Here is a 57,671-nt window from a genome sequence, read left to right as displayed (position 1 = left end):
AACCATAAACCGGGCCTAAGTTTCCATCTGCATCTGCCCATTCATCCCAAATGCGAACGCCATTATCTTTTAGATATTTAATGTTCGTATCGCCGGTTAAAAACCAGATCAATTCGTGGATGATAGATTTTAAGTGCAATTTCTTTGTTGTTACCATCGGGAAACCTTCCTGCAAGTTAAAACGCATCTGATAGCCAAAAACACTTACGGTTCCTGTTCCGGTACGGTCATGCTTTTGAGCACCAGTAGCCAGCACGTGCTGCATTAAATCTAAATATTGTTTCATAACCACGAACCCGCGAAGCAGGCTTCCAAATTTTAAATAATCAATTGAACACAAATATCGAAAATTTATCAAATCTTGAAGTGTTTAGTTTTCGACATCCTGTTTTATTTTAACACGTATGCTTTGGGCTCTTAGAAATTAACCCCTCCACTTAACAAGCTTTATCAATAAATCCATTTGCTGACTTTTAGAAGATGAACTCCGGACTCCAGGCTGGAAACTCCAAACCCAATTTCGTATGTTTGCAATGACTCCAGACTTAATACTCAACATTCCAGACTAAAAATGCTATCCTTTCCAAACGCGAAAATAAATCTAGGTTTAAACATCACTGAGAAACGGGCTGATGGTTACCACAATCTCGAAACGGTTTTCTATCCGGTTAATATTAAAGATGCTGTAGAAATTGTTGATGCTTCAGAAACATCATGCAAGATTCATGGGATTGACATTCCTGGAGATGCGAACGATAATCTGTGTTTTAAAGCGTATCAGTTAATCAAAAACGACTATGATATTCCTGCGCAGCAGATAAATCTATTAAAAAACATTCCGGTTGGCGCTGGTTTAGGAGGTGGATCAGCAGATTGTGCTTTCGTAATTAAATTGATTAATGAAAAATTCAGTTTGGGATTATCGGTAAACCAAATGGAAGGCTATGCCCGTAAACTTGGTGCAGACTGTGCATTTTTTATCGAAAATAAGCCTGTGTATGCGTTTAACAAAGGTGATGAATTTGAAAAATGCGAAGTTGATCTGTCAGGCTGGTTCAAAGTTCTGGTAAAACCGCCTATACACGTTAGTACGGCCGATGCCTATGCGTTGGTAAAACCGCGAAAGCCTTTGCAATCTTTAAAAGAAATTATACATTTGTCTCCAACAACATGGAAAAATAAGGTTATCAACGATTTCGAGCAATCGGTATTTGTAAAGTATCCCCAAATTCATCAAATAAAAGCCAGTTTATACGATGCAGGCGCAACATTCGCTTTAATGAGTGGCAGCGGTTCGTCGGTTTTTGCAATTTTTAACGAACCTGTTAAATTGCCTGAGCTGGAAAAAAACAATTTAGTTTATTATAATATTTAAATTTCGTTTTTCACTATTCGTTTATCGTTGTGAGATAAACGAATAGCGAAAAACGATCAACGATACGAATAACATGAATATAAATCTCATCCGCAAGAGCGGGAAATTTAATTTCGAAGCAGAAAACGAGAGCGGTTTTACTGTAGAATTAGATGCAAAAGCTGCCATTGGTGGCGAAGGCAAAGGTTTCAGACCAATGGAAATGTTATTGGTAGGACTTGGAGGTTGCAGTGGAATTGACATGGTAAACGTATTAACGAAGCAAAAGGAGCCTTTGGATGATATTAAAATAGCCATTAATGCCACGAGAAAAGATGAAGAGATGCCTCCAATTTTTGATGAAATCGAAATTCACTTTGAATTGTTCGGTGATTTAAATACCGGAAAAGTTGAGCGTGCTCTAGCCCTTACTTTCGATAAGTACTGCTCAGTATCTAATATCCTGGGACGTTCTGCAAAAATTAACTTTACTTATAAAATAAATAAGGTTTAGGGGTAGCAAGTATTTAGTATCAAGTCGAACTGACGAAAATGCTGGATGCAAAATAATACTCCATACAAATCTTGATACTCGATACTCAAATCTTGATACTAACAAAAAATGAAATCCGAAAATTTTGAAACCATAGCGATTCGCACTCAAACCGAACGCAGCTTGCATAAAGAACACTCTGCACCAATTTACCTTACTTCGAGTTATAAATTCGATGATGCGGAAGAAATGCGTGCTTTGTTTGCCAATGAAAAAGAAGGCAATGTTTACAGTCGTTATTCAAATCCGAACACTTCAGAATTTATTGAAAAGATGTGTTTGCTTGAAGGTGCAGAAGATGGCTTTGCTACGGCTACTGGCATGGCGGCTATTTTCACCACCTTTGGAGCATTCTTAAAAGCCGGAGACCATATCGTATCAAGTCGGTCGGTTTTTGGCTCAACGCATCAATTACTGACCAATGTTTTTTCTAAGTGGGGCGTAACATTTGATTATGCCGATTTAGACAAACCGCAAGACTGGGAAGCTTTGATTAAGCCAAATACCAAAATGATTTTCGTGGAAACGCCCTCAAATCCGGGAATCGACATTATTGATTTAGAATTTCTTGGTCAGTTGGCAAAAAGACATAACCAGCTTTTAGTGGTTGATAATTGCTTTGCAACTCCTTATTTGCAGCAACCGATCAAATTAGGTGCACATATCTCCATTCATTCGGCTACAAAATACATCGATGGCCAGGGCCGCGTTCTAGGCGGGATAATTTTAGGATATAAAGACCTGATCGCAGAAATTATCGGCTTTGCCCGGCATAGTGGTCCGGCGTTATCTCCATTTAACGCCTGGATTTTATCTAAGAGTTTAGAAACTTTAGCTGTTCGTATGGATCGCCATTGCGAAAGCGCTTTAAAAGTTGCTGAATATTTAGAAAAACATCCTAAGATAAAGTTAGTTAAATATCCATTTTTGCCGTCACACCCTCAATATGAAATTGCTAAAAAGCAAATGAAGCAGGGTGGAGGAATTGTAACTATTGTCGTTGACGGTGGAATTGATGCTGCCCGTAAATTTATGGATAGCCTGCAATTATTTTCCATTTCAGCCAATTTAGCAGATACGCGTTCCATTGCAACGCATCCGGCAACCAGTACGCATAATAAACTGACTGAAGAAGAAAGAAACATTGTGGGTATAGAACAAGGTTCAATCCGTTTATCTATTGGTTTGGAGCATATTAATGATATTTTGGCTGATATTGAGCAGGCATTAGCATAGTGCTGACTGGAACTACAGGCGAGATGGACAAGCATGGCTTAGCTATCTCGCCTTTTTTCAATGATGTATTTTACACATTATTAGAAGAATAAAAATCTGATAAAATAGATCATTTACCGGCTCAGGCAAAATGCTAAACCAAAAACGAACAACGCTCAATATCTCTCTCTGCCTGGTCATTCAAACGATCGACTTCAAACGCTCAACAAAATCATCTCTACTTTAAACTTCTTACCTTACATCAATGCGTAGCTTTTAACCCTGCCGTACATTTGTATCATAAATAAGAAAGGAAGTTTATGTCACAGTTTATTTTGTACAAAGAAAACACCAGAGGCCATGCAAACCACGGCTGGTTAGACGCTCACCACTCATTCAGTTTTGGAAACTATTATAATCCTGAAAGAATGCATTTTGGCGTTTTAAGAGTTTTAAATGATGACTTGATTGATGGTGGAATGGGTTTTGGTGCACATCCACATGATAATATGGAAATCATCACGATTCCATTAGCTGGAACAATTGCGCACAAAGATAGCATGGGGAATACAGCCGAAATAAAGGCTGGCGAAATTCAGGTGATGAGTGCAGGAACAGGCGTAAGTCATAGTGAGTTTAATGCGCTACCTGATGTTCAGCTCAATTTATTGCAAATCTGGTTGTTTCCAAATAAAAAGAATGTTACACCGCGTTATGATCAAAAGGCTTTAGATGTTGCCGCCCGTCATAATAACTTTAAGCAAATATTATCACCAAATAGTGAAGATGATAATGTTTGGATTCATCAGGATGCCTGGTTTTCATTAGGTAAATTTGATGAAGGTTTTGAAACAGAATATAAAATTAAAAAAGAAGGCAATGGCGTTTATGCTTTTGTAATCAGCGGAGAGGTAACTATTAATGGACAAGTTTTAAGTAAAAGAGATGCTATAGGTATTTGGGATACTGAAAGCATTAATTTTATCGCAAATTCTGCAGATGCAGAGGTTTTATTAATGGATGTTCCGATGGAATTAAACTAAATATTTTGATTTTGCCCAAACCTCGTAGGTTTTAAAAACCTACGAGGTTTCTTTTTAAGCAAACTACTTATCGGACTTCTTACATTTAAACATAAAATTTTATGCAAACTACCATTCTTTATATCGGTCGGGATACAGAAATTACCATCGTGATGAACCGCCTTTTAAATGCCCGCCCGGAATGGAAAGGTATTTGCGTGTGCACAGATGAAGAAGCATTAGCAATCTGCTCCGTGGAAGAAATAGATCTGGTGTTGCTCGGCAATGGTATTACCCCTGATGAGGAAGAAAAGATAAAATCAAATCTTTTGAATATCAGACCAGGCGTAAAAATTATTCCGCATTATGGCGGTGGAAGCGGCTTGTTATACGGAGAAATTATGACGGCGTTGAGTTAATTGATGATTATTTGCGAAACTTATATACCAGAAAAGGTAATAGAATAGGCTGTTTGGTTAACGTGTGTAGGTATTTACCTGTTGCAGATCTTCCCTATGCTCTTAATGACAATAAATAAATGCTTGAGGTTGTGGAAGCAAGTTTGTTACGTCGCAGGTCTTATCCCCAGCTGTCATTCTGAAGCATGGAGAATCCCTTAGCCATCAGGTGTGATATTCATTCGGCACTATCTTTTCTTGAAATTATGTATGGATGAAACTAGCTGTTTTACTTCCATAACTATCCAGGGATCTGAAAGGAATAGGTTATTGGTTACCGTCAACTTCGCTACCTATCCGTTAGAGTTTCTTTTCACTCTGAATCACAAATTAACATTCTGCTCAACTAATATAATCCCTGTCCTCGTCGCTTAATTCTTTCTTGGTCGAAACAGGCTGATTTCTCTCAATTTCATTATCGTAGCTGCTGATGGTTTTTTTAGGGCGACCAACAATGAAACCGATAATAAAACCAATAATCACGCAAATTCCAATCACTAATAGTTTTGAAACGGCAACTGTTGCAACCAGGAAATCGAAATCAACAGGATCGGTGTTCACGGTAAGGAAGATGGTTAGCAGTACAGTAAGAATGATGATGAAAATGGTTTTAGTGCTCATGGTATTTTTTATTTGCCCTTGTTAAAAGGCTGGGTTAAAAGCTATAATTGAAAGAAAACTCTAATATCGGATTTTGATTGTATATCTTATTTACGAAAACCAACCTTGCCCCAAGATCTACAACAGGTTGATACCGCAAAATGTTTACGCTGGTATTCAATTCTATCCCATAAGTTTTTGGTTCGCCAATATTCGTATCCTTTCCGATGTTTTCGTAATGAGAAAATAAACCAGCCCTAAAATTTCTAACGTATGCCAGCGGACCTAATTCCCAATCGGGAAAAGCAAAAGGAAAACGATAATTAAGGAGTAAGCTGTTTTGTAGTTTGCTTTTCGCAAGGATATTGTTGTAGCCATAAACCGTGGCGATCTCCGTAGCGTATTGGTTCATGCCACTAGCCTTCTGATAATTGAAACTGGCTAGGAAAGAATGGTTCTTTGCCAACCCTGGAAAATAGAAAAAGCTTTCGAGCGCCAAGATTTCGCCCCGAAGATTTTTGTCAAATGGCTGATGATTATAGGTAGCCCTTAAAACCTGAGCCCACTTCGGTGCAATATCTCTTTCGGTAGTTCTCACACTGTGGTTAAAAGTAAAATTATATTCCATCGGAAATTTTAAAGCTTTAATAAAATTCGATGGCATATTCTCAGGCAGGTATCGTTGCGTAAAACTTGTAGCGGTATTTAAGGTAAAAGCATAGGTTTGATTCCGTGCATTAAAAGATAGCGGAAGAGATGCGTTTAACTTAACATAGTTCTCTCGCCAATCTCCCTGCTGAATCACATTTTTAGCACGATAGAACGTTCGCTTCGGCCTGTTCCTGTAGGTAACGCTTAAAACTGGATATAGTGCCTTATAGCGAATATCAGCACTGTATTCAAAACGCTTTAAATCCCTGTGGTATTTTGCGCCTGTGTAGAAGTCCATTGTGTTCAACAAATTGTTCGACTGAAGCTCCAGACCAAAAACGTATTCGTTTTCGATAACCGGAATCAAACTGTGTACACTAAAAAGATTTAAACCCTGTCGATAGCGTTTCGATTGGAAAGTTGTATCCGGAATATTAGTAAAAACGTTTCCAATATTTTCTTGTTTTTCTGCGGCTTTTGCAAAATCCACAAAGCCGTTTTCGCCAACGGGTTTTCGCTCTATTGAAGTTTCTGCTATTTCATATCCATTAATTTTATAATCGTTGAAAATAATTTTTCCGTTTTCAGTTTCTGAAGGATTGAAAGCGCCATATTTGGATGCAGTTAGTGCCGTAATTTTTTTAGAACTAATATCAATTTCATAAATATTATCTATCCCATTGAAGTGCGCATTAAAAGCAATTTTATCACCGATAAAAATTGGTCTGCTTAATTGCTGTCTGCTCTCAGAAATTAGCAATGTCTTTTTATCGCCCTCCAGTAAATTTAAATTTTTTCCTTTTTCAGTAACGCTGATATAAGTAATTTTATTTCCGGTATTGTCGAAACCGGGCATTTGCAGAATTTCATTTTCTAAGTTAGGAAAGGTTTTCAAAATGGCACCGTTGCTCGCGTCAATTTCCACCAGGTTGAATTGATTATTTAGCTCAATCTTAACAGCAATGATCTTCTTGCCATCATGAGATAGGGTGGGGGAGAAGAGTCTGCTTTGGTTGCTAAGTTTTTTAAATTTTTTTGTCTTTAAGTTATAAGAACAAATCACGCTGTAGCTTCTCTGTTTATAACGCGGATCGTAGCGGATTTCATCCCAAACCAGAACGTTATTTTGTAAGCTAAACCAAGGCTGTTCCTGGTAGCCAATTCCGAATAATTTTTGTTCAGATTGATCATCGTTTATCAGTACAAAATGCCGTGGTTCCTGCTTGCTTTCTTTAAGCGCTAAAACTTGTTTATTGTTCCATCTAATTGGTAAAAAATAATTGGTTGCCAGTTCAGTTTTTTTGTTGATAGAAATGTAGTCTTTAGTAAATGTTTCCATCTGCTGATTTTTCCATTTTTCTGCGACGTTATCCTGCGTAGACAAGAAGTATTTCCTGGTGTTTTTTCCTGTGTATTTTTTCAGGCTTTTTGAGAAAGGATAAATTCTGATTGGCCGTTTTCTAATGTCTCCCAGTAAGCTGTCTGATATGAACTGGCCAAATTTTTCTCTCATGTCTGCAACCATCAGATACCCGGTTTGATAGTAGCCCGGAGTAATGTCTTTATTCGATCCGAAATAAGCTTTACTATAGGATAATTTTTTGCCTTTCAAAATTGAGGTCCGGTAAGGCATGATCCAGTTTGGTTGCCGGCCCCGACCCGACGCTGTCAATGCCGTTTCATTTACTACAGCGTCGCCTTCGAAAAACCAGATCGGAATGCCCGCTCCAAAGTAAGCGAAGTAAACCAGTTCAGGGAACGGACGAGCTTTACTCCCTGTCAGTTTGTCAAACTGAGCGATGTGCCGAAGTTCATGAACCGCCAGGTTATTTAGCCAATCCTGGCTATCAAAATACTGCGGAGGTGTAGTGTAGAATTCAGACTTCTTCGGTCCAAGTTGAACAAAGCCATTAGCAACCGTTCCCTGGTTTTGGAGCAGGAGCGGGATGGACGTTTTTTGCTGTCTTAATCCTAGTCCAACTTTCGGGTAAATAAAAGGTAATGTCCTGGCCATTCTTTGTGCATCATTTTCGAGCTGCCTGGGATAGATAATTTTGAAACCTCCTGATTCAATATAGTTCCAATCTACACTAAGTGGGTTCTGCGCAGTACTGAAGATTTGGCCAAAAACCGAATATGATATAATACTTAATGATATTGACGTTAAGTATCTGATAATTAATTTACTGTTGCGTTTATTTAACTTCATTTATCGGTGATGCTAAAATTATTAGTTTTTGTGATTTTAATATGCTTCATTAAACTTTGTATTAACTTTAGTAAGATTGTTTTTTTTAACTGATAATCAGTTTATTATGTATATTATGTAAATTCTATATTCCATGTGTTTATGGGTATTTATAGTTGGAATTTAGCAATTTAAATGCCTATAGTTACATTTTTATAGTGCATTGAATTCAGTGCTTTAAATTACACTTATTAATCGATTTTATGAGAAAATTTTCCTCAGTTTCCCCAAGTGATGATGCCACTAGGATCGAAATCATTTTTGCGCTAAGCGAAATATTGAACTCAATTTTGATTCTCCGCAATGAAAAATCCACTGATGCTAAACTTTGAGTTTGAAAATCGATCAGTGATCTTCAGTCAATCTGGGTTATTTGTTTCGATTTTTACCAGCTTAACGATTATTGAAATTGTGAAATTCCTAATAATCTGCGAATCGGTTTTCGTATTTCACTATTGTTTTGGTAACTAAACTGGAAATATTATTACTGTCTTTATGTCACTTATTTAATATTTTTAATTTTTATTTAGTTGAATGATCTGGTATATTAATTTCCAATAAGTGACAATGATTTATTTTTCAGTAGGGTTTATGCTTGGAGGATATCGGAATAATCTGGATTATCTTAACCCTCAGCTTACTTTTTGATCATCAATTTTCTACCGAAATTTATACTTCAACTGCAAAATTTGTATGATTTTAAAAGTTTAAAATTCCCAAAACACCTCAATTTTAGCACTCATAATTGCAATTCTATCGAGTATTTAACAACTACGGTACGTTTTTAGGTTTTTATCAGCGAATCTGGATAAACTAATATTTGCAGGTGTAATGTGTTTTAAATCAATGTTTTAATCAGCTTTCAGTAGGCTTTATTAAGCCCTTAAGAATTAAGTACTAAAGTTCTTTTATGGAGAATCATAAAAGTGAATTTAAAGATTTTAGCTCAAAATATGGCTGCAGTCCCCTTATTTTTAGGTCCATTTTTGAGTTCATTTATAGCTGTTTTTGTAACCTATGCTATGGGTGTTGAATTATTTTGTGAATCTTGATTGGTAATACTTTAGGCAAGAAAGGAGTATAGACCGCTATGAATTTTAGGTTGTAGGAATGATTAAATTATGATAAAACACCCTTGGTTCAGCCTATACTTTAAGGGGTAAGATGCAACGGTATTGATTGAAAAAATTGATCATTTGATTAGCGGAAGACCCAATATTATCCGTGTAAAATGATAGTCATTTAGTACTTGAGGAAAGGCCTTAAAACAGGTTGTTTTTGGTGCAGATTAATGTATTACTTTGTTGCATAAATGAGATTGAAAAAACTCCAAATTTTATACTTTACTTTTCCTTTTTTTATAGATAGGATAAAAGAAAATTGTGCTTAAAATAATAATAGCTCCGATATAAAAACCGCCAGTCATTTGCTCCCTGTCTTTGAAGAAAATAAAGGCTAAAAGAATTCCATAAACGGGCTCCAGATTGGTGATCAATGCCACCCGAAATGCAGATAAGGTTCTCATAACAGATACCCCCGCAACGTAGGCTACCGAGGTGCAAAGCGTGCCCAAAATACCGATATAAAACCAATCATTTAAGCTCAGGTTGAATGAAGAGTTGATTAATGACCCATCATATAAACGGTATAAGGTGATCCAGAAAAGGCCGCCAACCAGTTCGTAAAAACCAATAATTGAGGGTTCGCTTTTTTGTACCAGTGTAGAATTAATAGTGGAGAATAAGCTCGATGCTACGGCTGCAAGTAATCCAAAAATAATCCCCAAAGTATATTGACTTTCAAATTTGAAGATCATGTAAATACCTAGAATAATGATTAAGCCGACTAAAATATCACCGATCTGGATTGGCTGTTTTTTAATCAGTGGTTCCAGAATTGCAGTAAATAAAGTGAAAGAAGAAAGGCAAACCAAGGTAACCGAAACGGTCGAAACTTTGATGGCATGAAAGAAAAATATCCAATGGATAGCAACGATTGCACCCGTTAAGAAGAATTGGATAAATTGTTTTTTTGTAATTTTTATATTCTTTTTAGTAATCAGAAACCAGGCCAAAAGTGTGGTTGTGGCAATCAAAACCCGGTACCAAACCAGCGGTACGGCATCTATTGAAATTACCTTACCAAGCACCCCGGTAAAGCCCCAGATTAATACAGTGAAATGAAGAATTAATAAGTTTTTTTTGGTGCTTTCCATGATTACTTTGGCGCTCTCTTCAGTAAATAAATGCCGAGTAAACCAAAGGCAATGGTGGGGGAAATTACGGCAATTACCGGTGGTAATCCACCTTTAGTAGAAAACATCTGGGTAAATTGATTGAAAACGATATAAGCGAAACTGATAAAGATCCCGATCCCTAATGAAACGCCTACGCCACCGCGTACTTTACGTGATGATAGCGCCACGCCAATCAGGGTTAAGATGTAGGCCGAAAGCGGGTGTAAAAATCTTTTATATTGTTCAAATTCCAGATCGTTCATGATCCCCGTTCCCCTGACTTTTTCCTTCCGGATTTTGTCTGCCAGCTCTTCAGTAGACAAGTTTTGAACCACATTTGCATAGGCTGAAAAATCATTCGGACGCATATCCAGAATGGTATCTTTTAGTTTACCATTGCCGTAAATCATCGATTCTTTTAAGCCATTTATTCTGCGAATGGAGTAATTGCTCAGCTGCCATTTTCGCTTCGTAGAATCCCATTTAATATTGTCTGCTACGATCTTTTGCACCAGTACATCTCCGTTAAAATTATCGAGCGAAAACCGGTATCCATAATTCGTTTTGTTATCAAAACTTTCCAGATAGATGTAAGTTTTGTCATCCAGTTTCATGTGGATATTTGTCTTCGTTGAAGGATCGTTACGCTTAACGTAGGTATTTTCAAAACTGTTTTTTAGCGTATTGGTGTAAGGTAAAATGTAAAGATTGGAGGCTAAATTGGCAGAGAAAATTACGGTAGCTGAAATGAAATAAGGTAAGAGAAATCTGTTGAAGCTAACGCCTCCACTTAAGATTGGAACAATCTCTGTCTGATCAGCCATTTTAGCGGTGAAGAAAATCACTGCAATAAAGTTAATCAGCGGGGAGAGCATGTTCACATAAAAAGGAATTGAACCAGCATAGTATTTGGACAGAATGCCCCAGAAGCTGAGTCCGCTCTTCATAAAATCATCCATTTTTTCGGATAGATCAAATACCACAATAATGATTACGAAAATAGCCAGTGTATAAAAAAATGTACCCAGGTATTTACCGATAATATACTGATCAACGATTTTTATCTTCCCTTTTAACAGACTCATTCTTATAATTTTTGGCCTAAAACCTTCACCATTTTATTCTTCCAGTCGTAGAATTCGCCTGAAATTATTTTCTCTCTTGCTTGCTTAACCAGCCAGAGGTAGAAGTGTAGGTTGTGTAAAGTAGCAATTTGCGCTCCAAGCATTTCTTTGCTGTGCACTAAGTGTCTTAAATATGCTTTGCTGGTTACCTGGTCTGCATGTAAATCGCTTTCAGCATCCAACGGAGAAAAATCATTTTCCCACTTTTTGTTTCTGATATTGATAATCCCATTCCTGGTAAAAAGCATCCCATTTCTGGCGTTTCTGGTTGGCATAACACAATCAAACATGTCAACACCAAGCGCTATGTTCTCCAAAATGTTAATTGGCGTACCCACCCCCATTAAGTAACGGGGTTTTTCGTAGGGTAATATATCACAAACTACTTCCGTCATGGCATACATTTCTTCGGCAGGTTCACCAACAGATAATCCACCAATTGCATTGCCTTCGCGGTTCATGCTGGCGATAAATTCTGCTGATTTTATTCTCAGATCTTTATAGACAGAGCCTTGAACAATAGGAAACAGGGTTTGATCGAAACCATATTTTGGCTCCGTATTGTCAAAACGGGTGCAGCAACGCTTTAACCAACGGTGCGTCATTTTTATCGACTGGGCCGCATAAGTATAATCGCATGGATATGGGGTACACTCATCAAAGGCCATGATAATATCTGCACCAATGGTCCGCTGAATATCCATTGCATATTCGGGTGTAAAAAGGTGTTTTGATCCGTCAATATGTGAATGGAAAGTAACACCTTCTTCTTTAATTTTACGTACTTTACTCAGCGAATATACCTGGTATCCACCGCTATCAGTTAAAATCGGACGATCCCAACCTATAAATTTATGTAAACCTCCGGCGGTTTCCAGGATATCTAAACCTGGCCTCAAATACAAATGATAAGTGTTACCTAATATAATTTTAGCATCAATATCATCTTTCAACTCCCGCTGATGCACGGCCTTAACCGTTCCGGCTGTGCCAACTGGCATAAAGATAGGGGTTTGGATCTCGCCATGGGCAGTTGTAACGGTCCCGGCTCTGGCTTTTGAAAGTGGATCGTTTGCCTGTAAAGTAAATTTCATATAGGTTACAAAAGTAACAAATTTAACACACCTATATATATTGTTTAGTAGTTAAATGGCCTAAACCAAACAATTGCGATACCGCTGATGGCTTAGCAAAGTGACAGAATTAATTTATTTTAGATTTTGAATCTGTAGGCTAAATTAAATTGGCAGGTTTTTTTAAACATCAGGTATATTGCAGATTTAAAATGCGAAATTTGCGCCTGTTTATTTAACCACTGTGATATTAACCTTACCAGAAATTATCCTGCTGGCCATATTGGCTTTCTGCCTTTTAGTTCAGCTTTATTACGTATTATTTGTTCATTTAAAGTTAGCGAATGCAACCGTAGAGGAAGTTCCGTTTATTGGCAGAAAACCAGTCAGCGTAATTGTATGTGCCCGAAACGAAATTAAAAACCTAAATGAATACCTGCCTTCGTTAATGACCCAAAATTATCCGGATTATGAGGTTGTTGTGGTTAATGACCGTTCCTGGGATGGTACAGAGGAATTTCTGGAACAAATGGAGGAGAGATACAGCAATTTAAAGGTTGTAAAAATATTAGATAATGATAAGTTTTTGGCCGGTAAAAAGTTCGCCGTAACCATGGGCATCAAGGCAGCTAAACATGATTGGTTGGTTTTTACAGATGCAGACTGTACTCCGGCATCAGCGCAATGGTTGATGGATATGCAGCAACCTGCCGATGAAAATGTAGAAATCGTTTTAGGTTATTCGCCTTATATTAAAAGGCCTGGATTATTAAATGCATTGATTCGCTTTGAAACGTTTTTCACCGCAGTAAACTACCTTTCGTTTGCATTGAAAGGAATGCCGTACATGGGGGTTGGTAGAAATATGGCGTATAAAAAAGCGCTGTTCTTTAAAAATAAAGGTTTTGCGGCACACATGCATATTCCATCTGGTGATGATGATTTATTTGTAAATGCCCATGCAAACCGATCCAATACGGAGATCCGAATAAATATGGAAAGCCATGTGTGGAGCGAGCCTAACCGCACCTGGGGCGGATATCTTAAACAGAAAAAACGTCATTTTGGAGCTGGAAAGATGTATAAAGCGAAGCACAAATTCATTTTAAGCTTACAGATCATTTTTCAGTTTCTGTTCTATGGCTTTTTTGTAGCCAGTATGTTTTTAGGCAGGGAAGCACAATACATTGCCGGAGGAATTTTTTTGCTTAGCCTGATTATCAAAAGCTTTATTTATCCAAAGTTGCTCAAACGTTTAAACTACGGCGATTTACGTTGGTGGTTCCCAATATTAGATATACTTTTGTTTCTGTTTTTAATGTTGAACGGATTTCTGGCCATGTTTGGCAAGAAAAAAGTAAATTGGAAATAATTACAATCATTAAGAGTTACCCTATGGCTGATGTAAAACCAGATATCATTTTAAAATACTTTCCAGACCTAACCGAGAAGCAGATTGCTCAGTTCTCGCAGTTGTTCGATCTATATAGTTACTGGAATGCTCAAATTAACGTGATATCCAGAAAAGATATTGAAGAATTGTATGAACGCCATGTTTTACATTCCCTGGGAATAGCCAAAGTTTGTACTTTTAAAGCTGGGGAATCGGTTTTGGATGTTGGTACTGGTGGTGGTTTTCCGGGCATTCCATTGGCAATTTTATTCCCTGAAACTGAGTTTCATCTTGTAGATTCGATCGGCAAAAAGATTAAAGTAGTTAAGGAGGTGGCTTCAGCCTTAGGATTGGATAATCTGCAAGCTGATCACCTGAGAGCAGAGCAGATTAAAAGTAAGTTCAACTTTGTGATATCAAGGGCTGTTACCCGTTTGGGAGAATTCTACCCCTGGATTCAAGGCAAATTTAAAAAAGATGCCATAAACGCCATTCCTAATGGAATTCTTTACCTAAAGGGCGGCGATTTAGCAGAAGAAATTAAAGAATCAAAACTGAAAGCAGAATTGTATCCGCTTTCAGACTATTTTGAAGAAGATTTTTTCGATACTAAATTTGTGGTGTATGTGCCACAATAGTAAATCCAATTGCTTTATTAAAAAGTCATTTCAGTTTTTTCCGGAATTTTAGTTTTATAGCCTATTTGGGTTTTTAATCCATAAAAAAATATTTGGTTAATTGTTAAGTATCTGTTTTTGAATTTATTATGTTAATTTTTTGTCCTAATCAGGAATATGATTCCTGATTAGGCTTATTTTTTTTATATTTGCTTTATGATTCAGCGAATTGGAAAAAATAAATTAAAACAGTTGGCCTCTAAATTTAGAGTAGTTGCTGTTGTCGGGCCAAGGCAAAGTGGCAAAACGACAATTTGCAAAATCACTTTTCCACGTAAACCATATGTATCATTAGAAAACCCGGATGTAGCTGATTTTGCCATCAGTGATCCAAATGGGTTTTTAAGACAGTTTAAAAATGGAGCTATTTTAGATGAGGTGCAAAAGCTACCACATTTATTTTCATATATTCAGCAAATTGTTGATGAAAACAATAAGGCTGGTTTTTTTATACTTAGTGGCAGCAATAATTTTTTAATGCAAGAAAGTATATCGCAAACTTTGGCTGGCAGGGTAGCATATCTTCATCTGTTACCATGCAGTTTGAAAGAATTAAAAACAGCTAAGTTGTTATCCGGTTACGAAAACCACATCTTTAACGGAGGTTACCCAGAACCTTTATATAAAAAAATTACTGCTACAGATTGGTACCCCAATTATATCAATACCTATATAGAAAGAGATGTTCGACAACTCAAGAATATAACGAATTTAGCTTTGTTTATGAAGTTTTTACGTTTGTGTGCAGGCCGGACGGGACAAATTTTAAATATGCAATCATTAGGAAATGATTGTGGCATTGATGCTAAAACGGTACAGGCATGGCTATACATTTTAGAATCGAGTTATATAATTTACCTGTTGAAACCATTTTATAATAACTATAATAAACGGATTATTAAAGCCCCAAAACTTTATTTTTATGATACAGGGGTAGCTTGTAGTTTACTGGGTTTGCAAAATAAAGAGCAGCTGGCTTTTCATCCAAGTATTGGGGCATTATTTGAAAACATGGTGATCATAGATTTACTTAAGCAACGTTTAAATAAAGGTTTGCAAGATAATCTATATTATTGGCGGGATAAGACAGGTAATGAACTTGACGTTCTGCTTGATACTGCAACTGCTGTTACTGCTATTGAAATTAAGGCGGGTGCTACTATGAATACTGATTATCAAAAGGGCTTATTGTATTTTAAAAGTGTTGCAGGTGATAAAAAAGATATAAAAACTTTAATCTATTATACTGGTTCAGCTACTCAAAACCGAAGTAATGGTATTGTCGTAAATCCCTGGGAAAAAGTTATATTATATAAATAAACTGAAAGCAGAATTATATCCGCTTTCAGACTATTTTGAAGAAGATTTTTTCGATACTAAATTTGTGGTGTATGTGCCACAGTAATGTTTAGCTTTTTGGAAGTACTTCTACATAAACTACCTCTTTTTTAGCAGGTGATTTTATCTGTAAAGGCTCAATAATTTTAATAGTTAATTCTTCTGGCTTACCTACAGTTTTCGCATCCTTAGCTGGCTTGATAATGCTTCGCGATTCTTTTGCTTTTCCCTTAGGCTCAACCGGAGGGGGTGGTGGAAGTGAAGGAGTATTAGGCGATTTCGGAAGTTTGAAATTTGGTTTTAAAGGCGGCCGTGGAGGTGGTGGCGGTACTTGTTTCGATCCTTTCGTTTTAGTTTCCGGCGCAGTTGGAACTGGTGCTATCTTAATTTGTTTAACATTTTTCTTTCTTGTAGTATCCTGAAGAGTTATTGTAAGTCCGGCACTTTTTTTCGGATAAAGATCCACCACTCCGTAATTCTTGGTGAATGCCATCGTTGATGCGCAAAGTAATGCTCCTGTAACAGGTAATACCAACAGCAATCTGAGCCTTGCCCATTTCGCAGATTTTTTCTGATTTAACATGTTTATTCTTCTTTTTAAAATGGATGAATTAAATATCTGATTCGTTAATTGGATAGATTGGTTGCCATACGAATTTTGGATCAGGAACATTGCATATTCATATTTTTCGATTCCTTTACCTGTGGTTTCTTCGTCGGCAAGGTATTCATGTAATAGTTTAATGTCGTTTTTAAGCCAATAAATAATTGGATTAAACCAGTTTAGGCTTCCAATAATTTCTAAAAACAATACATCTAGACTGTGTTTTTGCCTGATATGAGTCATTTCATGATGCATTATTGTATTTATATGCGGTAATTCAGGATCAATAAACAATAAATTGAAAAATGAAAATGCAGATTTTGTATTCTTTAATTCTATAATGGTGACGTCATTTTCAATTCTGACATTTGATCGTTTAAGTAGCCTAAAAAGGTTTTTAAATCTCCAGGCTAGCCTTGATAGAAAAAATATTGCCAGGAGCGAATAAATAATAAAGATAATTTGATCGATAGTTAAGATACTTGTGCTGGCCTCGGTTTTTTGATTGATCATTATTTGACTTTCTACACCGTTTGTTTGCAAAAATCCCAACTGGAAAAAAGGAATCGTGAAAGCCATTAAAGTACTTAAAATCAGAAAATATCTGTTTAAAGTATAAAAGGTTTCCTTGTGCAGAAATAATTTATAGAACCCATAAAATATAATGAGGTACAAGTTGGCTTCAAGTAGATAACATATTAAATTCATGATTGATCTTTTTTAAGTTTTTCTGCAAGCCGAATTAATTCAGTTAATTCATCATTGCTCATAATCTTATCTTTTACCAGGAATGAAACGAGACTTTCGTACGAATTTTCAAAATAATTGTTCATCACCTTATCAAGGGCAAATTTTTTATAATCTGCTTCTTTGATAACAGGGAAGTAGATATAAGTGTTACCTATCGCTTTATGGTCTACAAATCCTTTGCCTTCTAAAACCCGAATCACCGTAGAAACTGTATTATATGCAGGTTTAGGTTCGTTCATTTTTTCAATCACATCTTTAACCAGCGCTTCTTCCATTTCCCAAAGAATCAGCATAATCTGTTCTTCAGCTTTAGTCAGTTCTTTTATCATTTTAACTATTTATATAGTTTGCTTAATTGAAGGTACGACTATAAAAATAGTTTACAAACTATTTTTATAGTTTAATTTTAAATAACTGTAAATCAAATAGATAATTTTATGTGTGAAATTTTATTGCATAAAAAAACCTGCCTTATGGGCAGGTTTAGATTTTTTAATGAAAACTATCTATGTTAGTTTTTCATAATCATTTTATCTTTAAGCGATTGTTGCAGGCCTGTTTGCTGATCGATGTTTTTAACGACATCTAACACAGTAGCCGCGGCATTGCTGAAGAATTGTTTAGTGATGGTAGAATATTCATCTGTTGCTTTGTGGTAATCTTTATGGTCTTCTACACCAAAATAGAGGAATGGAACATCCTTTGCATTAAATGCACCCTGGTCACTTTGGTTTGTCCAGTCATCATGACCAAGTTTTGGATCATCATGCCCTAAAGAAACTTTAATGTCTTTTCTGGTGGTATCAATGTACTTTTTCAGATTTGGGTATTTAAAGGTGCCACAAACATATAGCTCAGCTTTTTCACTGTGGCCAATCATATCCATATTTAAGTTTACGGCAACTGTACCGATCGGCACCGGTGGATTGGCAACAAAGGCTTTAGCGCCTTGCAAACCCATTTTTTCGGCATCGAAAGAAGCAAAAATGATGGTATTATTAGGTTTGTTTTTCGCGAAGTAAGCCGCAATTTTTAATAATCCGGCAGTACCTGATGCATTATCGTCTGCGCCGTTAAAAACTTCATCTTTAACAATACCTAAATGGTCATAATGTGCAGAAACTACAATTATATTATTTCCTTTACCCGGAATGTATCCGATTACATTAGTACCGTTTACTTTCGCCCCGTTTCTTGAATTAAAAGTAAATTCTTGAGCATAATTAACATTTTGAGGATAAGATTTTAAGCCTAATTTTTGAAATCTTGCTGTAATATAAGCTCTGGCCATTTCTGCACCTTTAGTGCCTGTTTTTCTACCTTGATAAGCATCAGACGAAAGAACTTCAACATCTTTTAAAAGTTGTGTATCTAGTTTTTCCGTAACTGTAGAAGTTTGATTTTTAACTGATGAACAGCAGCTTAGCATCATAGCTAAGGGGATAATATATAGGATTTTCATAGGTTAAGTGTTGGCTACCAATATAGTTTTAAAAGGTTGGGATATAATTTAAATTTTTCATCCGCAGATAATAATGTCGCATCATTTTCTATGGCTGTCGAAATTAATAGTCTGTCGAACGGATCCTGCAGTAGCCTGATTGTGTATATCTTCTATTGTAATACTGATATACGTTAGTTTACCAAGAGATTGTTTTATGGAAATTTCGAACAAACTTTTTTGGCTAAAATAGATCGTGTTCTCCAGGTTTTGAATGACGTCCATTACTGATGATGGTATTTTTGGATTGTTCTCCTGAAACCAAATTTGGCAATGGGTATCTAAAATGTAATGATTGGATGGCATTACATATATTCTTTTAAATCATCTAATGGTTCATCAAAATCATCAGCTATAGCTATTTTGCCTTTAAATGCACCAGGAATTCTCTGTGCAATTTCCGGTTGTTCATTTGTGAGAAAAGTTACGATCACATCGGTTTTTGAACTAACTGGTGCCTTTTCTTCTAAAATAATTTTTCCTTCCTCGTAGTATCCTTTTACCGTAGCTAACATAATTCTGGCTTCTTAAACAAATATACGTTTTTAGTAATCTTTTTCAAACGTCGTATTGCTATTGATTAAATACCCTGTAGGGTTATAAAAGTTGGTTTGATAGGTAATGAACATATCAATAAATTCAGGTTTGCCCATAACCCATAACCCATAAGCTTTCTAAGCCGCTACTTCCCTCAAATCTACTGCTACAACTCTTGATACACCTTGTTCTACCATAGTTACACCGTAGATAATATCAGTGCTGGCGATGGTACGTTTGTTATGCGATACAATGATAAACTGCGACTGATCAGAAAACTTACGAATAATATTATTGAACTTGTCAATATTCGTATCATCAAGTGGGGCGTCAACCTCATCGAAAATACAGAATGGAGCTGGCTTTAACAGGTAAAGTGAAAACAGAAGGGCAGTGGCCGTAAGTGTTTTTTCGCCCCCTGATAACTGGTTAATTGAAAGCGGTCTTTTGCCTTTCGGGCGAGCAATAATGTCTATATCGGCTTCCAGTGGGTTGTTAATGTCTGATAAGATTAAGTCGCAGCTATCTTCTTCGTTAAACAGCGAGCGGAACACGACGATGAAATGTTCGCGGGCCTGAGTAAAAGCATGCATAAACTTTTCTTTTGCGGTATCATCAATCTCTTTAATGGTTTGCAACAGGTCTGTTTTGGCCGCATTTAAGTCTTTTTTCTGGTTTTGAATAAATACATAACGCTCCTCCATTTCTTTGAAAGCTTCCATCGCCATAGAGTTGATGGCACCAAATTCATCCAGCTGGCGTTTCATTTTTTCTACTTTCTGGCGAATTTCAAATTCACTTTCCAGCGCTGCTATGTCCGTTTCTGTTTCCAAAAGATCGTTGATGTCGATGTTAAATTCAACCGCCAAGCGTTCTTTCAGCGAGTTTAAATCTATTTTAAGTGTGTTCTTCTTATCCTTAATTTCAGTTAAAAGAAAGTCTGTTTCCTCGCGGTTTTTACGGATATTCGTGAGGCTGTTTTCCAACTCGTTAATATTCCCCTTGCGATCAAAATACTCTTTTTCTGCTTCAGCAAGCCCTTTTTCCATCTCTTCCCGCTGTTGATACATTTCTAAAAGTGTATCATCGCTTAGATCTGTGTGTTGAAGAGTCGCCGTAATTTGTAACAATGTTTCCTGCAACTCTTTATCATTTTGGGCAATTCTTTTATCTAAAGCTTCTTCCTGAACGAACCGATAATCAAGATCTTTTTCCAGGCTTGACAATTTATTTTGCTGTTGATGAAAACGAATATTATCCTGATTGTATTTTTGAGCACTGTCATTTACCTGATCTGCAATGTCCTGATAATTTAACTGTTGCTCCTGCAGGTTTACATGATCTTGTTGCTGTTTCTTTTGCAATTCGATCAGTGCTGGTAACTTTTCGGAAAGGGACTTTTCAATGGAAACAATCTTTTGGGCGATATCTGTTTTACGGTTCTCGCTCGTCGTAATAAACTCCTGATACTGGTCGCGACGCGTTTGAACAAAGATTTGTTCGTTACTCAGGCGGTTAAGCTCCTGTTGTATGGTGTTGATTTGGTTGACTTTAGATGCATCTTTTAATTGCAAAATTTGTTCCGTGGCAGCAGAAATAGCTTGATTATATTGATTGATGAGCGATTCAGACTGTTTAATTTCTTTCGCTAAATTTTCTAAATTTTTCGCACGACCGATTCTTTTTCCTTCGAACAAACCAACGGAGCCACCTGATAAGGTAAATTTGGTCTGGGCATATTTTCCATTTTTAGCCAGGATGGTTAAACTTTCAGCTGGTGATTTTTTAAAAAGACTTTCCTGCTCATCAGTTGCGAGGTACACATTTTGCAGGAGTAGATTGCAAAGGTGCTGGTATTTCTTATCAACTTCGATCACAGCAAGTGCGGAAATTAAACCTTCATGATGGCTTACGGGCAAGTTTCTCTCCTGAATATGCTCCAAAATGAAAAAATTTGCTCGCCCGCGGGTAGCATCCGTTAAAAGATTAACAGCCTGAAGGGCATCTGCATAGTAATCAACCACGTAATGGTTCATCACTGGTTCCAGGTAATTTTCTATCGCAATGCGATAATCTTCGCTGCAAAATAAAACATCTGAGAGGAGCAAAGCATTTTTTGCAAAAGCATTGTTCTTCTTAAGGAAGCGTATCGACTCTGGAAAGCCTTCCAGACTATCTACCAGCGATTTAGTAAGGTTGTACTCATTTTGTTTAGCATCTTTTTTACGGTTTTCTGAAGTTAGTTTTTCCTTGTTTGAAGTCAGGTTAAGATCGCTTTCCGCCAGTTGTTCCTTTAAAATTTCTTCTGTTTCTTTTAGTTGCTTAATGCTTTGCTGCTTTTCAGTGATCTGAATATCGAGTTCCGCAAGTGCATGGTCGAATGCTTTAAGCTCCAGCGTTTTGGTTTCCGTATCATCAACATTTCGATTGGTTTCCTGTACCAAAGCATCTTTCTGAATGTTGAAAATATCAATCTCTTTTTGGGCCTGATAAACCTGGTTTTGTAATTCACTTAAGGATTTAACCAGGTTGTCGGTCCTGTTTTTTTCGATTTGTTGCTGCTCTCTTAAAGTATCAAGTGCAGATTTTAGTGTTTTTAAATCGCTTTCCAGACGGTTAAAAACTTCCGTTTCTGTTAAAACCTCTTCATTTAATCGCTTAATGTTGTATTTAATGTGATTGAGTTGATTTTTATCTTTTTCCAGTTCGCCAGCCAAACGGGTTTCTTTTTCCTGAAGGAAGCGCACCTGCTCGTTTTTTACTTTCTTTTCGCTCTCGTAACTGCGGATTTTCGAAACTAACTCATTGGTAGCCTTTTGTTGTACTGAAAGGTTTTTTTCCTGATGTATGCTCCCCAATTTTAGCTTTTGCAAGTCGGCCTCGGTTTGATCAATCCTGGTGCTCAGTTCCGTTCTGGCTACCTGTTGATTTTGTTCCTGGGTCTCCAGGACATTTAAATCAGTACGAAAGAAAGCAATTCTATGCGTAGCCAATTGAATACTGAGTTCGCGGTATTGCTCTTTTAACTTATAATAACGTTCGGCTTTTCGGGCTTGATTTTCGAGTGTTTTTAAATTCTTCTCAATCTCGAAAAGTAGATCTTCTACGCGTTCTAAATCGGCTTCCGTATCTTTTAACTTGTTGAATGTTTGTTTTTTGCGGAGCTTATATTTCGAAATTCCCGATGCTTCTTCAAATAATGAACGGCGGCTGTGTTCTTTATTGGTGATGATCTCGTCGACCATTTTCAACTCAATAATAGAATAACTATCTGAACCAATGCCAGTATCAAGAAAAAGGTCTGTGATGTCTTTCAAACGGCATTGAACATCATTTAAACGATATTCGCTGTCGCCATTACGGTACAATTTCCGGGTTACCGTAACCTGTGAATAAGCAGTTGGAAGGATGTTTTTCGTATTGTCGAAACTGAGAGACACTTCAGCCAACTGTGCTTGTTTGCGGTTTTTAGTGCCATTAAAAATGATATTTTCCATCTTCTCAGACCGTAAAGCTTTGGTGCTTTGCTCGCCTAAAACCCAGCGCATGGCATCAATTACATTCGATTTGCCACAACCATTCGGCCCAACAATAGCCGTAACTCCTTCATTAAAATTGATGGTCACCTTGTCGCCAAAGCTCTTAAAACCCTTAATTTCTAATTTGGTAAGTTGCATGGTTTTATAAAAGGAACAGAACTCAATAATAAGGATAAATTTTGAAAATTTAGGGTGGAAGTCAAAAGTTTACCAGGTGTTTTGATTATTTCAAAGGTGAATGTACATCTCAATACCCTCAATAAATGTAAAAAGTTCTACAGTTAAAACATTCCAATCCAATCCTAGGTACTATTGATAGTTAAATTACAGTTTTGTATAAAATTTAAAAATATACTGATATGGAATATAGAAGATTAGGTAAATCTGGCCTACAGGTAAGCGCATTAGGTTTAGGAAGTTGGCTAACTTTTGGTGCTCAAATTAGTGATAAGGTGGCTGATGAACTTATGGGGATTGCTTATGATGCTGGTGTAAACTTTTTCGATAATGCTGAAGGTTATGCAGAAGGAAAATCTGAGATCGTGATGGGCAAAATTCTTAAAAGCCAGGGTTGGGAAAGAGATTCTTTTGTGGTGTCGAGTAAGGTTTTCTTTGGGGCTGAAAATAAGGGGCCAAATCAAACGGGCTTATCTCGTAAGCATGTAACGGAGGCTTGTCATGGTGCACTAAAGCGTTTGCAAGTTGATTATTTAGATTTATATTTTTGCCATAGACCGGATAAAAATACACCAATTGAAGAAACAGTTTTAACCATGAACACCTTAATAGAACAAGGTAAGATTTTGTATTGGGGAACCTCTGAGTGGAGCGCTGCCGAGATTACGGAAGCTATTGCTGTTTCAAAAGACTATAGAATAATTGGCCCGACAATGGAACAGCCACAATATAATTTGTTCGAAAGGAAGAAAATGGAAGATGACTTTTTGCTTCTTTTTCGCGATCATGGGTTAGGAACAACGATTTGGTCTCCGCTAGCATCCGGTTTACTTTCCGGTAAATATACCAATGGAGATGTAAAAGATACTCGATTGGCTGATGTAAAATTAGGTTGGCTTAAAGAGAATGTGATGCAAGCCGATAGACTTCATAAAGTGGAAAAATTGCAAGAAGTTGCCGATAATCTTAATGTATCGTTAGCTAAATTCGCTCTGGCCTGGTGCTTAAAAAATCCAAATGTTAGTTCTGTAATTTTGGGTGCATCAAAAAGCGCACAGCTTAAAGAAAATTTAACCGCACTAGAAGTGGTTCCATTGTTAACCGATAAGGTAATGGAAAAAGTAGAAGAAATTATGGGCACGAAGCCAGTGTTGAGTCAGTTTTAAAAAAAATGGGAGTAGTGATTTTTTACTAAAACTACTACTCCTACTTTGGCGATTGTTGGTAAATTGTTTAACCCATGTTGCCAAGTATGCCTTATTAGATTATTATTTGTCCTTTTCCATCATAGTTAAAAGACCAAGTTGTTGTACTTTCTGAAGCCAAAATTTCATTGTAATAATGAATTTCAGTATATTTTCTATAATTATTTTTTGAAAGCGAACGGTAAAAAAACTCATCCAATAACTGTAATCTCTTACAAGGATTAATAGAATTGTCATAGTCTTCAAAAGTTCTAATAATTCTTTCTCCTTTATTTATTCCATTTTGTTGCCTGAAATATTCTGAGCTAATTAAATTTCCATTTATATCGTAATCAAATTTTTCTAAGTATGTTAATATATAGCTGTTCGGATCAGTTGGGACGTAAGGTAGATTAGGAAAAAAAGTTTTTATTTCAGTAATATGTTTATCCGAATAATTAAATGTCTGTTTTTTGAGCAAATAATTATTTTCATTAGCGATCTCTTTCTTTTCAATTTGATTCAGATCATTTAGAGTAAAATATTTTGTATTTAATACTGTACTAAAATCGGCTGATGAAGAAAAGTCTTCTACAGTAACATTTTGGCCTGAATAAACTAATGTAGTGTATATTTTATCCGTAAACACTTTACCGTTACCTGATGAAATAGGGATTGTTAAATCACCTCCAATTTTTTTAATAAGTCTTGAATACGTATCATATTCAAAGTTAAATGTTAAGTCTGGATTATTATTGTATAATGGCGAACCCGGATAAAATACATTCGTCCTCATTTTCTTTATCAATGGCTCATTAAAGGGATTGTTTTCGATAGAATTCTCAGTTTTAGAGCAAGAAACTAGAAAAATTCCAATAAATAAAAATTTAATTATGTGTTTCATGTTTTTAGCGTTTGGGTTTAAGAAGTATCTGGAAAAAGGGCTAAATTTTAAACTATACTTCTTTATATTTAAGAACTTTATTATTAATTTCTCAAAATCATCAGCTTTGCAAACTTTAACAAAAGCTGTTTATTCCCTAACCCTTGGAAAAACACCGTTGCCTTAATATCAGGTAAGTTTCCTTCTAAACTGATAATTTTACCGAAGCCAAATTTTTCATGCTCCACTTCCATACCGCCCTGAAATTCATGGGGTTGTGATGGTGTGAAACCCGGTGTAGGTATGTGCGCTTTCGCTAGTAAAGAGGTCGTTTTCGGACGTGGTGGCGGTGCAGACGTAGTCGTGGCTGGTTTCGGTTTGCTAAAGAAATCACGGGGTTGTGAAGTCCAGGTTTTACGTTCATCGTCGAAATTGCCTTCAATCATATTGCTTTTTGAAGGTTTGACATCTAACTCCAAAAATTTTGGGTTAATTTCATTAATGAAACGACTTGGTTCACAGTTTGTTAGTGTTCCCCAGCGGTAACGCGATGTGGCATAAGTAATGGTTAATTTTATCTCTGCACGCGTGATCGCTACATAAAATAAACGTCGTTCCTCTTCTAAATCGGAGCGAGAGTTTACCGACATTTGCGATGGGAAAAGGTTCTCTTCCAACCCAACAATGAACACATTTTTAAACTCCAAACCTTTGGCGGAGTGAATCGTCATTAACGAAACCGTGTCTTTGTTTTTGTCGCCGTCTTTATCATCATTGGTTAAAAGCGCTACATCCTGCATAAAGATATCCAGACCTTTTTCTTCGATATCTTCACGCTCCGCGAACTCTTTTATACCGTTTAATAACTCCTGAATATTCTCATATCTGGAGCGGCCTTCCACACTATCATCGGTATAAAGTTCTTTTAAAATTCCGGCATGTTGTGCAATAAATAAAGCAGAATCATATGCATCTAACTTTTTAGCTTCAGCCTGAAAGCTTTGAACCATCATCGAAAAATCATTCAGTTGATTCGCTAAGCGACCATCGACATATTGATGGGCATTGGAAATTACATCCCACATCGTTACGTTATTCTGATCAGCAGCTACAATAATTTTATCAATGGAAGTATCACCAATACCACGTTTTGGGTAATTAATTACCCTTTTTATGGCCTCTTCATCCTTCGGATTGAAGGTTAAACGGAAGTAAGCAATTAAATCTTTAATCTCTTTACGTTGGTAAAATGACTGTCCGCCGTAGATTCTATAAGGAATATTTAGCTTTCGTAAACCTTCCTCCATCGCCCTGCTTTGTGCATTTGTTCGATATAGAATGGCAAAGTCGCTATGTTTGTAGCCCTTTACTCCACGTTCCTGAATGATGGATTCTGCAACCAGTTTCCCTTCTTCGTTATCCGTAAAAGCACGGGCAACTTTGATTCTGTCGCCTTCGGCATTTTCAGAGAAAACGTTTTTCTCTAACTGGTTTTTATTATTGGCAATGATGCTGCTTGCGGCATCAACAATGTTCTGTGTAGAGCGATAGTTCTGCTCTAGTTTATATACTTTTAAATCAGGATAATCGCGTTCGAAATTTAAAATATTTTGAATGTTCGCACCACGGAAAGCATAGATACTCTGTGCATCATCACCCACCACACAAATATTTTGGTAAGCTGCAGCCAGTTTTTTTACAATGGTATACTGCGAAAAGTTAGTATCCTGGTACTCATCTACCATTAAATAGCGGAACTTCTGCTGGTATTTATTTAAAACGTCCGGATGTTCTTTTAATAAGATATTGGTTTTGAACAGTAAATCATCAAAATCCATCGCGCCAGCCCTAAAGCAGCGTTTAGCATATTGCTCATAAATTTGTCCGATAAGCGGACGTTTATTCTGAATATCCTCTGCCTGAATCTGGTCATTTGCCTGGTATTCGCCCCAGGAAATCAGATTATTTTTTGCTGAAGAGATTCTACCAAAAACGAAGTTGGCTGCATATAATTTGTCATCGAGTTGCATTTCTTTCAAAATGGCACGGATTACACTTTTGCTATCATCGGTATCGTAAATGGTGAAGTTATTTGGATAACCAATCTTCTCTGCCTCAACTCGTAAGATTTTTGCAAAAACGGAGTGGAAGGTTCCCATCCAGATGTTTTTTGCCTCAGCACCAACCACTTTTCCGATACGCTCACGCATATCTTTACTGGCTTTGTTGGTAAAGGTCAAAACAAGAATATTAAAGGGATCAGTACCGGTTTGAATTAAGTGCGCCACACGATAAGTAATTACACGTGTTTTGCCCGAACCAGCACCCGCAACAATCATTACCGGTCCTTTTGTATTTTCTACTGCTGCTCTCTGTTGTGGGTTTAATCCTTCTAAATAGTCCAAATTGGCTCCTGTTTTTTTGAGGCTCAAAAATAACAATTCTCAGGTCTTTTCTCGAAAGGTGTTGGTAATTAGTTTCTCATTTGTGTAGGGATAGGGTTTCTGATTATCTGGCAGGGCTTTTAGATAGGTGCATGAAATTTTTCCGCTTGACCTCACCCAGGAGGTTAATGATTGATATAGCTAAATGAATAGAGAAGGATTAATTTTTTTCGTCCCTGAGGCATTTGAGAAATATAAGTTATAAGTGGAGGGGGTTGGGCAGCAAGCCTGTTTTACATTATTGTAGGTAAATATTCGGCTATGTTAAAAAATGACTTAGATGGTAAATGTTTATTTAAGCATTTATCCTTTCACCAGTTATTTTTCTACCATATAATGCATCTGAGAAAATATAAGCTGTAGCAGCTATGGCTGTAAAAGCTGCTCAAATTTTAATCAAACTAAAATTTGATAGTGCTGTTATTGAGCATATAAATAATGAGTAACATGTCAAATAATACGATTATATGCATTTCATCAACCGTAAATGCAATCTGCCTCAATTTAAGAGAACTTTGAACTACATCCAATCTTCCCGACCACTTTCTACCTGGTAAAGCCAGTAATTCACCAGCTGTTTAATCTCCGAGAAGTTGCCATATTTGAAACTGATTTGCCCTGCTGCAGTATGTAAACATAGGTGACCAACATCTATGCTTCTGTGCCATGGGTATTGTGAAGTTGTAATGGCCTGAATCTTCGATGGTATCAAAATTTCATTGGAAATATCCCATATTCCACTTGTTTTAATCACAAATTCCTGGTTAACTGAAAGTCGGTGTTTCCGGTAGCTGATGAAAATCATTAAAAAACCGATCACAAAATAAAGAAGCGCGAAACCGATAAATGGCTTCAGTTCCGGGATTTTGAATGCTATAACCAGAAAAATAGCAATGGGCAATACCAATTTGAAAAAGACGGGCAAATTCAAAAAACGCCAGTCGGGAATAAAAGTTTTGCCTTTTAATGGCACTTTCCCTAGAATCATTTTTAAGAGTTCATCCCGTTCAGGGGGATTGCAGCCTACAATTTCTAAAGTGTTTCCCTGCATTTCATCACCTTTTTTATTCCCGCCAAAATGTGCCTGCTTCAAACTCATGTTCAGCATATTCAACCTTTTCTGAAAATAATTCTGGCTATATCTGGTTAGCTGCACTTTGTTCGGACTGATCAGCGTATTCTTTTTTGCAATTAATCCGGATGATAAAAGGAGGGAATGCTTATGCCGGATAATTTCCAATTCAAAATGTTTGTAAAACGTGCGCCCTATATTAAAGATCAGAAATGCAAGGAGGAGAACGGCAACAATAATGGCGAGTGAAAATATAGTTGTAAAGCTCAGGAAAGTACTTTTTACTATATTTTTATCAATATCAAATACCTCCATGATATGTCTGGCCTCCTGTATCACGTATAAAAAGAAGGCTGTTATGAGGGCTAAACTTTTTCCATAGTTTGAGGTTAATCCTACTTTAAACAAGGTCCAGGAACTGATCTTTAATATTCCTTCAGGTTTATCAGGTGCAACATCTTCCGGATAGTGTTCTGTTGTTGCTAACCGGCTACTCAGTAAATGATCTTTTAAATTATAGGCTGAAACCTCATCTATTGCTTTAATACTCACTTCTTCGCCTTTAGCCCCTGCGGTATCTATTTTCAATCCGTAAACGCCGATAATCTTTTGCAGAATACTTTGATTAATATTTACCTGTTGAATCTTATCCAGCTGAATAATAATTTGATCCCGGTTGAAAATGCCCTTATTCACCACAAATTCCTGCTTGTCTTTATCCAGAAAAAAGGTGAACTTAAGGTAAGAGAAGTAAGCGTAAATCAGGCAAAGAAGCACCACAATTCCTATTCCCAGGAGGGCGTACCGACTGTATGCCCCGCCCATTTTGATGAAAGCATAAACCAAAAAGAAAAATAGTGCTTTTGTAACCTGTATAAGGGTATGAACTGCCATCACAATAATGCCTAAAGCCGATTCACGCTGGGGTTGACTAAAATCTCTATCCATGTAGCGCCTCTGGATCAGTGGAAGGTTGGTGAATTAAATCAAGTTTTTGCAAGAGCAAGTCTCTGATGCTTTTTGCTTCGGCTATTGGAATACCAGAAATATGGAGATGGCCACTATGGCCGCCTGCAGTAAATATTTGTAAAGAACCTAAATGATACATTCTGGAAAATATAGACTCGTTAAGTTCTATATGTTGAATTCGGTTTAACGGAACAATCGTGGTAGAATCTGAAATAATGCCGCTTTTATAAATTAAATCTTTAGTCCTTAACGCATAACCTCGTTTTTTAAAGCTGATGTAAAAAAGTAGGGTAGAGATAACTATAATAGCGGCATAGGCGCTGATCATCAGGGCGATGTAAGGTCTGAAATCATCAACAAAAAAAAGGAGTAAAGCGATTCCGATAGCCAATGGAAGGAAAAATAAAACCAGGTTAATACACATGATTTTCCAATAATCCGGATGTAGTTTTTTTAACACTACCTGCTCAAATTTAGGAAGCGTACTGATATCTATGGCTTCATTAGTGAAATTTTCTGTGAGCATGGCTTTAAAGGTATAAACAATTTAATCTCTTTTAAGACTCATTGCAGTTGTTTAAGTTACCTGGCTACGATAAATTTTTTGGCAGTATTATATTTACCAGAGTCTGAAGTAATCTTGAAAAAGTAAATTCCGGGCACCAGGTAGGTGGTATTGATTTCGAGCGTATGTTTTCCGGTATTTAAATATTCATTTACAACAGTTTTAACCAGGCGGCCCATTAAATCAAAAATCTGAACGTTAATTTTATCTGTTTCTGGTAAAACGATGTCTAGAGAAGTTTGAAAAGCTGCAGGGTTTGGGTAGTTTTGAGATACAATAAACATGAGGAACTTATCAAAGATCGCCTTATTGATGGCATCAAATATTACATAGCTGATGAGTCTGTAACCACGGGCATTCGGGTGGAATGCATCCTGATAAAGCGAAAAATCTCGTCTCATGGCCGCATTGATGTCTGCCAGATAAATTTTATATTCGGTTACCAAACGTTTGTAAATGGTGTTTAGCGCCCTGATATTGGCATTTGCAGATACCAATGATGCATTATTTCTATCATCTACATTTTGTAGAGTACACAAAATTGGAATTAGGTTTTGCTTTAAGCTGATGGTAATTAACTGACGCATATTGGCCTCAGATTCTGCTAAGCTCCCTCTGCCATTGCTAATGGCAAGTGCATCGTTAATTCCCATTGAAATGACGATGAAACCTGTTCGGTCTCTTACAGAATTATCAATCCTTAGTAAACCCTGAAGCGTAGTCTGGCCACCGATTCCCTGATTGGTAATATCCACCACCTTATTAACATAGCAGTTTTCAAAGTTACTTTTCAGCATATCTTGAAAACCGACACCGCCTACTCCTTCAACCGTACTGGCACCGAAGGTTACAATATTGATACTGTCTTTTGCGTAAAATTTGGCTGCTTCAGGACAGCTGACCCGAGGTGGATTCTGAGCAAATGCAACAACAGAAATACCTAAAGAAACCAGCAACAGCAGAAAAGAAATTAATCTCGTGCTAAATTTCATTACAAATGATCATTCTGGTTGATTTTTAGTATATCTGTTAAAGTCGCAATTTACAAAAAAATGAATTAAAACGATTTATGTAAAATACTTTTTCTTACTCCAAAAAGGCAATCTGGTTCAGGTTTAAACTTAACGGTCAGCTCTTTAAAAATGAACTCAAAATTTATCGTGTTGAATGTGATTATTTTGATTGGTTTAAATCTCAATTCATTAATTCGCCGATGCCTTTTGGGTGAAAACCCTATATTTGTCCAAATTCATTTTGTTATGCAAGAGATTAAAAATTATGTAGAAACGCACAAACAACGCTTTTTAGATGAGTTGTTCGAATTATTGCGTTTCCCATCGGTTAGTGCCGATCCAAAATATAAAGATGATGTACTAAAAACGGCAGATTATGTTGCCCAAAAATTGAAAGATGCCGGCGCAGATCATGTAAAAATTTGTCCTACGGCTGGTTATCCGATAGTATATGGTGAAAAAATAATTGATTCTTCATTGCCAACGGTTTTAATTTATGGTCATTACGATGTGCAGCCGGCAGATCCCTTAGAACTTTGGCATACACCACCTTTTGAACCAACAGTACGCGATGGTAAAATCTACGCCCGTGGTGCCTGTGATGATAAAGGACAGTTTTACATGCATGTAAAGGCTTTTGAATTGATGATGGAAACGAATACCCTTGCCTGCAACGTGAAATTTATGATTGAAGGGGAGGAGGAAGTTGGTTCTGCAAATCTTGGTATTTTTGTTAAAGAAAATGCTGATCGCTTAAAAGCCGATGTCGTTTTAATATCCGATACTTCGATGATCAGCATGGAGCATCCTTCAATTGAAACCGGCTTACGTGGTCTGGCTTATATGGAAGTTGAGGTTGTTGGCCCGAACCGCGATTTACATTCTGGTGTTTATGGCGGAGCAGTAGCAAATCCTGCAACCATCCTTTGTAAAATGATTGCATCTCTGCATGATGAAAATAACCACATCACTATTCCTGAGTTTTATGATAAAGTTGTGGAATTGACAGATGACGAGAAAAAAGCATTAAATGCTGCTCCTTATGATGAGGCAGAATATACAAAAGACTTAAACATTGAAGAAGTTTGGGGCGAAAAAGGCTATTCGACGTTAGAACGGACCGGTACAAGGCCAACTTTGGAAGTGAATGGTATTTGGAGTGGTTACATTGGCGAAGGGGCGAAAACCGTTTTACCAAGTAAGGCAAATGCTAAAATTTCTATGCGTTTAGTGCCAAATCAAAGTTCGGAAGAGATTGCTGAGATTTTTACCAAACATTTTGAGCGTATTGCACCTAAAAATGTAAAGGTAAAAGTTACGCCGCATCATGGTGGTGAACCGGTAGTTACACCGACAGACAGCGTTGCTTATCAGGCTGCCGAAAAAGCAATCGAAGATAGCTTCGGTAAAAAAGCAATTCCAACGCGTGGTGGTGGAAGTATCCCGATTGTAGCATTGTTTGAAGACGTATTGGGAATTAAATCAGTGCTTTTTGGTTTCGGTTTAGATAGTGATGCATTACATTCGCCAAACGAGAAATACGATATTTTCAACTATTATAAAGGCATCGAAACCTTGCCTTTGTTCCACAAGTATTTTGCAGAGTTAAGTAAATAAGCTTTGCTGAGGATGCAATCTGTAGCATCTTATTGAAATTTTAAGAATCTCTCTATTCATCTAGAGAGATTTTTTTGTTTTAACCAGCCGACCAATTCGCCTTTAGTCGTAGTTTAGCAACAAGCAATTTACATCTGGCTGTAACAGCTTCCAGTTATCTCGCAGATTGCAACCTGGAAATTCAGTTGTGCGGAAAAGATTGTCATGCATGATCCGTTTCACAGAATATTTTTCTAAATTGTACCCATGAAATACTCAATCTCATCTCTTTTACTCTTAGCAGGATTTGCATCATTCGCTCAATCTACTAAAACGATTCAGCAATCTGGTAATCCTATTTTTAAAGGCTGGTATGCAGACCCTGATGCAGCCATTTTCGACAATAAGTATTGGGTTTATCCTACTTATTCTGCAAAATATAAAGAGCAGGTTTTTTTAGATGCTTTTTCTTCTGATGACCTCGTTTCCTGGAAAAAACACGAACATATTTTAGATACTTCGGCAGTTAAATGGGCCAACAAAGCCATGTGGGCTCCAGCCATTGTTAAGAAAGATAAGAAATACTATTTGTTTTTTGGTGCCAACGATATTCAGAACGATGAGGAAATAGGGGGAATTGGTGTTGCGGTTGCGGATCGGCCAGAAGGACCATATAAAGATCATTTGGGAAAACCTTTGGTAGACAAGTTTCATAATGGTGCCCAGCCAATAGATCAGTTTGTTTTTAAGGATAAAGACGGGCAGTATTACCTTATCTATGGTGGCTGGAAACACTGTAATATTGCGAAGCTTAATAAAGATTTTAGTGGCTTTCTGCCCTTTGAAGATGGAACCATTTTCAAAGAAATTACGCCGGATAAGTATGTGGAAGGCCCGTACATGTTCATTAAAAATGGTAAATATTACTTTATGTGGAGCGAGGGTGGTTGGACTGGACCGGATTATTCAGTGGCCTATGCCGTTGGTGATTCTCCTTTCGGACCATTTAAAAGAGTAGGTGCTATTTTGAAACAAGATCCGGCAATTGCAACGGGAGCAGGGCATCACTCTGTGATTATTAATGAGAAAAAAGGCACTTATCATATCGTATATCACCGCCGTCCATTAACAGAAACGGACGGGAACCATCGCGTAACCTGTATCGATGAAATGAAATTTGATGCTAATGGACTGATCTTGCCCGTTAAGATTACAAATGAAGGTGTTAAAGCTCAAAAAGTAAAATAAAGCTATTTTCGTTCCCGATCAGAGCGTCGGGAACGAAAAATTAACTGGCTTCTAAAATGGTTTTCTCCTGCTTTTTATCGAGTAAACTAAATCCATAGGCGCATAGCATAAGTATACAGGCTAATCCAAACCAAAGCCAGTTATAGCTTAAGTGCCTGGCAATATAAAAGCCTGCAAATGGTCCTACAACTTGTGCGCAAGACCAGCTCAAGGTATAGCCGGCAGCATATAATCCACGGTTATGCTCATTACTTCTGCTAATGACTACAGTATTTATAAAGGGTAAAACAAACATTTCTCCAATGGTGAAAGTGATAATGGTTAACACTGCCATTGCGATATGGAAAATAAACGGTGCGCTCAATAACAGATAAGATATGGCGAAGAAGATTGAGCCGATAATGATAAAAAACATTGGCGATTTTTTCTTTTCTATCTTATTGATCATGATCATCTCAAACAAAGCGATAATGGCACCATTTATACCAATGATCATACCGATTGCAAATTCATCGATATGCCATTCTTCCTTAAAAAACACAGGTACTACCCTAAACATCAGGAAGGCACAGGTAATAAAAACGGTAGTCAGCAAGATAAATTTAACGTAAAAAGCATCCTGCCAGGGCTTCGTAATCACCATACTGCCACGATTTTCTTTCGCTTTTTTCATAAAATCCTGCACTTTTGGCAAAAGGAACATAATGCCTGCGCCCACCAGTATGCTAACTGATCCCTCCACAATAAACAAAAGTTTATAATTAAAGGAGGCGATTACGCCAGCCATGCTAATGCCAACCGACCAGCCAATATTTACGGCCAATCTATTTAAGGAATAAGAACGGGTAATGGTATCTTTTTTAGCATAATGCGCCACTGCGGTGAAATTTGCAGGCCTGAAAGCTTCAGAAAAGAAGCTAATGACCACAGCTAAAATGCAAAGACTTGAAAAATGGGTAATGGTCGAGAATATGATGAATAATATTCCACCAATAATAGAGGACAGGATTTGAACAGGCCTGAATCCAATCAGATCAGTGAGTTTTCCGCCGGTTGCAGAACCTAGAATAGATCCCACACCAAACAGGGTGATGATTAAGCCGGCATCCATTTCCGTTCTGTGCAAACTTTGGGTAACATAAAGCCCCATAAAAGGAACAGCCATGCTGCCGCAACGGTTAAACATCATAACAATACTCAGCAGCCAGGTTTCACGGCTTAAACCACTAAAAGAAGATTTATAGGTATTGAGAATGAGTTTAAACATTATATTGTTTGTTCTAGCGTACAAAAGTACTAAAGCGCTGGAAATTTGAGGCTAAATATTATGATATATATGCGTTTACTTTTCGCGATATAATTGAAGGAACTGGTGGGGAATTTTACTATTCTTTATATCTTCCGGTATTCTTTTAACGCGCTAGTCTATTCAACTCCATGTACCAAACCCAAAACCTTAAGGAACAACTGCAAAGCATTAGTAATGATTTAATTTTGCCGGGCGATTTCCATGATAAACTCGTGCCTGCTATAACTGCTTACACTAAACTCTTATTTGATATTGGTAAAATAGAACCAGAGAAAAACGGAGAACGGAATGATGTTAAATTGCCGTTTGGTCATGCGATTGGGACTTTTTGGGCTGCTAATTGTGTGAAGGAAGTGCTGAGGACGCAGCGTTTTGTTAGGGGATTGTATGAAGCGGTTCAGGATAAACTGGCTCAAAAAAGTGGTCCGGTGCATGTTCTATATGCTGGTACCGGTCCTTTTGCAACTTTAGCCCTTCCGGTAATGGCTCAGTTTAGTGCAGATGAAGTTCAGTTTACTTTACTTGAAATTAACGAAACGAGCCATAAAAAGTTGTTGGATGTGATTAAAGCTTTCGATTTAAATAAATACATCAGGCGAATCGAAATCACTGATGCTACCACTTGTATTTTGCCAGATACTGATGTGGATATTGTGTTAAGTGAAACCTTAAACCGGGCGCTTATCACCGAGCCACAGGTTTTTATCATGCTTAATCTGGCCAGTCAATTGGGTGAAAACGTGATCTTTCTTCCGGAAGAAATTACAGTTAATTTAAGTGAAAAGAAGAAAAAAGAATCTGAACCCAGGAAAATAAAAACACTGATTAATTTTAACCACAATAAGATGAAAGATATTATTAGGCAATCTGAAAAATATCATTGGGTTTTCGATGAAGTGGGTGTAAACATAGGTGATGTTGAGCCAGGTAACCTTTATTATACCACAGAAATTAAAGTTTACCGTAATAATTTTCTTGGTTATGAAGATTCTTCATTGAACTTATTAGAACGGGTAAAACTGGATCAGGAAGATGCGAAAGCGGTTACCTTTAAATATTATGCCGCTGGTAAGGTGGGTTTTAGTGTTTATTCAAATAATGTGCTAAGCACCTAGCAATCTGTCAATGTACCGAAAGTTGCTAAACAGGTAAATGATTTTTTTATTTAAAGGGATTTTACTCAATTTAGCGGCAGAATAGATATGCCGCCAGAGAAAAGAATTCCTTCAGATAAGAAAACAGTAGCCAGAAAACCTGTTGAAAGAAAACCAACTTCCCGAAAGCCTGTAGGAAAGAGAAAGAAGCAAAGTTTCCTTTCTGCAAAAATGAAGGTGGCTATTGCTGCTTTACTACTAATTTTGCTGTCTCCTTTATATTATGGCTATGTTTTAAATGGTTTCGTTGCCACTTGGAGGTGGATGAAAGATTTAGGGCAGGATCCAAATTACCGTACTTACAAGAGTTTCAATATCAAGATACCTAAGAAATATTCTATTCACGGGATTGATGTTTCATACTATCAAGGTAAAATAAACTGGCCTAAAGTAAAGGCCATGAAGGAAGATGAGGTAAAGATTAGTTTTGCCTTCATCAAAGCCACGGAAGGAATTTTACAAGTTGATCCTTATTTCCAGCGCAACTGGCGTGAAGCACCGAAGGCAGGAATTGTTTGTGGTGCCTATCACTTTTTCCGGCCTAAAAAAAGTGGCAGCGCACAAGCGAAGTTTTTTTTGCAAGTGGCCAATGTAGAGAAAGGCGATTTACCCCCTGTGGTTGATGTTGAAACTTTAGATGGTGTTACGCCGTTAAGAATGAGGTTAGAACTTTCAGATTTCCTCACTTATGTGGAAATGAAAACAGGAGTAAGGCCTATTATTTATACGGGTTTAAAGTTTTATGAAGATAATTTGAAAGGTAAATTAGACGAATATCCGTTATGGATTGCACATTATTACCAGCCAAGGCTGCGTCTGGATAAAAGCCGCTGGAAATTTTGGCAACATTCAGACAAAGCCAAAATTAACGGGATTGGCCACGTGGTAGATTTCAATGCCTTTAATGGAGACAGTACCACGCTCGCAGAAATGCTCGTAAAATAGTTTAATGAATCGCCTGTTATTAATTAGTTAAACTAAACCGTCCAGCTTTCACATTCTTCGAGGAAAAATTCATCGGCTTCTGCACCAATTCCTGGAAGCTCAGGAACATCAAGGAAATAACCATTGTAGGTTAAGCCATCAACCACCGGATCTACCAGGTGCCCAAGCAAGGCGGTATCAAGGTCAAAAAACTCTATATTCGGGCTTGCTAAAGCAAAATGTAAGTTAGCACTTAAAGCAATCCGGCTTTCGAGCATGCTTCCAATCATACATTTAACACCTTTTTGTAAAGCCTCTTCATGAATTTTCTGTGCTTCTAAAATTCCGCCAGATTTAGAAAATTTAATATTCAGATAAGTTGTAGACTGGCTATTAATCAGTTTACGCGCGTCGTGGTGGTGGTAACAACTCTCATCAGCCATTAATTTGATTGGCGAATTTATATTCAATTCTGGTAATTTATCGTCAAACCAGGTCCGCATGGGCTGTTCGCAGAATTCGATGTTGTATTTTTCCAGTTCTCCCAGGGCGAACAAAGCATCATCAAAACTCCATCCCTGGTTAGCGTCCAGGCGCAAAATCATTTCTTCACCAACTGCAGCTCTTATCTGTTTTACACGCTCAATATCATCCTGAACCTTCTTTCCCAGTTTGATTTTTAAAATCCTGCAACCATGACTTTGGTATTTTAACGCTGTGTTTGCCATCCCTTCTGGTGTATCAATACCAATGGTCATATCCGTTTCGATGGTCCTCTTTGTTCCACCGAGAAATTGATAAAGCGGCAAGCCAGCGTGTTTTGCAGCAAGATCAAACAAAGCCATATCGAATGCACTTTTAATGGTGCTGTTATGATCGGCATAAGCCAAAAGGTCATTCATCCGTTCTGGAATCTCCAACGGATCTTTTCCTTTTATAATGGCTGCAAAATCTTTTGCCATGGCAATGCAGGTTTCCTGTGTTTCGCCAACAATCATCGGGAAGGCAGAGCATTCGCCAATTCCGTGAATACCTGCATCGGTATAAATTCTTATTAAAACATTTTGCGCAAAATGCATGGTGCCTGTTGCAATAACAAAAGGTTCCATCGGGATACTAAAGCGATATATTTCGGTATGTGTAATTTTCATCTTCTATCTTTCTCTAATTCAAAACGTAATCTGTCTGATTCTATAATGTTCTTTAAATCTTCTTCTTTTGGAAGGTATAATAGATATTTGCTGGCGAAAAGCTGATTATGGTCATTTAAAACGGAGTACTTAACAATGGTTTCATCTTTCTCCGAACAAAGCAATAATCCAATCGTTGGGTTATCACCTTCGTTTCTTTTAAGGTCGTCATACATTCTTACATACATATCAATTTGACCAATGTCCTGATGATTCAAAGTGCCCGTTTTAAGGTCTATAATTACAAAACATTTTAAGATATAATTATAAAATACAAGGTCGATGTAAAAGTCTGATGTATCCGTAACGATGTGTTGTTGCCGGGCTACAAAAGCGAATCCTTTCCCAAATTCGAGCAGGAATTTCTGTAAGTGATCAATGATAGCACTTTCCAGTTCTCTCTCAGAATTTTTTTCATTTGGATTTAAACCCAGAAATTCGAAAATGTAGGGGTCTTTTAAAAAATTTTCAATTTCTTGTTTGGTATCTGCTAATACATTGTGAGATATCACTCTTTCAAAGGCGAGGGCATTGATCTGTCGCTGTAATTCTCTGCTGTTCCAGTTAGAGGTGATGGATTCTGATAGATAATAATTTCGTTTTTCTTCAGTTTCTATTCTGGATAAAAGTCTATAATGTGTCCAACTCAATTCGTGACGCAATGCGTCACGAATTGGAAATGCTTTGAAGAAACTTCTGATATTTCTTAAATTACTTTCATCAAATCCCTTCCCAAACTCAAGCGTAAGCTGCTGTGAAAGGTTTTTTAAGGTGCTTTTTCCATAATCTGCCCGTGCTTTACCATTCTGTTCATCCTCCACAATCAGCTTGCCAATTTGCCAGTAAGACTCCAGCAATGCAGAGTTTGCTGCCCGGAAAACTTTCAGGCGGGATTGAATAATAATTTCCTTAACAATACTAAATAAATCGCTCTTTGATAATTCCATGAACACGAATTGATTTTCATCTAAAATAGAAAAACAAAAACTAAAACAAACCACGTTTGTAGATAATTAATAGCTTTATAGTTCCAATTTTATCTTTAAAACCTATGTCAAATCTACATTCAGAGCCTAATAACTTAATTAATGCTTCTTCTCCATATTTACTTCAACATGCTTATAATCCAGTTCATTGGTACGAATGGGGCCCTGAAGCGTTAGAAAAAGCAAAGACTGAAAATAAGTTGATTTTAGTGAGCATCGGTTATTCAGCCTGCCACTGGTGCCATGTAATGGAACGGGAGTGTTTTGAAAACCATGAAGTTGCAGAAGTGATGAATCAGCACTTTGTATGCATCAAGGTAGATCGCGAAGAACGGCCAGATATCGATCAGATTTATATGTATGCCATTCAATTGATGACAGGTAGCGGCGGCTGGCCATTAAATTGCATCTGCTTACCAGATCAGCGCCCAATTTATGGAGGTACATATTTCCGAAAAACGGACTGGATTAATGTATTGGAAAATGTGGCTGCACTTTGGGCAAATGAACCTGATAAAGCCATTGGATATGCAGAAAGATTAACCGCTGGTATAAATGACAGTGAGAAAGTGATTGCTGTCGAAAATAAAGAAGCCTATACCGAAAATCATTTAACAGAAATTATCGAACCCTGGAAACGCCATTTCGATATTGGTTATGGTGGCTACAACCGTGCGCCAAAGTTTCCGCTGCCTAATAATTGGGTTTTCTTATTGCGCTACGGCTTTCTGAATGATGATGAGTCTGTTTTCACAGCTGTTTGCCATACCCTGGAAGAAATGAGCAGGGGTGGTATTTACGATCAGATTGCCGGAGGTTTCGCCCGTTATTCAGTGGATGATAAATGGCATGTGCCGCATTTTGAAAAGATGCTTTATGATAATGCACAGCTGATTAGTTTATACATTGAGGCTTATCAATGCACAAAATTTGATTCTTTTAAACAAACTGCTGTTGAAACAATAACCTGGACTTTTAATGAAATGACTTCGCCTGAAGGACTGTTTTATTCTGCTTTAGATGCTGATAGTGAAGGTGTGGAAGGTAAATTTTACGTCTGGGATAAAGACGAGTTTGACCAGGTTTTAGGAGATGATGCCAAATTACTGGCAGAATATTACAACGTGACGGAGGAAGGCAATTGGGAAGAAGAACAAACGAATATTTTAAGAAAAACATTTGAAGATAAAATCCTTCTGGATAAATATAACCTTTCTACGGAAGACTTATTTGATAAAGTAAATCGGGCGAAAGCCAAACTCCTGGAAGTAAGGAGCAAACGTATTTGGCCAGGGCTTGATGATAAATGTTTGACCGCCTGGAATGGAATGATGATTAAAGCACTGGCAGATGCAGCCCAGGTGCTAGGTTATGATGCATATTATGAAAAAGCAGCAACAGCGGCCAATTTCATCATAAAGAATATGAAATCAGCTGTTGGTGGTTTGTACCGCAATTATAAAAACGGGAAAGCATCTATCACCGCATTTTTAGATGATTATGCTTTTCTAATAGAGGCTTTAATTGCCTTGTACGAATATGATTTCGATGAACAATGGCTTGAGGAAGCTAAATCATTGGCAGACTATGTATTGAATAACTTCAGCGATGCGAATTCACCCATGTTGTTTTATACATCTGCAGAAGGGGAAAGTTTAATTGCACGCAAACACGAAGTAATGGATAATGTAATTCCCGCAGCAAATTCTACCATGGCATTGAATTTAAAGAAGCTAGGCTTACTATTTGATGTAGAGCGATACACTGAAAAGGCGGCAGAAATGCTGGCTGCCGTTCATCCCAAAATAAAAACCTATGGTTCCGCTTATTCAAACTGGGCAATTTTACTGCTGAATGAAATTTATGGTATAAATGAAATTGCGATAACAGGTTTGGAGGCAGATGTAGTTAAATTGGAATTAAGCAATCATTATATTCCTAACAAAATTACATTAGGTGGAACAAAAAGTAACTTACCACTGTTAAAAGGAAAGCAAAGCAATGAAACAAAAGTTTATATTTGCCGAAATAAAGTATGCCAGTTGCCGGTTAAAACTGTTGAGGAAGCATTAACGTATTTACAATAAAAAAAATCTGAATGAATATTTCACCAAACTCAGTAGTTGCATTAACTTATGAATTGCACACTACCAACGAAGAAGGACAACAAGTTTTTGTCGAAAAAGCAGACGAAGAAAATCCTTTAGTATTTCTATATGGCGTAGGCATGATGTTGCCAAAGTTTGAAGAACATTTAGCTGGTTCAAAAACTGGTGATGAATATAGTTTCGAATTATCTGCAGCTGATGGCTACGGAGAGATCGATCCAGGTGCTTTTGCTGATCTTCCAAAATCAATGTTTGTTGATGCTGGTGGTGAAGTTCCGGCAGTTGGTGAAGTGATCCCTTTGCAGGATAACGAAGGAAACAGTTTCAGGGCAGGTGTAACAGCCGTACATGAAGAAACTGTTGCCGTAAACTTAAACCATCCAATGGCTGGTAAAAACTTATTGTTTAGCGGAACTATCTTAAACGTTCGCGAAGCTACTCAGGATGAATTGGCTCATGGTCATGCACATGGTGCAGACGGACATGAAGATCACTAGGTCTTTTTAATATAAGCGATCTATATAAAAAAAATCCCGGTTTCGACCGGGATTTTTTTTATAATAATTTTGAAGAAATGAGCTCAACAGGTGGGTTGTTCATCGCATTTCCCTTGTTCAGCTTCAATGTCCCTTTTACGGTAATTGGCTGGTAAGTAAATTTAATAGGCTCCGCCATTTCCACCAGCACCATTATTGGAACGCCATTTTTACCACAATAAAAGCACTGATTAATAGGCAATGTAGAAAGCATAAATTTCGTTTGCTTCATGCCGTCTTTTATAGGCACAATATAGCCTGAAAGCTCAAATGCCTTACTTTCATATTTTTGGATAGCTGGATTGTAAATGGCATAAGTTTCAGTCGGTTTTACGGTCTTAATTTTTACACCACCAATAACATCCCAGTTGGCCGAATCCATCTGATCGCTCGGATCATGCTGTGCTTTAGCAGAAAATCCGATAAATATTAATAAAAAAAAGGCTAATGATCTCATTTCAATTCGTAGTCTAACTGCAAATATACAAAAGAGATGGGGGTTAGGTAGTAAATGATCGCTACGCTTTTTAAAAATCAACCTTTAAACGTAGGCCACCATTGGTTAGGTTTAAATTTTCCCTGGAGAAAGTTTTCATCGGAAGCCTTAAAAATGGCTCAATAGCGATATTATTCTTTTTAGATATTTTCTGTTTGTAGCCCAATGAGAAATTATAAAAGCCGATATATTTATCAGGATCAAGTTTGGATTCTGGCTGCGGTTCAGTTTGTTTTTCGGCCACGATAAAGCTTCTGATATCTGTTGTTCCGTTTGCCGATGGAGAAGCCATACTTTGAACCTGATTTACAATATAAGTGTTTTGCTGTGAGTTATTAATCACGGCCAATGCAGATATGCCAACGCCGGTATATAGTTTTTCTGAAATCTTATACCGCAGTTCCAAAGGCACATTAATACCGCTTACTTTCGCATTAACAGATTCTAAATTTTTTCCGGATAAGCTTTGAGGTGCACTTGCATTTTGCGATTCAGTAGAACTAACAGATGCATAAGAAACACCAGAGCTAAGCGATAATTTATTTGCGATGGCATACGATAAAGAGAAACCGTAGTTCATGTTTACCTTACTGTCATTCCCCATAGAAGGGGCTACATAAACATCCTGTTGCCATTTATGAGTTTGATTTTTTTGATTTTGAACATGCTTTCCCAGGTTCGCTTTGCTGTCTAACGCCAGTAAATCTTCAAAAGTCATTTTGTTATTTGTCTTTACCTTTTCTTGCGCTACCTTCACTTCAGTATTACGACTATTGGCTGACGTTACATCTGGATTGTTTTCGAAAACATTAATTTTAGGTGCAGCAATCTTATCGGCAGCTTGATTAGTGACATAAAGTGGATTTTGGTTTTCTACTTTATTAGAAGGTGATTTAAAGATGTTTACAGGTTGTGCATCGTAAGGCGCTTTATTTTTTTTGGATGCAATTTTTGGCTCCTCAATGGTTATCTTATTATGGGTTGAATGATCTGTTTTCGGTTCCGTTCCTTGTGTGCTATTAATTTCAGTTTTAGACTTGACAATTGTATTCTTATTTATGATCTTTCCGTTATTCAAGAAAAACAGACCGGATACAACCAGAATTATTGCTGCGGCAGTCCACAGCGGCCAGAAAACAAAGCCACCGCGCTTTTTCTCTTCCTTTTCAGAAAAGCGTTCCCAGGCACCAGGAGCGTAATTCTCCTCATGGTTTTGTAACTGGGTGGTGATATGTTCTATTAATTCCTTATCCATTTTTTTTATATGAACCAACTAATGTATTGGTGTAAAGTACACGCAACTTATTTTTTGACCGGGTTAAATAAACACGACTGGAGCTTTCCGGGATGTTTAACATTTTGGAAATTTCATCATGTGCAAATCCCTCGATCTCATATAAGTTAAATACCAGTCGATGCGTATCTGGTAAATGATTTAATAAATTCATGATGTCGTTTACATGAAGATCTGAAGCCACCGAAACTTGTGTAGCCGGATGTTGATCTTCATTTAAATCATCAACATAAAAATGAGCTTTTGAACTCCTGATTTTATCTATTGCCGTTCGGGATGCAATTTGTGCAATCCACCCTTTAAAAGACCGCTGCAATTCCTCAGGATTTTTAGGTGGTTTAAATCCGGAAACATTTTTAAATATTTTGATAAAAGTATCATTTACAAGCTCTTCACTATCTGGGGTGTTTTTTGTGTACCTTAAAATAATGCCCATTAAATAGCCGTAAAATGATTTATACATCATTTCCTTACAGCTATTGTTGTCATTTACACAGCCTTTTAAAATCTCCTCAAATCTGAGTATTTTTTTGATCACTCCTGTAAAGGCCTATTTAAAGTTCGATTAGTTTTCTAGCATGCTTTTCGCTACTGCAAAAATATAAAATAACACCATCCGATTTATCGGATGGCGCTAAATTCAACGGGTAGATGTTATTTGTTTGTCATCACAGCCAATGCAAATTTTGTACTGTCTGTTGCACTGCTTAATCCTTTCGCCCAAATGGTGTAGATTTTGCCTTTCTCTATTTTTATTGCAGGCAGAGTGGCTTTAACGGTTTCACCTTGCTTAACCTGAAAAGTGTAACTATCTGATGGATTGATAGCAGTAAAAGGTGTATACTCCTTAAAAGCTTTTGCCGTAAATAATGCTGTTGCATTACCTTCCACTGCTAAATCTAAAGGTGAAGAGCCCGGACTTAAATTAATAAAACGAATTTTTGCTTTATCCGTTTCAGGCGCTTTTAAATCATCTTCAATTAATAGCAGTTTAGTAGATTTTAAGGTATCAACCACGAAAACCGAATAAAATCCTCCGCCTTTTAAATTTGCAGTTCCATTAGTAAGGTACTTCAAAGAATCTTTCTTGGATACGCCAACCAGTCTCGTGCCAGGGTAGGCGGCATAGTATCCCCGATCATTGGTGTAGGTAAAACTGCCAATTTTTTGGTTGTCTAAGATGAAATCCAATGGACCGGTGCCTGGCGATGCATGAACAAAGCCTATTCCGGCGGCTTCGATCGGATCATCATTCCAGTCTTTTTTACAGGCAGAAAATATTAATGTTATAGCGAATAGCGCGCATATTAATTTAGTAGTTAAGCCAAAGTAGTTTTTAGTTTTCATGTTGTAGTTAAATCAATTTTATAAACAAAATTGGTTAATGGCCATTAACGCTTTTTTAGGTTAAACGATTAAGGAGACGGAAACGCTACAGTGGAGAGATTTTTTTCATAAAAAAAGCCACATGAATTTCATGTGGCTGATGGAGTTAAATATGGTATCTGACTACGAATACATTTCCTCGCGAAGTTTTGCAACATCTGCGCTGTTGATATATTCATCGTAAGTCATTAACTTATCAATTGTTCCTTTCGGCGTAATTTCAATAATTCTGTTTGCAACAGTTTCTGTTAACTGGTGATCTCGTGAAGTGAATAATACTGCTCCTTTAAAATCCTTCATTCCGTTGTTCAACGCTTCGATAGATTCCAAATCCAGGTGATTGGTTGGCTCATCAAACATCAATAAGTTGGCTTGCTGTAACATCATCCGCGAGAACATGCAACGCATTTTTTCTCCACCTGAAAGTACTTTTACATTCTTTAAAACTTCTTCGCCAGAGAATAACATACGGCCTAAAAAGCTCCTTACAAATTGCTCATCAGCTTCTGTACCAGAATATTCTCTTAACCAGTCTACCAGGTTTTCATCTTTGCCAGCAAAGTACGCAGAGCTATCATTCGGGATATCTGCTGTGCTAATGGTAACACCCCATTTAAATTCACCTTTATGATTTGTATCGCGACCGGTTAGTACATCGTAAAATGCCGCGGTAGCCAAACTGTTTTGAGATAGGATAGCAATTTTATCACCTTTATTAACCATAAAGGTAACTTTATCAAACAGAATACCATCATTTCCAGACTTACCTAAGTTATCAACCTGTAAAATCTGGTCACCAGCCTCACGACCAGTATTGTTGAAGATAATTGCCGGGTATTTACGGCTTGATGCCTTAATTTCTGTGATGTCAATCTTATCCAGTGCTTTTTTACGTGAAGTTGCCTGCTTTGATTTTGATGCATTCGCACTAAACCTGCGAATAAACTCCTGCAGCTCCTTTACCTTATCTTCCGTTTTCTTGTTCTGGTCGCTACGTTGTTTCAATGCCAACTGACTAGACTCATACCAGAAAGTATAGTTCCCGGTATACGTGCTCATTTTGGCAAAGTCAATATCAACAATATGTGTACAAACGGCATCTAAAAAGTGCCTGTCGTGAGATACCACCAATACAATATTCTGGTAATCAGCCAGGAAGTTTTCTAACCAGGCAATGGTTTCGATATCCAGATCGTTGGTTGGCTCATCCAGTAATAAAATATCAGGATTTCCAAATAACGCCTGCGCAAGTAATACACGTACTTTTTGTGTATTATCTAATTCTTTTAACAGTTTATGGTGATGATCTTCAGTAATGCCAAGGTTGCTTAACATGGTTGCAGCATTGCTTTCCATGTTCCAGCCATCCTTTTCTGCGAAGATGTTTTCCAGTTCGCCAGCACGTTCACCGTCTTTCTCTGTAAAATCTTCTTTCATGTAAATGGCATCTTTTTCCTTCATGATGGCATAAAGTTCTTTATGGCCAATCATTACGGTCTCCAGCACCGAAACTTCATCAAATTCATAGTGGTTTTGTTTTAAAACCGCCATTCTTTCGCCCGGAGTAAAAGCAACACTACCAGACGTTTGGTTAACTTCTCCTGATAAAATTTTTAGGAAGGTAGATTTACCTGCGCCGTTAGCCCCGATTACACCATAGCAATTGCCCTGGGTAAATTTTAGGTTAACATCTTCAAATAATGTGCGTTTGCCGTATCGTAAGGATAAATTAGAAACTGAAATCATAAACAAATAAAATAAGCTGCAAAGATAGGGAAAAAGGTTGAGGGTAAAAAGGTAGAAGGTTTAAGATTAGTAATTTGAAAATGAAAGTTTAGCGTTTATGGCCATTTTAATCCTGCTTTCACTGCAATCTTTTTGGAGTGATCCTCAAACTGTAAATACCTGCAACAAAAAGTATTTCCGTTCAATCAGGTTTAGGTCACCTAATGCTTGTGCGTTTGGCATCTAAAAACCCAGCATGCTAATTAAAGCACATTTTTTTTGCAGTCTCAGATCGTTACTACATTTCCATTGCCCTCTGGCTTTTAGTCGCTTTGAGGTTAAAAATTATATTCATTTCGCATTGATATTTTTTCTATTTTGTATCACACACACAAATGGAATATTTTTATGAAAAAATTAGCACTAGGCATCCTCATGTCTACCGTTTCGGCTATTGGGTATAGCCAAACCACTCAGTACAAGTACAAAGTAAATTTCTACGGCGATACCATTCTTGCTAAAAGAGTTAGTAACCTTAGAATTACGGAAGAGCGCTGATCACCTGATTGATCAAAAAATCACTAAATTTAATGTGCAAACAGCAGCTACCAATGCAACACCTGATTAACGAATTAAAAATCCCAATAGGCAAAAATAAAGTAGAACAACTTGCCGGCATTGTAATAAATGAGAATTTTTGTGTTAATGAGCTGGTTAAGCTAAGTTTTCATAAAGATCTGCAAATTGGATTCAGGGCAGCATGGGTATTAGAGCAGGTTTATTTTAATCATGAAGCGGCTTTCTTGTCCGCTGCCGAAACTTTTCTTAATGGCCTGCCTGCTCAAAATAATCATTCCGCTTTGCGGAATTACGTTAAAATTATGGCTCACATGACAGGGAAAAATGCCTCCCCAGAGATTAAACAAATCATCCACAGCTATAATACCGATGAAATTGTAGGTGTTGTTTTCGCCTGGCTGATAGCTGATCAAATACCTGTTGCGGTTAAGTCTCACTGCCTCAATATTCTGGCAAACCTGATTCTGAAACACGAATGGATTGAAGATGAGCTCATTCAAACCATGGATTTTCTGGCTGACAAAGAAGGCATTGGTTTTTTTGCTAAGGTAAAGCAGATTAGGAAGCAGTTGTCTGCTCACAGTTAACTGTTTTCAGTTGCCGGTTTTCGTTAATAAAGCGTCAATTCTTTCTGTACCATAGTTCTCCGCCCTATGCCTTCCACCTTTTACCTTATCTTTACCACATGAGTAATTACGATATCGTATCACAAGTTATTAAAGAACGCCGTAGTATTTTTCCAGCCAGTTATATCAAAAAAGAGATACCTGTCGAAGTAATCAACCAGATTCTGGAAACCGCAAACTATGCGCCGACACATAAATTAACCCAGCCCTGGCGCTTTACAGTGATTAGAAAAGCTGGCCTTGCAAAGCTAGGAGCGGAGCTCGGAAAATTATATAAAGAGTTGGTACCCGCACACCAGTTCCTTCAAAAGAAGTACGATAGCTTTGCTGAAAAAACAAATCAATCCGATTGCATTATTGCCATCAATATGGCGGTTAGTGGTAAAATTCCTGAGTGGGAAGAACTCGCAGCAGTTTCTTGTGCCGTTCAAAATATGGCTTTAACTGCCGAGAGTTTAAAGGTTGGTGCTTACTGGAGCTCTCCTCCCTTAATTGATGATTTAGGCGATTTTCTAGGTTTAAAAGAAAATGAAAAGTGCATCGGTCTGTTCTATATGGGGTATCACAATGAAAAACCCTGGACACCCAACCGAACCTCAATAGAAGAGAAAGTAACCTGGATTGAAGGGTAGTTTTGAGTTGGGAGCCCAAAGTCTGGAGTCTACAGTCTTTAGTCTATATTACTAATCTTTTCAAAATTTATGCTGAATCCACTGTGTCATTATTTCGAGGTAAAAGATGAACCTGTTAAAAGCTGCCTGCACTATTTGAGGTCGCTTTTAACGGGTTATAATGATATTACCGAGCATTGGAAACATGGAATGCCCTTTTATTACCATAAAGGCAAAATGTTCGCCTATCTTTGGATTCACAAAAAACTTCATCAGCCTTACATTGGTTTCGTTGATGGAAACAGAATTGAACACATGGATTTGTTGCAGGAGAAAAGAGCGCGTATGAAAATTTTACTAATTAACCCTTTTGAAGATCTGCCTGAAGAAAAGATAAAAGGGATTCTGGATCAAGCTTTATCACTGCGTAAATAATCCAATTCTTTCACTATTTCCCATTATCTATTCAACAACACCTTATGTCTACCTTAAAATCTCAATTATATCAGCTGTGCTTAACTTTTATTCAAAATAGAATAGAGAATATTGAATATTCTATGCTGCAAGCCCGCCAGGCATCTAACGATGATACGAAAAGCAGCGCAGGCGACAAATATGAAACCACGCGTGAAATGATGCAACAGGAAATGGATCGCAATAGTAAATTGCTTTACGAAGCTGGTCAGCAGAAAATCGCGTTACAGCAAATTGAAAATGTAGAGGCATCCAAAGAAGTGAAGAATGGCAGTTTAGTATTAAGCACCAACGGAAATTTTTACATCAGCATTAGCGCAGGCGAATTAAATGTTGATGGTCAAAAATTCATCGCTGTATCGCAAGCTGCACCAATTGGAAGGGCATTCATCGGTGCAAAAAAAGGAGAAGAACTGAGTTTTAATGGTAATAAATATTTGATCAACGATATTCTTTAGCTCACCCGAGCCCAAATAAGTTATGCATTAAATCCCCTTTGGATAGCGCAATCAGTAAGTATGATATAGACTAACGAAAATGTTTGCTTAATTTCTAACCTGAATTTTGAAAAGCTACAGAAAATAATCTTATTTCATTCTGATACGTTCAGCAAAGGCTGGAACCAGATAAGATTTCAATTCATTGAAAGGAATGAAGACTACGATCTGTCCCTGGGCGTAACTCGCCACCTCGTAAGGATTGTACATAAACGCTAAACCTTTATCATTGAAATAGAAATTATTATTCGGCTTCAGAAAATCATCAAATAAAACCTTATTAAGGCTTTCACCAGACTTAATATTGTATTGTTTTCGAAGATTCCGCTCTAATAGTTTCTGCAGATTATTGGAGTCGATTGTCACAATATCGCTGAGCACCATTTGCTTCTTGCGTTTAGCGTCAAGGCAATACATTTGGCTATTATAATTTCCGTGAGCACCACCTGTGTAGGAGTCGGCCAGAAAATCAATTACAATAAAGTCGTTATCGTTATATAAAATAGATTGCTGGCTGTTATTGGTATAGTTTAGCCAGGCATCTTCATCATTTTTATCGCCTTCCGGCTGACTAGCAACTTCAGCGCTATAGTCCTTTAAATATGCTGCAGCAGTGGCTTTTAAGCTGGTTTCAAGATCAATATCAGGCTTTAATCCAGATATTTTTTTCAACTGGCTGTTAAGCCAATTCCCGGCATCATCGCTGTTTTTTGCTTTCAAATACTTAAAAGTTATGCTTGCGGAAGGTGAATTTGCCTTGTTTGCATAGGCCTTCACCGAATCCTGATAAATACCAGTGGTGAACTGGTAGCTGCCTTTGGGATACTTTTCTTCTAAAATAGCAGGGAAACTTTTGCTTCCATCGCCACTTTTCCAGGTTCCTTTGAAGCCGTTGCCCGTCCATTTTAAAGCAATACCTGGCTCTTTTGGGTTTTGCTCAAAGTAAGAATTGTAAAAACTATATTCGGCAAGCACCAAACTATCCTGCCCAATCAAAGTGTCGGTTGATAAATTTAACCAGGAAGCATCATAATAATAGTTTCCGCCAAAATCGCCATTTACTCCCTGTAAATGCATTACAACTGGTTTTCCGGCAATTGTACCTTCCAGACGTTTGTAAAAATCAGCTGTGAACGCCTGGGTTTTGGGTGCGCTTGCCTCCGAAGTTGTTGAATCATTTTTGTTGTTATTACAAGCGGTAATTACAGCTGATACCAGGAATAGAAAAAATAAATGCTTTTTCATAAGTTCGATTATTCGCGACTAATAGTTTACAGCTAAACTTATGATTTTGTTTTATTAAAACTCTTATTAATACTGTAATAAAGGTTTTTAGCCGTATACCTTCCCGGGTCTATAATCCGGCGGATGGTATAAAGCGGGTAAGTTTCATCTCTGGCCGTAGAAAGAATAAAAGCCGCTTTAAAACCGTGTTCCTTTAATTTATGCAAAGTTGAGGCTTTGTATACGCCATATGGATAAGCGAAATATTCGATTTTTTTACCTGTAATTTGTTCCAGTTTTTTAGTTGGATCATCAATCTGTGTTTTCCAGTCTTCATTGGTAAATTGAGCGAAATTTTTATGATCATAAGTATGGCTTGCGATGCTATTCCCTTCATCAGCCAATTGTTTTATCTGCTCCTTAGTCATATAATTAATTCTCCCTTTTCTGCCGATAGAAACCGTCATGATAAAATAAACACCTTTAAAGCCATATTTTTTTAAAGTTGTAGCACCCACTGTAAACTGGTCTTCATCTGTATCATCAAAAGAAATGATAATTGGTTTTTCCGGAAGCTTACCATCAAATACCAGATAATTATACAACTGATCGGGCAATATAGTATGGTAGCCACTATCAGCCAGCATTTTTATATGTTCCCGAAATTTATCAGGAGATATAATGTCATCATGAGCCCTTTTACTATCACTTGCTAAATTATTTCTAATCTGGTGATAGCATAAAACCGGTACTTCACGTTTAGCCAAAATAGCCTTGGCATCTGCAGGCTTTTGCTTCGCTGTGTCTATTACTTCAGTTTTTGAAACTACTGAAGCATCAGCTATTTTGCTTTTAGAATCTGATTGACAAGCGGCCAGTATTGCTGTGATAAGCACGCTAATGGCTAAAAATCGTTTCATAATGTGATTAAAGTACGTGTTGGGCTAATATTTTTTGAACTTCGTAAACATCAACCGATTTATTAAATTGCTTTTGAATACTTGGAATCGTTTCGTTAGAAATCCAAATGTTCAATACGGCATCTAAATCAAAAGTTCCGGCAGTTTCTACACTAAATCTTGTTATGGCTTTATAAACTATGCTTTTGTATTCGGTTTTATTTCCGGTAATACCTTGTTTATCAATAAGAATCAGCCTTTTGTTGGTGAAAATAAAGGTATCCCGAATCAATTTAAAGCCCAGTTCTATCTGTTCGCCATTAATTAATAAGGCACTATATTGCTTAATTAAATCATCAGGATTAACTGCTCCTGCGTTTCCCATTAATGCTGAAAATAATCCCATTTTAAAAACTGTTTTTAATGCTGTTGCTCAATGTTTTCGGACTCCAGTAACCGCTCGCAATAATTCTTCTGATGGTAAATAAAGGATCTTTCTCATCACGTTTAGTCGATAATTGAAAAGCCATTCTAAATCCTCGTTTCTTTAATTCCGGAATTCCTTCCGCATTCCATAAACCGAACGGATAAGCAAATTCTGTCATTTTTTTTCCGGTAATTTCTTCCAGTTTCTTCGTTGGTTTATCCAATTGTTCTTCCCAGTCTTTCCCAGCATATTTTTTAAAATTTTTATGATCATAAGTGTGAGAACCAATTATGTTCCCTTCATCAGATAGTTGTTTAATCTGTTCTTTGGTCATATAATCTACAAACTTTCCTTTTCTTCCGATGGAAACGGTCATGATAAAATATACCGCTTTATAACCAAGTTTATCCAGTGTTGGGCGAACAATCGTGAACTGATCCATGTCAGTATCATCAAAAGTTAACATAATAGGTTTGCTGGGTAAAGCTGCGCCCGTATTTAAATAGGCATAAAGCTGATCCGGCAGAATGGTATGGTAGCCACTGTCTGCAAGCATTTTCATCTGGTCTTTAAAATTCTGAATCTCAACAATGTAATCTTTTCCAACTTTCCCATCGGTAGGTTTCCAGTTTCTTACCTGGTGATAACAAAGTATAGGCACCTGTTTGCGCGCTAAAATGGTTTTGGCATCTGCTACCTTTATTTTTGAAACATCAACAGGTGCAGTGGTTGCTGTTTGTGTAGTTGTTTTGGTTGTAGAATCTGCAACGGCCGAGGTTCCTGTTGATGACTCTGACTGGCAACTTGCCAACAAAATCACACTCGCCGCTATAACGGTAAATATGCTGTATTTCATAGTAAATATATATGGATGCAAAACTATAAATTCTGCCAACTATTTGCTTAACAAAAAACCGGTGTTGATAAATATTTGCTAACATAAAGAATGCTGAATAACGTTTTTATTACATGGTTTAGCAGTTTTAATTGGCTTTAATTAAATAATTTAGCCGCTCCAAACCATTCTTAATGAACAAAATTTACAAATTATTCTTTTGTGCGCAATTCCTATCGCTTACAGTGGCCGCACAAACCAAAAGTTTCACCATTACAGAAAATATTCAGGCTCAACCTAAGGCTAATTATCAGCTGGCATCGCGTTTTTCTCCAAATAAATTGAAAAAGATGGTGTATGCTACATCAGTTGATCCGCATTGGCTAAAATTAAGTAACCGTTTCTGGTACACTTTTGAAAATCCGAAGGGGAAATTCTGGTATCTGGTAGATCCTTCTGCTAAAACCAAAAAGCAAATGTTTGATAATGCTAAACTGGCTGCCGAAATCACTTTAATTGTTCGCGATCCATTTGATGCCGAACATTTACCTCTGGAAAATTTAAAATTTGCTGCCGATGAAAAAAGTGTTTCTTTCGAAGTAAAAAGTTCGGTTGACGAGTTAAAACCTGATAGAAAAGATAAAAAGGCAGCAGATTCTATGCAAAAGAAAATCTATTCTTTTAAATACGAATTGGCATCGGCAAAATTATCTGAGGTACCAAACTTCAGTAAGCCAAAACCAAAACCAAGCTGGGGTTCTGTTGCTCCTGATTCTTCTGCAATTGTGTTCTCGCGTAATTACAATCTTTATTGGATGGATAAAGAAAATTATAAAAAGGCCGTTAAAAACGAAGAGGACAGCACTATTGTTGAGCATCAGTTGACTAAAGATGGGGTTAAGTTTTACTCTTATGGTAGCGATGGCGATGGCGAAAACAATGTAGAGAATGAGAAAAATAATAAAAAACGGAGAGGTGCTTATGTGCTTTGGTCGCCGAATTCTAAATATTTCGTTTTAGATAGAACAGATTCCCGCAAGGTGAAAGATCTCTGGGTAATTAATAGCGTAACACCTGGCCGCCCAACTTTAGAAACTTATAAATATCAAATGCCTGGTGAGGCCGAAGCACCACAAGATGAAGTTTTACTTTTCGATTTTGCTGCCAAATCTTATAAAAAATTAAGTGTTTCGGCATTTAAAGATCAAAGTATTTCTGTGTGGAGCAAGCCGGTTTTAGCTAAAGATCGTGATAACGAATTCCGTCCGTCAGTGTGGCTGGGTAACGATAGCCGCTTTTATCTCTCACGTACCAGTCGTGATTTAAAACGCATTGATATTGCCACTGTTGATATTACCACGGGTAAGGTTACGCCTGTTATCGATGAACGCTTTAATACTTATGTGGAAGTGAATCGTCCGGGTTTGGTGAACGATGGAAAGGAGTTAATTCACTGGAGCGAACGTGATGGCTGGGCGCATTTCTATCTCTTCGACGGCAATGGCAAGCTTAAAAATCAAATAACAAAAGGTGCATTCCACTGTGAAAGTATTGTTAATATTGATGAAAAAAATCGCTTGCTTTATTTTACGGCAAATGGGAGAGAGGCAAAAGAAGATCCATATTATCTGCATTTATACAGCATTAATTTCGATGGTTCGAACATGAAGTTACTGAATGCAGGTGATTTTGATCATGCTGCTTTTATGAATGATAACAATACCTTTTTCGTTGATAACTATTCGAGGGTAAACACCGCACCAAAATCTACGCTTTATGAAAGAAATGGAAAGAAGGTGATGGAATTGGAAACTACCGATCTTTCCTTGTTAATGGCTGCGGGTTACAAATATCCTGAGCCTTTTAAAGTGAAGGCCGATGATGGTATTACCGATTTGTACGGCGTAATGTATAAGCCTTTTGATTTCGATCCGGACAAAAAATATCCAATTATAGAATATGTTTATCCAGGGCCGCAAACGGAAGCTGTTAATAAAGCTTTTAGCAAGAGCATGGATCGTACGGAGCGTTTAGCACAATTTGGGTACATTGTAATTACGGTTGGTAACCGCGGTGGAAATCCATCGCGTTCAAAATGGTACCACACTTACGGTTATGGCAACTTACGCGATTATGGCCTGGCAGATAAGAAAACAGCAATCGAACAATTGGCAGCAAAATATTCCTTTATTGATGAATCGAAAGTAGGGATCACAGGTCACTCCGGTGGTGGTTTCATGTCTACCGCGGCCATGTTGGTTTATCCTGATTTCTTTAAAGCTGCAGTTTCGAATGCTGGTAACCATGATAATAGCATCTATAACCGTTGGTGGAGTGAAAAACACCATGGGGTAAAAGAAACTATTTCTCTGAAAGGCGATACCTCTTTTAAATATAGCATCGATAAAAATCCGGATCTGGCTAAAAACTTAAAAGGCCATTTGTTATTGATGCATGGTGATGTAGATAATAATGTCCATCCGGCAAATTCAATCCGTGTGGCCAATGCGTTGATGAAAGCAGGTAAAAGATTCGATTTTCTTATTATTCCAGGTCAGCGACATGGCTTTGGAGATATGACAGAGTATGCTTTCTGGAAATTAGCAGATCATTTTAATAAATACCTGATTGGCGATTTCTCTGAACCGGCCGACGTTGATTTAGTAGAAATGGATAGAGATATCGAGCAAACTGGGAAATAAAATTATTAAAACTATATACTAATGGCTTGTGAAAATCACAGGCCATTTTTTTTGCACTTTTATTAGCATTTAAGAAAAATATGATAAACTTTTCCTGTAAAAATTTATATTGACAATTCGTAATTGCCTCAGCTGCTGTACAGACGCTGCAAACAATTGCTATGGGTTAACGTTATTTTAATATGAATTGTAAAGGTATCACATTGGCAGCTTTCCTTCTGGTTGGAGGAATTGTCAACAGCCATGCGCAGGATATAGACAGTAAAAACGTTCCGGCTGCGGTTAAAATGGCGTTTTCAAAAGCATATCCAAAAGCTAAAGATATAGATTGGGAAAAGAAAGGTATAACTTACAAGGTTGATTTTGATTTAGGTAAAACCGATCACAGCGCAATATATGCTGCTACAGGAAAAAATATTTCTTCTGAAAAAGATATTCCAAATAATCAACTTCCGGCAGCTATTGCCAAAAGTATTAAGGCTAAATATCCAAAGGGAAGAATAGATGATGTGGATTGGATCAGCACAGGAGGTAAAATAACTTATAAGGTAGATATTGAAGGCACTCCTGATGTTAACGTTTGGTACAGTGCTGATGGTAAATTTATTAAAGAACTGGCTGATTAAGACTCCTAAGTGAGTAATTGAATTTCAGTGTAAACTTTAAATTGACATCAAAACAAAAGAGCTCCGAAATTATTCGGAGCTCTTAATAAGATAATTCACAATTGGTTTTTGATTAGTAAATGTAGTTTAGCGCAACAACATCATTTGCATTAAATGTGCGGTTACCACCGTTAGAACAAGCTAACATAAAAGATGCTGCATCTGGAGTAGATGGAGTTCCTGGTATTAAAACCGCTCCTACGTTTGATGCACCTTCATTTCCTGCACCACTTGCACCGCAACTGAAAGCGCGGTTCATGTAATCCGTGTGGCGAAGACCAACGCAATGACCTACTTCGTGCTGGATCACAGAAGCAAGATACAATAAGTTCGGATTAGCACCATAGGCAGCCGTATTAGTGTTCATTCTGATCTGGTTAAAAGGGTTGCCTGATGATGTTGGGAAACCTGCTGAACCTAAGGTAATGAATCCACCACTTGGAGCTTCGTTAAAACCTACTACATTGATGTTGCCGGTTGTACCTGCAGCCGCTCTTTGAAAAGTGATCCGTAAACCCAAAGAATTATATCTTGAGATCATGGTATTTACAGCATCACTATATACCTGAGGTAAATTAGTAACTGATACTGTGATTACACGAGGTAATGATCTCACTGTATTTGTGGTTCGGTACTGCTCAGTTTCAGCAATACTTAAGTTAGTACTGGTAGATTTTTCAGTTAAATTTTCCTCCGTTAAAAGGATATCTCCCTCTACCAAATAACCTCCGTCAATTTTACGAATGTTTTCTGTGCTGAAGCCTAAAGATTTTACTTTTTCGAGGGTAGCTGTAGAGATGTCAGCTTTTTTTTCTATGGCAGTTTCTGTCTCATTATTCTTACAAGAATATAATGTTGTGAACAATAAGCATGCAGCCGCAAGCGATAAAAATTTGGTTTTTTTCATTTTAGTTTAGATTAAATTGGGAATGGTTTAATAAGTTAGTTAATATAATTTGTGAATTACCTTATAAATGCTAATTTAGAGAACAATTCTGAT

At 37.3% G+C, this 57,671-nt stretch carries 51 protein-coding genes (1 of these 51 only partly in view); 22 read left to right on the top strand and 29 right to left on the bottom strand.

Features of this window, described 5'->3' with window-relative positions; genetic code table 11:
• Positions 1 to 286, bottom strand: partial view of a thymidylate synthase gene (locus GJU39_RS03765; protein ID WP_154279359.1) — the 5' portion only. The gene continues 509 nt to the left of window position 1, outside the view; 286 of the gene's 795 nt are visible here — the first part of the coding sequence; the start codon lies at positions 284 to 286; its stop codon lies off the left edge, out of view.
• A gap of 285 nt (positions 287 to 571) precedes the next feature.
• On the opposite strand from GJU39_RS03765, the gene ispE reads away from it, so the two are divergent.
• The 5 genes from ispE (at position 572) to GJU39_RS03740 (ending at position 4,563) form a co-directional block, all read left to right on the top strand.
• Positions 572 to 1,375 (top strand): 4-(cytidine 5'-diphospho)-2-C-methyl-D-erythritol kinase, encoded by an 804-nt coding sequence (gene ispE, locus GJU39_RS03760; protein ID WP_154279358.1) that lies wholly within the window; start codon positions 572 to 574, stop codon positions 1,373 to 1,375.
• A 73-nt stretch (positions 1,376 to 1,448) separates the two neighbouring features.
• Entirely contained in the window at positions 1,449 to 1,868 is a 420-nt protein-coding gene (locus tag GJU39_RS03755) for an OsmC family protein (RefSeq protein ID WP_154279357.1), read from the top strand.
• Positions 1,869 to 1,976: 108 nt separating this feature from the next.
• A complete protein-coding gene (locus GJU39_RS03750) occupies positions 1,977 to 3,143 on the top strand; it encodes a trans-sulfuration enzyme family protein (protein ID WP_154279356.1) in 1,167 nt (388 codons plus the stop codon).
• A 299-nt stretch (positions 3,144 to 3,442) separates the two neighbouring features.
• Complete coding sequence (locus GJU39_RS03745) at positions 3,443 to 4,165, top strand: pirin family protein (RefSeq protein ID WP_154279355.1); 723 nt, start codon at positions 3,443 to 3,445, stop codon at positions 4,163 to 4,165.
• A 101-nt stretch (positions 4,166 to 4,266) separates the two neighbouring features.
• Entirely contained in the window at positions 4,267 to 4,563 is a 297-nt protein-coding gene (locus GJU39_RS03740; RefSeq protein WP_154279354.1) for a hypothetical protein, read from the top strand.
• A gap of 381 nt (positions 4,564 to 4,944) precedes the next feature.
• Here GJU39_RS03740 and GJU39_RS03735 read toward each other — a convergent pair whose 3' ends face one another.
• From GJU39_RS03735 to tgt, 5 genes are all read right to left on the bottom strand, one after another.
• The gene (locus GJU39_RS03735) at positions 4,945 to 5,223 is read right to left on the bottom strand and encodes a lipopolysaccharide assembly protein LapA domain-containing protein (RefSeq protein ID WP_154279353.1); all 279 of its coding nucleotides are present in this window, start codon (positions 5,221 to 5,223) and stop codon (positions 4,945 to 4,947) included.
• 34 nt (positions 5,224 to 5,257) lie between these two features.
• On the bottom strand, positions 5,258 to 8,062 hold the full coding sequence (locus GJU39_RS03730) for a TolB-like translocation protein (protein ID WP_154279352.1): 2,805 nt from the start codon (positions 8,060 to 8,062) through the stop codon (positions 5,258 to 5,260).
• Between the two features lie 1,375 nt (positions 8,063 to 9,437).
• Positions 9,438 to 10,316 (bottom strand): DMT family transporter, encoded by an 879-nt coding sequence (locus GJU39_RS03725; protein WP_154279351.1) that lies wholly within the window; start codon positions 10,314 to 10,316, stop codon positions 9,438 to 9,440.
• Between the two features lie 2 nt (positions 10,317 to 10,318).
• On the bottom strand, positions 10,319 to 11,422 hold the full coding sequence (locus GJU39_RS03720; protein WP_154279350.1) for an LptF/LptG family permease: 1,104 nt from the start codon (positions 11,420 to 11,422) through the stop codon (positions 10,319 to 10,321).
• 2 nt (positions 11,423 to 11,424) lie between these two features.
• Entirely contained in the window at positions 11,425 to 12,555 is a 1,131-nt protein-coding gene (gene tgt, locus GJU39_RS03715; protein WP_154279349.1) for a tRNA guanosine(34) transglycosylase Tgt, read from the bottom strand.
• A 223-nt stretch (positions 12,556 to 12,778) separates the two neighbouring features.
• Here tgt and GJU39_RS03710 point away from each other — a divergent pair, with 223 nt between their 5' ends.
• The 3 genes from GJU39_RS03710 to GJU39_RS03700 all read left to right on the top strand — a co-directional run bounded on the left by GJU39_RS03710 (position 12,779) and on the right by GJU39_RS03700 (position 15,924).
• Positions 12,779 to 13,906, top strand: a complete 1,128-nt coding sequence (locus tag GJU39_RS03710; protein WP_342448173.1) for a glycosyltransferase — start codon at positions 12,779 to 12,781, stop codon at positions 13,904 to 13,906.
• A gap of 23 nt (positions 13,907 to 13,929) precedes the next feature.
• Complete coding sequence (gene rsmG, locus GJU39_RS03705) at positions 13,930 to 14,565, top strand: 16S rRNA (guanine(527)-N(7))-methyltransferase RsmG (protein ID WP_154279348.1); 636 nt, start codon at positions 13,930 to 13,932, stop codon at positions 14,563 to 14,565.
• Between the two features lie 195 nt (positions 14,566 to 14,760).
• Entirely contained in the window at positions 14,761 to 15,924 is a 1,164-nt protein-coding gene (locus tag GJU39_RS03700; protein ID WP_154279347.1) for an ATP-binding protein, read from the top strand.
• An 88-nt stretch (positions 15,925 to 16,012) separates the two neighbouring features.
• Here GJU39_RS03700 and GJU39_RS03690 read toward each other — a convergent pair whose 3' ends face one another.
• From GJU39_RS03690 to smc, 5 genes are all read right to left on the bottom strand, one after another.
• Positions 16,013 to 17,254 (bottom strand): M56 family metallopeptidase, encoded by a 1,242-nt coding sequence (locus GJU39_RS03690; protein ID WP_154279346.1) that lies wholly within the window; start codon positions 17,252 to 17,254, stop codon positions 16,013 to 16,015.
• On the bottom strand, positions 17,251 to 17,625 hold the full coding sequence (locus GJU39_RS03685; protein WP_154279345.1) for a BlaI/MecI/CopY family transcriptional regulator: 375 nt from the start codon (positions 17,623 to 17,625) through the stop codon (positions 17,251 to 17,253). Before GJU39_RS03685 ends, GJU39_RS03690 begins: the two co-directional genes overlap by 4 nt.
• A 182-nt stretch (positions 17,626 to 17,807) precedes the next feature.
• Positions 17,808 to 18,758, bottom strand: a complete 951-nt coding sequence (locus GJU39_RS03680; RefSeq protein ID WP_154279344.1) for a M28 family peptidase — start codon at positions 18,756 to 18,758, stop codon at positions 17,808 to 17,810.
• Between the two features lie 344 nt (positions 18,759 to 19,102).
• Positions 19,103 to 19,312, bottom strand: a complete 210-nt coding sequence (locus GJU39_RS03675) for a DUF2281 domain-containing protein (RefSeq protein WP_154279343.1) — start codon at positions 19,310 to 19,312, stop codon at positions 19,103 to 19,105.
• A gap of 159 nt (positions 19,313 to 19,471) precedes the next feature.
• A complete protein-coding gene (smc, locus tag GJU39_RS03670; RefSeq protein WP_154279342.1) occupies positions 19,472 to 23,011 on the bottom strand; it encodes a chromosome segregation protein SMC in 3,540 nt (1,179 codons plus the stop codon).
• A gap of 221 nt (positions 23,012 to 23,232) precedes the next feature.
• On the opposite strand from smc, the gene GJU39_RS03665 reads away from it, so the two are divergent.
• On the top strand, positions 23,233 to 24,216 hold the full coding sequence (locus GJU39_RS03665) for a potassium channel beta subunit family protein (protein WP_154279341.1): 984 nt from the start codon (positions 23,233 to 23,235) through the stop codon (positions 24,214 to 24,216).
• 94 nt (positions 24,217 to 24,310) lie between these two features.
• On the opposite strand, the gene GJU39_RS03660 is transcribed toward GJU39_RS03665, so the two are convergent.
• The 5 genes from GJU39_RS03660 to GJU39_RS03640 all read right to left on the bottom strand — a co-directional run bounded on the left by GJU39_RS03660 (position 24,311) and on the right by GJU39_RS03640 (position 31,159).
• Positions 24,311 to 25,138 (bottom strand): hypothetical protein, encoded by an 828-nt coding sequence (locus GJU39_RS03660; RefSeq protein WP_154279340.1) that lies wholly within the window; start codon positions 25,136 to 25,138, stop codon positions 24,311 to 24,313.
• An 83-nt stretch (positions 25,139 to 25,221) separates the two neighbouring features.
• Positions 25,222 to 27,522, bottom strand: coding sequence for an ATP-dependent helicase (locus GJU39_RS03655; protein ID WP_154279339.1), 2,301 nt, complete (start codon positions 27,520 to 27,522; stop codon positions 25,222 to 25,224).
• A 559-nt stretch (positions 27,523 to 28,081) separates the two neighbouring features.
• Positions 28,082 to 29,581 (bottom strand): PH domain-containing protein, encoded by a 1,500-nt coding sequence (locus GJU39_RS03650; RefSeq protein ID WP_154279338.1) that lies wholly within the window; start codon positions 29,579 to 29,581, stop codon positions 28,082 to 28,084.
• Entirely contained in the window at positions 29,574 to 30,128 is a 555-nt protein-coding gene (locus GJU39_RS03645) for a PH domain-containing protein (protein WP_154279337.1), read from the bottom strand. Before GJU39_RS03645 ends, GJU39_RS03650 begins: the two co-directional genes overlap by 8 nt.
• A gap of 56 nt (positions 30,129 to 30,184) precedes the next feature.
• A complete protein-coding gene (locus tag GJU39_RS03640) occupies positions 30,185 to 31,159 on the bottom strand; it encodes an SGNH/GDSL hydrolase family protein (protein ID WP_154279336.1) in 975 nt (324 codons plus the stop codon).
• Between the two features lie 267 nt (positions 31,160 to 31,426).
• Here GJU39_RS03640 and GJU39_RS03635 point away from each other — a divergent pair, with 267 nt between their 5' ends.
• Positions 31,427 to 32,797, top strand: a complete 1,371-nt coding sequence (locus GJU39_RS03635; protein ID WP_154279335.1) for a dipeptidase — start codon at positions 31,427 to 31,429, stop codon at positions 32,795 to 32,797.
• 246 nt (positions 32,798 to 33,043) lie between these two features.
• A complete protein-coding gene (locus GJU39_RS03630; RefSeq protein ID WP_154279334.1) occupies positions 33,044 to 34,024 on the top strand; it encodes a glycoside hydrolase family 43 protein in 981 nt (326 codons plus the stop codon).
• A 40-nt stretch (positions 34,025 to 34,064) separates the two neighbouring features.
• Here GJU39_RS03630 and GJU39_RS03625 read toward each other — a convergent pair whose 3' ends face one another.
• Positions 34,065 to 35,291, bottom strand: coding sequence for an MFS transporter (locus tag GJU39_RS03625; protein WP_154279333.1), 1,227 nt, complete (start codon positions 35,289 to 35,291; stop codon positions 34,065 to 34,067).
• Positions 35,292 to 35,461: 170 nt separating this feature from the next.
• On the opposite strand from GJU39_RS03625, the gene GJU39_RS03620 reads away from it, so the two are divergent.
• Entirely contained in the window at positions 35,462 to 36,448 is a 987-nt protein-coding gene (locus GJU39_RS03620; protein WP_154279332.1) for an SAM-dependent methyltransferase, read from the top strand.
• A gap of 87 nt (positions 36,449 to 36,535) precedes the next feature.
• Positions 36,536 to 37,432 (top strand): glycoside hydrolase family 25 protein, encoded by an 897-nt coding sequence (locus tag GJU39_RS03615; protein ID WP_154279331.1) that lies wholly within the window; start codon positions 36,536 to 36,538, stop codon positions 37,430 to 37,432.
• A 32-nt stretch (positions 37,433 to 37,464) separates the two neighbouring features.
• Here the strand turns inward: GJU39_RS03615 and GJU39_RS03610 are convergent, their stop codons facing one another.
• Positions 37,465 to 38,562, bottom strand: coding sequence for a mandelate racemase/muconate lactonizing enzyme family protein (locus GJU39_RS03610; protein ID WP_154279330.1), 1,098 nt, complete (start codon positions 38,560 to 38,562; stop codon positions 37,465 to 37,467).
• The gene (locus GJU39_RS03605) at positions 38,559 to 39,548 is read right to left on the bottom strand and encodes a PDDEXK nuclease domain-containing protein (RefSeq protein WP_154279329.1); all 990 of its coding nucleotides are present in this window, start codon (positions 39,546 to 39,548) and stop codon (positions 38,559 to 38,561) included. The genes GJU39_RS03610 and GJU39_RS03605 overlap by 4 nt, the downstream gene beginning before the upstream one ends.
• A 104-nt stretch (positions 39,549 to 39,652) precedes the next feature.
• On the opposite strand from GJU39_RS03605, the gene GJU39_RS03600 reads away from it, so the two are divergent.
• Together GJU39_RS03600 and GJU39_RS03595 are read left to right on the top strand one after the other, a co-directional pair.
• Positions 39,653 to 41,674: a thioredoxin domain-containing protein gene (locus tag GJU39_RS03600; RefSeq protein WP_154279328.1), complete on the top strand. Its 2,022-nt coding sequence runs from the start codon at positions 39,653 to 39,655 to the stop codon at positions 41,672 to 41,674.
• A gap of 11 nt (positions 41,675 to 41,685) precedes the next feature.
• Positions 41,686 to 42,192: an FKBP-type peptidyl-prolyl cis-trans isomerase gene (locus tag GJU39_RS03595; protein WP_154279327.1), complete on the top strand. Its 507-nt coding sequence runs from the start codon at positions 41,686 to 41,688 to the stop codon at positions 42,190 to 42,192.
• A gap of 58 nt (positions 42,193 to 42,250) precedes the next feature.
• On the opposite strand, the gene GJU39_RS03590 is transcribed toward GJU39_RS03595, so the two are convergent.
• From GJU39_RS03590 to GJU39_RS03570, 5 genes are all read right to left on the bottom strand, one after another.
• Positions 42,251 to 42,769 (bottom strand): hypothetical protein, encoded by a 519-nt coding sequence (locus GJU39_RS03590; RefSeq protein WP_245227682.1) that lies wholly within the window; start codon positions 42,767 to 42,769, stop codon positions 42,251 to 42,253.
• Positions 42,759 to 43,982, bottom strand: a complete 1,224-nt coding sequence (locus GJU39_RS03585) for an outer membrane beta-barrel protein (protein ID WP_154279326.1) — start codon at positions 43,980 to 43,982, stop codon at positions 42,759 to 42,761. Before GJU39_RS03585 ends, GJU39_RS03590 begins: the two co-directional genes overlap by 11 nt.
• The gene (locus GJU39_RS03580) at positions 43,975 to 44,559 is read right to left on the bottom strand and encodes an RNA polymerase sigma factor (RefSeq protein WP_342448172.1); all 585 of its coding nucleotides are present in this window, start codon (positions 44,557 to 44,559) and stop codon (positions 43,975 to 43,977) included. The genes GJU39_RS03585 and GJU39_RS03580 overlap by 8 nt, the downstream gene beginning before the upstream one ends.
• A 116-nt stretch (positions 44,560 to 44,675) precedes the next feature.
• Entirely contained in the window at positions 44,676 to 45,368 is a 693-nt protein-coding gene (locus tag GJU39_RS03575) for a DUF4397 domain-containing protein (protein ID WP_154279325.1), read from the bottom strand.
• Between the two features lie 162 nt (positions 45,369 to 45,530).
• Positions 45,531 to 47,153: an ABC-F family ATP-binding cassette domain-containing protein gene (locus tag GJU39_RS03570; protein WP_154279324.1), complete on the bottom strand. Its 1,623-nt coding sequence runs from the start codon at positions 47,151 to 47,153 to the stop codon at positions 45,531 to 45,533.
• A gap of 387 nt (positions 47,154 to 47,540) precedes the next feature.
• Here GJU39_RS03570 and GJU39_RS03565 point away from each other — a divergent pair, with 387 nt between their 5' ends.
• From GJU39_RS03565 to GJU39_RS03545, 5 genes are all read left to right on the top strand, one after another.
• Positions 47,541 to 47,690: a hypothetical protein gene (locus GJU39_RS03565; protein ID WP_154279323.1), complete on the top strand. Its 150-nt coding sequence runs from the start codon at positions 47,541 to 47,543 to the stop codon at positions 47,688 to 47,690.
• A gap of 32 nt (positions 47,691 to 47,722) precedes the next feature.
• Positions 47,723 to 48,298, top strand: coding sequence for a hypothetical protein (locus tag GJU39_RS03560; RefSeq protein ID WP_154279322.1), 576 nt, complete (start codon positions 47,723 to 47,725; stop codon positions 48,296 to 48,298).
• Positions 48,299 to 48,396: 98 nt separating this feature from the next.
• Positions 48,397 to 48,969 (top strand): nitroreductase family protein, encoded by a 573-nt coding sequence (locus GJU39_RS03555; protein ID WP_154279321.1) that lies wholly within the window; start codon positions 48,397 to 48,399, stop codon positions 48,967 to 48,969.
• Between the two features lie 69 nt (positions 48,970 to 49,038).
• Positions 49,039 to 49,383 carry a DUF1801 domain-containing protein gene (locus GJU39_RS03550; protein ID WP_154279320.1) on the top strand — a complete coding sequence of 115 codons (345 nt, stop codon included), beginning with the start codon at positions 49,039 to 49,041 and terminating at the stop codon, positions 49,381 to 49,383.
• A 44-nt stretch (positions 49,384 to 49,427) separates the two neighbouring features.
• A complete protein-coding gene (locus GJU39_RS03545; protein ID WP_154279319.1) occupies positions 49,428 to 49,880 on the top strand; it encodes a 3-oxoacyl-ACP synthase in 453 nt (150 codons plus the stop codon).
• Between the two features lie 129 nt (positions 49,881 to 50,009).
• Here GJU39_RS03545 and GJU39_RS03540 read toward each other — a convergent pair whose 3' ends face one another.
• The 4 genes from GJU39_RS03540 to GJU39_RS03525 are packed head-to-tail and all read right to left on the bottom strand — an operon-like array spanning position 50,010 to position 53,325.
• Positions 50,010 to 51,164, bottom strand: coding sequence for a DUF3298 and DUF4163 domain-containing protein (locus GJU39_RS03540; RefSeq protein ID WP_154279318.1), 1,155 nt, complete (start codon positions 51,162 to 51,164; stop codon positions 50,010 to 50,012).
• A 38-nt stretch (positions 51,165 to 51,202) separates the two neighbouring features.
• The gene (locus GJU39_RS03535; RefSeq protein ID WP_154279317.1) at positions 51,203 to 52,063 is read right to left on the bottom strand and encodes a polysaccharide deacetylase family protein; all 861 of its coding nucleotides are present in this window, start codon (positions 52,061 to 52,063) and stop codon (positions 51,203 to 51,205) included.
• A gap of 7 nt (positions 52,064 to 52,070) precedes the next feature.
• Positions 52,071 to 52,448 carry a PH domain-containing protein gene (locus GJU39_RS03530; RefSeq protein ID WP_154279316.1) on the bottom strand — a complete coding sequence of 126 codons (378 nt, stop codon included), beginning with the start codon at positions 52,446 to 52,448 and terminating at the stop codon, positions 52,071 to 52,073.
• Between the two features lies 1 nt (position 52,449).
• On the bottom strand, positions 52,450 to 53,325 hold the full coding sequence (locus GJU39_RS03525) for a polysaccharide deacetylase family protein (protein WP_154279315.1): 876 nt from the start codon (positions 53,323 to 53,325) through the stop codon (positions 52,450 to 52,452).
• Positions 53,326 to 53,498: 173 nt separating this feature from the next.
• Here GJU39_RS03525 and GJU39_RS03520 point away from each other — a divergent pair, with 173 nt between their 5' ends.
• Positions 53,499 to 56,006: a S9 family peptidase gene (locus GJU39_RS03520; protein WP_154279314.1), complete on the top strand. Its 2,508-nt coding sequence runs from the start codon at positions 53,499 to 53,501 to the stop codon at positions 56,004 to 56,006.
• 182 nt (positions 56,007 to 56,188) lie between these two features.
• The gene (locus GJU39_RS03515; protein ID WP_154279313.1) at positions 56,189 to 56,632 is read left to right on the top strand and encodes a PepSY-like domain-containing protein; all 444 of its coding nucleotides are present in this window, start codon (positions 56,189 to 56,191) and stop codon (positions 56,630 to 56,632) included.
• Positions 56,633 to 56,744: 112 nt separating this feature from the next.
• Here the strand turns inward: GJU39_RS03515 and GJU39_RS03510 are convergent, their stop codons facing one another.
• A complete protein-coding gene (locus GJU39_RS03510; RefSeq protein ID WP_154279312.1) occupies positions 56,745 to 57,578 on the bottom strand; it encodes a M57 family metalloprotease in 834 nt (277 codons plus the stop codon).
• Between the last annotated feature and the right edge of the window lie 93 nt (positions 57,579 to 57,671).

It is taken from the genome of Pedobacter petrophilus, from assembly GCF_009674725.1.
GTDB lineage: Bacteria > Bacteroidota > Bacteroidia > Sphingobacteriales > Sphingobacteriaceae > Pedobacter > Pedobacter petrophilus.
The sequence above is the reverse complement of the archived record's forward strand: the minus strand, read 5'-3'. Positions and strand labels throughout refer to the sequence as shown.

What these genes read in the sequence shown, in the direction of transcription:
- ispE (WP_154279358.1), top strand. Translation starts at nt 572, where the DNA reads ATGCTATCCTTTCCAAACGCGAAAATAAATCTAGGTTTAAACATCACT.
- GJU39_RS03755 (WP_154279357.1), top strand. Translation starts at nt 1,449, where the DNA reads ATGAATATAAATCTCATCCGCAAGAGCGGGAAATTTAATTTCGAAGCA.
- GJU39_RS03750 (WP_154279356.1), top strand. Translation starts at nt 1,977, where the DNA reads ATGAAATCCGAAAATTTTGAAACCATAGCGATTCGCACTCAAACCGAA.
- GJU39_RS03745 (WP_154279355.1), top strand. Translation starts at nt 3,443, where the DNA reads ATGTCACAGTTTATTTTGTACAAAGAAAACACCAGAGGCCATGCAAAC.
- GJU39_RS03740 (WP_154279354.1), top strand. Translation starts at nt 4,267, where the DNA reads ATGCAAACTACCATTCTTTATATCGGTCGGGATACAGAAATTACCATC.
- GJU39_RS03735 (WP_154279353.1), bottom strand. Translation starts at nt 5,223, where the DNA reads ATGAGCACTAAAACCATTTTCATCATCATTCTTACTGTACTGCTAACC.
- GJU39_RS03730 (WP_154279352.1), bottom strand. Translation starts at nt 8,062, where the DNA reads ATGAAGTTAAATAAACGCAACAGTAAATTAATTATCAGATACTTAACG.
- GJU39_RS03725 (WP_154279351.1), bottom strand. Translation starts at nt 10,316, where the DNA reads ATGGAAAGCACCAAAAAAAACTTATTAATTCTTCATTTCACTGTATTA.
- GJU39_RS03720 (WP_154279350.1), bottom strand. Translation starts at nt 11,422, where the DNA reads ATGAGTCTGTTAAAAGGGAAGATAAAAATCGTTGATCAGTATATTATC.
- tgt (WP_154279349.1), bottom strand. Translation starts at nt 12,555, where the DNA reads ATGAAATTTACTTTACAGGCAAACGATCCACTTTCAAAAGCCAGAGCC.
- rsmG (WP_154279348.1), top strand. Translation starts at nt 13,930, where the DNA reads ATGGCTGATGTAAAACCAGATATCATTTTAAAATACTTTCCAGACCTA.
- GJU39_RS03700 (WP_154279347.1), top strand. Translation starts at nt 14,761, where the DNA reads ATGATTCAGCGAATTGGAAAAAATAAATTAAAACAGTTGGCCTCTAAA.
- GJU39_RS03690 (WP_154279346.1), bottom strand. Translation starts at nt 17,254, where the DNA reads ATGAATTTAATATGTTATCTACTTGAAGCCAACTTGTACCTCATTATA.
- GJU39_RS03685 (WP_154279345.1), bottom strand. Translation starts at nt 17,625, where the DNA reads ATGATAAAAGAACTGACTAAAGCTGAAGAACAGATTATGCTGATTCTT.
- GJU39_RS03680 (WP_154279344.1), bottom strand. Translation starts at nt 18,758, where the DNA reads ATGAAAATCCTATATATTATCCCCTTAGCTATGATGCTAAGCTGCTGT.
- GJU39_RS03675 (WP_154279343.1), bottom strand. Translation starts at nt 19,312, where the DNA reads ATGTTAGCTACGGTAAAAGGATACTACGAGGAAGGAAAAATTATTTTA.
- smc (WP_154279342.1), bottom strand. Translation starts at nt 23,011, where the DNA reads ATGCAACTTACCAAATTAGAAATTAAGGGTTTTAAGAGCTTTGGCGAC.
- GJU39_RS03665 (WP_154279341.1), top strand. Translation starts at nt 23,233, where the DNA reads ATGGAATATAGAAGATTAGGTAAATCTGGCCTACAGGTAAGCGCATTA.
- GJU39_RS03660 (WP_154279340.1), bottom strand. Translation starts at nt 25,138, where the DNA reads ATGAAACACATAATTAAATTTTTATTTATTGGAATTTTTCTAGTTTCT.
- GJU39_RS03650 (WP_154279338.1), bottom strand. Translation starts at nt 29,581, where the DNA reads ATGGATAGAGATTTTAGTCAACCCCAGCGTGAATCGGCTTTAGGCATT.
- GJU39_RS03645 (WP_154279337.1), bottom strand. Translation starts at nt 30,128, where the DNA reads ATGCTCACAGAAAATTTCACTAATGAAGCCATAGATATCAGTACGCTT.
- GJU39_RS03640 (WP_154279336.1), bottom strand. Translation starts at nt 31,159, where the DNA reads ATGAAATTTAGCACGAGATTAATTTCTTTTCTGCTGTTGCTGGTTTCT.
- GJU39_RS03635 (WP_154279335.1), top strand. Translation starts at nt 31,427, where the DNA reads ATGCAAGAGATTAAAAATTATGTAGAAACGCACAAACAACGCTTTTTA.
- GJU39_RS03630 (WP_154279334.1), top strand. Translation starts at nt 33,044, where the DNA reads ATGAAATACTCAATCTCATCTCTTTTACTCTTAGCAGGATTTGCATCA.
- GJU39_RS03625 (WP_154279333.1), bottom strand. Translation starts at nt 35,291, where the DNA reads ATGTTTAAACTCATTCTCAATACCTATAAATCTTCTTTTAGTGGTTTA.
- GJU39_RS03620 (WP_154279332.1), top strand. Translation starts at nt 35,462, where the DNA reads ATGTACCAAACCCAAAACCTTAAGGAACAACTGCAAAGCATTAGTAAT.
- GJU39_RS03615 (WP_154279331.1), top strand. Translation starts at nt 36,536, where the DNA reads ATGCCGCCAGAGAAAAGAATTCCTTCAGATAAGAAAACAGTAGCCAGA.
- GJU39_RS03610 (WP_154279330.1), bottom strand. Translation starts at nt 38,562, where the DNA reads ATGAAAATTACACATACCGAAATATATCGCTTTAGTATCCCGATGGAA.
- GJU39_RS03605 (WP_154279329.1), bottom strand. Translation starts at nt 39,548, where the DNA reads ATGGAATTATCAAAGAGCGATTTATTTAGTATTGTTAAGGAAATTATT.
- GJU39_RS03600 (WP_154279328.1), top strand. Translation starts at nt 39,653, where the DNA reads ATGTCAAATCTACATTCAGAGCCTAATAACTTAATTAATGCTTCTTCT.
- GJU39_RS03595 (WP_154279327.1), top strand. Translation starts at nt 41,686, where the DNA reads ATGAATATTTCACCAAACTCAGTAGTTGCATTAACTTATGAATTGCAC.
- GJU39_RS03585 (WP_154279326.1), bottom strand. Translation starts at nt 43,982, where the DNA reads ATGGATAAGGAATTAATAGAACATATCACCACCCAGTTACAAAACCAT.
- GJU39_RS03575 (WP_154279325.1), bottom strand. Translation starts at nt 45,368, where the DNA reads ATGAAAACTAAAAACTACTTTGGCTTAACTACTAAATTAATATGCGCG.
- GJU39_RS03570 (WP_154279324.1), bottom strand. Translation starts at nt 47,153, where the DNA reads ATGATTTCAGTTTCTAATTTATCCTTACGATACGGCAAACGCACATTA.
- GJU39_RS03565 (WP_154279323.1), top strand. Translation starts at nt 47,541, where the DNA reads ATGAAAAAATTAGCACTAGGCATCCTCATGTCTACCGTTTCGGCTATT.
- GJU39_RS03560 (WP_154279322.1), top strand. Translation starts at nt 47,723, where the DNA reads ATGTGCAAACAGCAGCTACCAATGCAACACCTGATTAACGAATTAAAA.
- GJU39_RS03555 (WP_154279321.1), top strand. Translation starts at nt 48,397, where the DNA reads ATGAGTAATTACGATATCGTATCACAAGTTATTAAAGAACGCCGTAGT.
- GJU39_RS03550 (WP_154279320.1), top strand. Translation starts at nt 49,039, where the DNA reads ATGCTGAATCCACTGTGTCATTATTTCGAGGTAAAAGATGAACCTGTT.
- GJU39_RS03545 (WP_154279319.1), top strand. Translation starts at nt 49,428, where the DNA reads ATGTCTACCTTAAAATCTCAATTATATCAGCTGTGCTTAACTTTTATT.
- GJU39_RS03540 (WP_154279318.1), bottom strand. Translation starts at nt 51,164, where the DNA reads ATGAAAAAGCATTTATTTTTTCTATTCCTGGTATCAGCTGTAATTACC.
- GJU39_RS03535 (WP_154279317.1), bottom strand. Translation starts at nt 52,063, where the DNA reads ATGAAACGATTTTTAGCCATTAGCGTGCTTATCACAGCAATACTGGCC.
- GJU39_RS03530 (WP_154279316.1), bottom strand. Translation starts at nt 52,448, where the DNA reads ATGGGATTATTTTCAGCATTAATGGGAAACGCAGGAGCAGTTAATCCT.
- GJU39_RS03525 (WP_154279315.1), bottom strand. Translation starts at nt 53,325, where the DNA reads ATGAAATACAGCATATTTACCGTTATAGCGGCGAGTGTGATTTTGTTG.
- GJU39_RS03520 (WP_154279314.1), top strand. Translation starts at nt 53,499, where the DNA reads ATGAACAAAATTTACAAATTATTCTTTTGTGCGCAATTCCTATCGCTT.
- GJU39_RS03515 (WP_154279313.1), top strand. Translation starts at nt 56,189, where the DNA reads ATGAATTGTAAAGGTATCACATTGGCAGCTTTCCTTCTGGTTGGAGGA.
- GJU39_RS03510 (WP_154279312.1), bottom strand. Translation starts at nt 57,578, where the DNA reads ATGAAAAAAACCAAATTTTTATCGCTTGCGGCTGCATGCTTATTGTTC.